Origin of the sequence: Pedobacter miscanthi (assembly GCF_032678605.1) — a bacterium.
Taxonomy (GTDB): Bacteria; Bacteroidota; Bacteroidia; order Sphingobacteriales; family Sphingobacteriaceae; genus Pedobacter; species Pedobacter miscanthi_A.
In genome coordinates, this window is the sequence record NZ_JAVTSU010000024.1 from 1 (window position 1) to 57,671 (window position 57,671).

At 40.4% G+C, this 57,671-nt stretch carries 40 protein-coding genes (1 of these 40 running past the window's edge); 36 read left to right on the forward strand and 4 right to left on the reverse strand.

Features of this window, described 5'->3' with window-relative positions; all coding sequences use genetic code 11:
• Nucleotides 1–214: 214 nt before the first annotated feature.
• The 15 genes from R2R28_RS25525 (at nt 215) to R2R28_RS25595 (ending at nt 26,614) form a co-directional block, all read left to right on the forward strand.
• On the forward strand, nt 215–2,509 hold the full coding sequence (locus tag R2R28_RS25525; protein ID WP_316828483.1) for an FAD-dependent oxidoreductase: 2,295 nt from the start codon (nt 215–217) through the stop codon (nt 2,507–2,509).
• Nucleotides 2,509–4,200: a sodium:solute symporter family protein gene (locus R2R28_RS25530; RefSeq protein WP_316828484.1), complete on the forward strand. Its 1,692-nt coding sequence runs from the start codon at nt 2,509–2,511 to the stop codon at nt 4,198–4,200. Before R2R28_RS25525 ends, R2R28_RS25530 begins: the two co-directional genes overlap by 1 nt.
• A gap of 2 nt (nt 4,201–4,202) precedes the next feature.
• Complete coding sequence (locus tag R2R28_RS25535) at nt 4,203–5,606, forward strand: sialate O-acetylesterase (RefSeq protein ID WP_316828485.1); 1,404 nt, start codon at nt 4,203–4,205, stop codon at nt 5,604–5,606.
• 710 nt (nt 5,607–6,316) lie between these two features.
• Nucleotides 6,317–9,151 (forward strand): SusC/RagA family TonB-linked outer membrane protein, encoded by a 2,835-nt coding sequence (locus R2R28_RS25540; protein WP_316828486.1) that lies wholly within the window; start codon nt 6,317–6,319, stop codon nt 9,149–9,151.
• A 2-nt stretch (nt 9,152–9,153) separates the two neighbouring features.
• The gene (locus R2R28_RS25545; RefSeq protein WP_316828487.1) at nt 9,154–10,842 is read left to right on the forward strand and encodes a RagB/SusD family nutrient uptake outer membrane protein; all 1,689 of its coding nucleotides are present in this window, start codon (nt 9,154–9,156) and stop codon (nt 10,840–10,842) included.
• 33 nt (nt 10,843–10,875) lie between these two features.
• Entirely contained in the window at nt 10,876–13,983 is a 3,108-nt protein-coding gene (locus R2R28_RS25550; protein WP_316828488.1) for a TonB-dependent receptor, read from the forward strand.
• 9 nt (nt 13,984–13,992) lie between these two features.
• Nucleotides 13,993–15,744, forward strand: coding sequence for a RagB/SusD family nutrient uptake outer membrane protein (locus R2R28_RS25555; RefSeq protein WP_316828489.1), 1,752 nt, complete (start codon nt 13,993–13,995; stop codon nt 15,742–15,744).
• A gap of 255 nt (nt 15,745–15,999) precedes the next feature.
• The gene (locus R2R28_RS25560) at nt 16,000–17,115 is read left to right on the forward strand and encodes an alginate lyase family protein (protein ID WP_316828490.1); all 1,116 of its coding nucleotides are present in this window, start codon (nt 16,000–16,002) and stop codon (nt 17,113–17,115) included.
• Between the two features lie 85 nt (nt 17,116–17,200).
• A complete protein-coding gene (locus R2R28_RS25565; protein WP_316828491.1) occupies nt 17,201–18,064 on the forward strand; it encodes a glycoside hydrolase family 16 protein in 864 nt (287 codons plus the stop codon).
• 13 nt (nt 18,065–18,077) lie between these two features.
• Complete coding sequence (locus R2R28_RS25570; RefSeq protein ID WP_316828492.1) at nt 18,078–20,282, forward strand: alpha-galactosidase; 2,205 nt, start codon at nt 18,078–18,080, stop codon at nt 20,280–20,282.
• A 20-nt stretch (nt 20,283–20,302) separates the two neighbouring features.
• Nucleotides 20,303–21,454 carry a glycoside hydrolase family 88 protein gene (locus tag R2R28_RS25575; protein WP_316828493.1) on the forward strand — a complete coding sequence of 384 codons (1,152 nt, stop codon included), beginning with the start codon at nt 20,303–20,305 and terminating at the stop codon, nt 21,452–21,454.
• A gap of 12 nt (nt 21,455–21,466) precedes the next feature.
• On the forward strand, nt 21,467–22,384 hold the full coding sequence (locus R2R28_RS25580; RefSeq protein WP_316828494.1) for a DUF4886 domain-containing protein: 918 nt from the start codon (nt 21,467–21,469) through the stop codon (nt 22,382–22,384).
• 148 nt (nt 22,385–22,532) lie between these two features.
• Nucleotides 22,533–24,314 (forward strand): hypothetical protein, encoded by a 1,782-nt coding sequence (locus R2R28_RS25585; RefSeq protein WP_316828495.1) that lies wholly within the window; start codon nt 22,533–22,535, stop codon nt 24,312–24,314.
• A gap of 53 nt (nt 24,315–24,367) precedes the next feature.
• A complete protein-coding gene (locus tag R2R28_RS25590; protein ID WP_316828496.1) occupies nt 24,368–25,558 on the forward strand; it encodes a PAS domain-containing sensor histidine kinase in 1,191 nt (396 codons plus the stop codon).
• A gap of 24 nt (nt 25,559–25,582) precedes the next feature.
• Nucleotides 25,583–26,614: a response regulator gene (locus R2R28_RS25595; RefSeq protein WP_316828497.1), complete on the forward strand. Its 1,032-nt coding sequence runs from the start codon at nt 25,583–25,585 to the stop codon at nt 26,612–26,614.
• Between the two features lie 106 nt (nt 26,615–26,720).
• On the opposite strand, the gene R2R28_RS25600 is transcribed toward R2R28_RS25595, so the two are convergent.
• Nucleotides 26,721–28,025: a DUF3472 domain-containing protein gene (locus tag R2R28_RS25600; protein WP_316828498.1), complete on the reverse strand. Its 1,305-nt coding sequence runs from the start codon at nt 28,023–28,025 to the stop codon at nt 26,721–26,723.
• A 601-nt stretch (nt 28,026–28,626) separates the two neighbouring features.
• On the opposite strand from R2R28_RS25600, the gene R2R28_RS25605 reads away from it, so the two are divergent.
• From R2R28_RS25605 to R2R28_RS25650, 10 genes are all read left to right on the forward strand, one after another.
• Complete coding sequence (locus R2R28_RS25605; RefSeq protein WP_316828499.1) at nt 28,627–29,055, forward strand: lactate dehydrogenase; 429 nt, start codon at nt 28,627–28,629, stop codon at nt 29,053–29,055.
• Nucleotides 29,055–30,401 (forward strand): oxygen-independent coproporphyrinogen III oxidase, encoded by a 1,347-nt coding sequence (gene hemN / locus R2R28_RS25610; RefSeq protein WP_316828500.1) that lies wholly within the window; start codon nt 29,055–29,057, stop codon nt 30,399–30,401. The genes R2R28_RS25605 and hemN overlap by 1 nt, the downstream gene beginning before the upstream one ends.
• A gap of 12 nt (nt 30,402–30,413) precedes the next feature.
• On the forward strand, nt 30,414–32,798 hold the full coding sequence (locus R2R28_RS25615) for a heavy metal translocating P-type ATPase (RefSeq protein WP_316828501.1): 2,385 nt from the start codon (nt 30,414–30,416) through the stop codon (nt 32,796–32,798).
• Nucleotides 32,795–32,974 (forward strand): cbb3-type cytochrome oxidase assembly protein CcoS, encoded by a 180-nt coding sequence (gene ccoS, locus R2R28_RS25620; RefSeq protein ID WP_316828502.1) that lies wholly within the window; start codon nt 32,795–32,797, stop codon nt 32,972–32,974. The genes R2R28_RS25615 and ccoS overlap by 4 nt, the downstream gene beginning before the upstream one ends.
• 72 nt (nt 32,975–33,046) lie before the next feature.
• Complete coding sequence (gene ccoN, locus R2R28_RS25625) at nt 33,047–35,188, forward strand: cytochrome-c oxidase, cbb3-type subunit I (protein WP_316828553.1); 2,142 nt, start codon at nt 33,047–33,049, stop codon at nt 35,186–35,188.
• Between the two features lie 4 nt (nt 35,189–35,192).
• A complete protein-coding gene (locus R2R28_RS25630) occupies nt 35,193–35,375 on the forward strand; it encodes a hypothetical protein (RefSeq protein WP_316828503.1) in 183 nt (60 codons plus the stop codon).
• A complete protein-coding gene (locus R2R28_RS25635; RefSeq protein ID WP_316828504.1) occupies nt 35,362–36,330 on the forward strand; it encodes a cbb3-type cytochrome c oxidase N-terminal domain-containing protein in 969 nt (322 codons plus the stop codon). The genes R2R28_RS25630 and R2R28_RS25635 overlap by 14 nt, the downstream gene beginning before the upstream one ends.
• Nucleotides 36,314–37,690, forward strand: coding sequence for a cytochrome c oxidase accessory protein CcoG (ccoG, locus tag R2R28_RS25640; protein ID WP_316828505.1), 1,377 nt, complete (start codon nt 36,314–36,316; stop codon nt 37,688–37,690). Before R2R28_RS25635 ends, ccoG begins: the two co-directional genes overlap by 17 nt.
• A 76-nt stretch (nt 37,691–37,766) precedes the next feature.
• A complete protein-coding gene (locus tag R2R28_RS25645) occupies nt 37,767–38,195 on the forward strand; it encodes a FixH family protein (RefSeq protein ID WP_316828506.1) in 429 nt (142 codons plus the stop codon).
• Nucleotides 38,195–38,893 carry a sulfite exporter TauE/SafE family protein gene (locus tag R2R28_RS25650; protein WP_316828507.1) on the forward strand — a complete coding sequence of 233 codons (699 nt, stop codon included), beginning with the start codon at nt 38,195–38,197 and terminating at the stop codon, nt 38,891–38,893. The genes R2R28_RS25645 and R2R28_RS25650 overlap by 1 nt, the downstream gene beginning before the upstream one ends.
• Nucleotides 38,894–38,923: 30 nt before the next feature.
• Here R2R28_RS25650 and R2R28_RS25655 read toward each other — a convergent pair whose 3' ends face one another.
• Complete coding sequence (locus R2R28_RS25655) at nt 38,924–39,670, reverse strand: LytTR family DNA-binding domain-containing protein (protein WP_316828508.1); 747 nt, start codon at nt 39,668–39,670, stop codon at nt 38,924–38,926.
• 10 nt (nt 39,671–39,680) lie between these two features.
• A complete protein-coding gene (locus tag R2R28_RS25660) occupies nt 39,681–41,549 on the reverse strand; it encodes a histidine kinase (protein WP_316828509.1) in 1,869 nt (622 codons plus the stop codon).
• 522 nt (nt 41,550–42,071) lie between these two features.
• Here R2R28_RS25660 and R2R28_RS25665 point away from each other — a divergent pair.
• The 7 genes from R2R28_RS25665 (at nt 42,072) to R2R28_RS25695 (ending at nt 51,088) form a co-directional block, all read left to right on the forward strand.
• Nucleotides 42,072–42,302, forward strand: a complete 231-nt coding sequence (locus R2R28_RS25665) for a hypothetical protein (RefSeq protein ID WP_316828510.1) — start codon at nt 42,072–42,074, stop codon at nt 42,300–42,302.
• 107 nt (nt 42,303–42,409) lie between these two features.
• Entirely contained in the window at nt 42,410–42,649 is a 240-nt protein-coding gene (locus tag R2R28_RS25670) for a TIGR04139 family peptide modification target (protein WP_316828511.1), read from the forward strand.
• A gap of 136 nt (nt 42,650–42,785) precedes the next feature.
• Nucleotides 42,786–43,688 carry a grasp-with-spasm system ATP-grasp peptide maturase gene (gwsG, locus tag R2R28_RS25675; protein WP_316828512.1) on the forward strand — a complete coding sequence of 301 codons (903 nt, stop codon included), beginning with the start codon at nt 42,786–42,788 and terminating at the stop codon, nt 43,686–43,688.
• Between the two features lie 172 nt (nt 43,689–43,860).
• Nucleotides 43,861–44,937 carry a grasp-with-spasm system SPASM domain peptide maturase gene (gwsS, locus tag R2R28_RS25680; RefSeq protein WP_316828513.1) on the forward strand — a complete coding sequence of 359 codons (1,077 nt, stop codon included), beginning with the start codon at nt 43,861–43,863 and terminating at the stop codon, nt 44,935–44,937.
• Nucleotides 44,938–44,943: 6 nt separating this feature from the next.
• Nucleotides 44,944–47,142, forward strand: a complete 2,199-nt coding sequence (locus tag R2R28_RS25685) for a peptidase domain-containing ABC transporter (RefSeq protein ID WP_316828514.1) — start codon at nt 44,944–44,946, stop codon at nt 47,140–47,142.
• Nucleotides 47,132–48,439 carry an HlyD family secretion protein gene (locus tag R2R28_RS25690; protein ID WP_316828515.1) on the forward strand — a complete coding sequence of 436 codons (1,308 nt, stop codon included), beginning with the start codon at nt 47,132–47,134 and terminating at the stop codon, nt 48,437–48,439. The genes R2R28_RS25685 and R2R28_RS25690 overlap by 11 nt, the downstream gene beginning before the upstream one ends.
• 231 nt (nt 48,440–48,670) lie before the next feature.
• Nucleotides 48,671–51,088 carry an outer membrane beta-barrel protein gene (locus tag R2R28_RS25695; RefSeq protein WP_316828516.1) on the forward strand — a complete coding sequence of 806 codons (2,418 nt, stop codon included), beginning with the start codon at nt 48,671–48,673 and terminating at the stop codon, nt 51,086–51,088.
• 40 nt (nt 51,089–51,128) lie between these two features.
• Here R2R28_RS25695 and R2R28_RS25700 read toward each other — a convergent pair whose 3' ends face one another.
• Nucleotides 51,129–52,196, reverse strand: a complete 1,068-nt coding sequence (locus R2R28_RS25700) for a DUF6588 family protein (RefSeq protein WP_316828517.1) — start codon at nt 52,194–52,196, stop codon at nt 51,129–51,131.
• Nucleotides 52,197–52,333: 137 nt separating this feature from the next.
• Here R2R28_RS25700 and R2R28_RS25705 point away from each other — a divergent pair, with 137 nt between their 5' ends.
• From R2R28_RS25705 to R2R28_RS25720, 4 genes are all read left to right on the forward strand, one after another.
• A complete protein-coding gene (locus R2R28_RS25705; RefSeq protein WP_316828518.1) occupies nt 52,334–53,131 on the forward strand; it encodes a helix-turn-helix domain-containing protein in 798 nt (265 codons plus the stop codon).
• Between the two features lie 66 nt (nt 53,132–53,197).
• Nucleotides 53,198–53,686: a DUF6265 family protein gene (locus tag R2R28_RS25710; RefSeq protein WP_316828519.1), complete on the forward strand. Its 489-nt coding sequence runs from the start codon at nt 53,198–53,200 to the stop codon at nt 53,684–53,686.
• A 311-nt stretch (nt 53,687–53,997) separates the two neighbouring features.
• The gene (locus R2R28_RS25715) at nt 53,998–55,719 is read left to right on the forward strand and encodes an ATP-binding protein (protein ID WP_316828520.1); all 1,722 of its coding nucleotides are present in this window, start codon (nt 53,998–54,000) and stop codon (nt 55,717–55,719) included.
• A gap of 1,324 nt (nt 55,720–57,043) precedes the next feature.
• On the forward strand, nt 57,044–57,671 hold the beginning of the coding sequence (locus tag R2R28_RS25720; protein WP_316828521.1) for an IPT/TIG domain-containing protein. Its footprint extends 758 nt past the window's final position; only the first 628 of its 1,386 coding nucleotides appear in the window; its start codon is at nt 57,044–57,046; its stop codon lies beyond the right edge, outside the window.

Here is a 57,671-nt window from a genome sequence, read left to right on the forward strand (position 1 = left end):
GAAGTTCTTATCTGTTTCACTGTAAAAGCAATATGGGACAAATATCCACGCCGTGTAAAGGGAACGTTCCCAATTTTCGGGAGCGTTCCCATAATATTTTAGCAGGTTTCATCACTCATCCCGGTTTAAAATATAAATATCTTCGAAATCAATTAAAAATTTTGTGGGGTGCTGCCTAACCAAATACAGCACCTGCATATTCGAGAGATATTTCATGAAACGAGAAGAACCATCTTTAAAAAGATATTTAAATCAGGTCGATTTATCCGCTGATCTGGTTGTTGCCGGTGGAGGTTTATCGGGTGTTTGCAGTGCCATTACCGCTGCCAGACAAGGTATAAAAGTTATTTTAGTGCAAGACCGGCCGGTGTTGGGTGGTAATTCATCCAGCGAAGTGCGCCTATGGATCCTTGGTGCCACTTCACACATGGGCAACAATAACCGTTGGGCAAGAGAAGGTGGCGTGATCGATGAACTTTTGGTCGAAAATACCTTTCGTAACCCGGAAGGAAACCCAATGATTTTGGATATGATCTTGTTGGATAAGGTAGTGCAGGAACCTAATATCCACTTATTACTCAATACCGCTGTTCACGGGGTAAATAAAACAAACAACGACACCATCGAATCTCTTCAGGCTTTTTGCAGTCAGAATTCTACTGCTTACCAGTTGGCTGCACCACTTTTTTGCGATGCTACAGGTGATGGGATTGTTGGGTTTCTCTCAGGCGCAGCATTTAGAATGGGCGCAGAGCCTAAAGAAGAGTTTAACGAAGGAATGGCTCCAACCGAAGAATACGGAGAACTCTTGGGTCATTCACTTTACTTTTACAGTAAGGATACCGGAAAACCCGTAAAATTTATCCCACCATCCTTTGCTTTAGATGATATTACCCAAATTCCACGGTTCCGTAACTTTAATGCAAACGAATTTGGTTGTAAATTATGGTGGGTAGAATTTGGCGGACGGTTGGACACGGTACACGATACAGAAAAAATTAAATGGGAACTTTGGAAAGTAGTTTACGGGGTGTGGAATCATATTAAAAATTCCGGAGATTTTCCTGAGGCCGAAAACCTTACCTTAGAGTGGGTGGGTACCATCCCCGGTAAAAGGGAAAGCCGCAGGTTTGAGGGTGATTACATCATGACGCAACAGGATCTGGTAGAGCAGCGTAAACACCATGATGCCATCGCTTTTGGTGGCTGGTCTATCGATTTACATCCCGCTGACGGGGTTTACAGCGAACGCCCGGGCTGTAACCAGTGGCATAGTAAAGGGGTTTTTCAGATTCCATACCGCTCCATTTATAGCAAAAACATCAAAAATTTATTTCTGGCCGGCCGCATCATCAGTGTGAGTCACGTAGCCTTTGGCGCCACCCGTGTAATGGCCACCTGTGGTTACATTGGGCAGGCTGCGGGGATGGCCGCTGTAATGTGTGCCAAAAATGGGTTACAACCAAAAGATTTACTCGATGGCGAAAACCTGCAAAATTTACAACAGAACTTAATCAGAGAAGGGCAGTATATTCCTGAATTTGTATTGGCAGAAGAAAATGATCTTGCACAAAAAGCAGAACTGAGTGCATCAAGTGAATACCGTTTTAATGGTTTTAACGACGTTGATCTCTGGAAATCCTTAGCAATTCCATCAGCGCAAATGTTCCCTTTGAAAGCTGGCAAATTGCCAATATTTAGCGTGCAGCTTAATGCATTGACAGATACTGAAATTGAAGTAGCGTTGAAGATTTCAGGCAAGAAGGGAAACTTTACGCCCGATAAAACAATAGGCCAAAAGAATATCGCAATTAAAAAAGGAAAGCAATTAATCGAAATAGATTTTGATTCCGAAATCAATACAGATGATTATGTATACCTGATGTTTGCCGGTAACCCTGATGTAGAAATGGGTTTTACAGCACAACGTTTAACAGGGGTTTTATCGGTGTTCAATTCGAAAAATAAAGCCGTGTCCAATAATGGAAAACAAGTTCCGCCTGTAGGAACAGGCGTTGATGAATTTGAATTCTGGTGTCCGCAACGCCGCCCCAATGGTGAAAACCTCGCTATCGGCATTTCAAAAGCGCAGCATGTTTTTGCTGTAGAAAACTTGGTAAATGGCATTGATCGGCCCGTTTCTCAACCCAATGCATGGGTTGCAGCATTAAACGATCCGCAACCAGCCGTTAATTTAGCATGGGAAACCGCACAAAGCATCAAAAAAATCGATCTTTGGTTCGATAGTGATTTTGATCACCCGATGGAATCTGTATTAATGACGCATCCCGAAAATATAATGCCTTTCTGCGTGCAGCGTTACATCATTAAAAATGATGCAGGCGAAATCATTTTTGAACAAAAAAATAACCACCAAACGCGTAATCAGATTACTTTTGAAAAAGAAATCGTAACTAAAAATTTAACTATTGAGCTCCAGCATCCCTCAGGAAACATTCCAGCAGCTTTATTCGCTGTTCGTTGCTATGCCGATCAAAACAAGATATAATGGTAAAACTGGATTTTATAGTCATGGGTATTTTTGCCCTGTTAATTTTCGCCATCGGCTTAACCTTTACCCGTGTTGGGAGTAAAAACGGGCAGGCCTTTTTTGAGGCCGGTGGTGAAACTCCCTGGTGGATCAACGGACTTTCATTGTTTATCAGTTATTTCTCGGCAGGTACTTTTGTGGTTTGGGGCTCTATTGCTTATAAATATGGTGTGGTGGCCAACGCCATTCAGTTAACCATGGCTATAAGCGGTTTAATTGTAATGCTTTTTATCGCTGCCAAATGGAAAAAAACTGGGGTTGCCACCGCTGCCGAGTTTATCGGCAAACGTTTTGGCGATAAAGAAAAGCAGTTTTATACCTACATGACTTTGCTTTTAAGTCTGTTTACAACCGCTGCAGTGCTTTACCCCGTGGGTAAAATGGTGCATGTGGCTACAGATTTACCCGTAAATACCTGTATTCTGATCATTGGTTTAATTATCGTGCTCTACACAGCAGCGGGCGGACTTTGGGCTGTTCTGGTTACAGATGTGGTTCAGTTTGTAATCCTCTCCGCGGCTGTTGTTATTGTTATCCCGATTGCCTTTGCCCAGATCGGTGGTTTTGATAACCTGGTTGCAAAAGCCCCGGCACATTTTTTTGAACCCTTTAACGATGACTATACTTATGGTTTTATGCTCGCCTTTATTGTTTACCAAACTTTTTATATTGGTGGTAACTGGTCTTACGTACAGCGTTATACCAGTGTTAAAGATGAAAAGAATTCGAAAAAAGTAGCGGGTATTTTTACCGTCCTTTATTTTGTGAGTCCGGTGATCTGGATGTTACCACCAATGATTTACCGGATCATCAATCCAAATTTGCAAGGGCTGCAAACTGAAGATGCCTATATGATGCTGATCCAGAAAGTAATGCCCGCAGGTTTAATCGGCCTGGTTTTGGCCGGTATGGTTTCAGCCACATCAAGTAAGGCAAATACCACGATCAATATGGCTGCAACGGTTTTTGCACAGGACATCTATAAAAACCTGCTGCGTCCTTCAGCCTCCGAAAAACAGGTAATCTGGATGGCCCGTTTATTTACCCTGATTTTCGGTGTATTGACCATTTTGGTTGCCATGTGGATTCCAAGTGCAGGCGGAATTGTTGAAGTAGTATTAAGTACAGCCTCTATTGCCGGTGGGGCTTTGTTTGCACCCATCATCTGGACACTTTTTTCGAAAAGACAGACCGGTTTATCTGTGGTAACCGTAACCATAAGTTCATTAATAATTAACCTGTTTTTTAAAGTGATCTCACCATCTTTGTTCGAATTAAAATTGAGCCGTACCATGGAAACCGTTTTAGGGGTGGGCATTCCGATTGCATTGTTACTGATTTTTGAATTGTATTATTTAAACCGCGGTTTTGTTGCCGAAAAAGCGGTTAAAATGGAAGAAGACAAACACTTACAGGTAAAAGAAAACTTACCAAAAGACATAGATTCGCATTTCGCAGCCGAAAAACAGAATATATTCGGGATCAGGGTAATTGCAATCTCAATGGCCGTTGTTGGCTTAGGAATTGTTTGTCTGGGTATTTTAGCCAATGTCTACTCCAAAGTAATTGTTGGCGTTGGTGCAGTTATTTTCATTGCCGCATTGGCCATTTATAAAGCAACCACAAATAAAAAAACGATCAAAGGTTAACCATGAAATTACGAAACAGCATTTTATGTATATTTTTTACCTGGGTATTTAATGCGCAGGCAGAAGTTAAACTTCCGGCATTATTTGCCAACGGGATGGTTTTACAACAAAAAACCAATGTAAAAATCTGGGGCTTTTCTACCGGTAAAAAAACGATCAGCATTAAAACTTCCTGGGACCATAAAACTTATCAGGTTAAACCCTTAGCAGATGGAAAGTGGCAAACTTTATTGGCGACGCCTACAGCTGGCGGACCATATTCCATAAACATTGATCAGGAAAATAAAATTGTTTTAAGCGATGTTTTAATCGGCGAGGTGTGGATCTGCTCCGGCCAATCGAATATGGATATGCCGGTGAAAGGTTATGGCGGTTTACCCATTACCAATTCAATGGATATTTTAATGGATGCGCCTAACCCGAATTTAAGGTTGTTCCATGTTGAAAAGGCATTTTCAGCAACACCAAAAACAGATGTTAAAGGAAACTGGGAACAAGCTGATGCCAGCTCGGTAAGTAGTTTTAGTGCGGTTGGTTATCAGTTTGCCAGTTTTTTACAAAAACATTTAGGCGTACCTATCGGCATCATTCAAAGCACCTGGGGCGGCTCGCCAATTGAGGCCTGGACAGATAAAACAGTTGTCGAAAATCTTTTGGGCGATCGGATAAATGCAGATCGGGCCATATCAAAAGCCAATCATCAAACGCCTGGCAATTTGTATAATGCCATGGTTAAACCTTTAATTGGTTACAACATCGCAGGTGTAATCTGGTACCAGGGCGAACAGAACCGGCACAACCATCAGGATTACCTCTCTTTGCAGATGACCATGGTAAATCTATGGCGAAAAGAGTGGGGCATAGGTGCCTGGCCTTTTTATGGGGTACAACTGGCACCCATGGATTATGGTAAAGAACCCACGCTTTCTGTCCCCTTATTAAGAGAGGCGCAATTGAAATTAACTGATACTTTAGAAAACTCGGGTATGGCCATTTCAATCGACGCCGGCGAAGAACACAACATTCATCCTGCAAACAAAACCATTGTAGCGAAAAGACTGGCGTATTTGGCACTGGCTAAAACCTACCATAAACAAGGAATTGCTTTCAGCGGACCAAGGTATCAATCTCTGCATGTTAAACAAGATACGGTGACAGTTAAATTTTCGAATATTCCAATGGGAATGACCGACTACGGCAAAAAAATAACACAGTTCGAAGTTGCAGGCAGTGATAAAATTTTCCATGCGGCAACGGCAAGGATAAAAAATGATAAAGTAATTGTAATCAGTGCCGAAGTTAAGCAGCCTGTGGCCCTAAGATATGCATTTAAGGGTTGGTGTGTTGGCGAACTCTATAGTGTGGAGGGGTTGCCCGCTTCTCCGTTTAGAACAGATAACTGGTAGCCATTGAACGTTAAGTTTGTGAGGCTGTAACTAGATTTGTCATGCTGAGGCATAATTATTTATTTCATAAAAATCAACATTATTGACAGATAGGCTTTAATGCGGTTTATTGGCCGGGAAGAATCGTCATTGCGGGAAAGGCTTTTTCAGCCGACGAAGCAATCTTTATAGTAAGGATCGCTAGCAGGAAAGATTGCTTCGTCGTACCTCCTCGCAATGACGACCATTCTATTGGAGTCTGTCATTGATAGCTTGCCGAATGACCTGTTTGGATTTTTCGGCTACTTGTCCCGATTTTCATCGACAAGCTCTACATGCTAGTATCTGAGCAGGAATTGCCTTTATGATATAACCTCTTTTCTGATTATAGTCACTTAATACCTGATCCTATTTAAAATGTTGTAAGTCTGCTTAACTGTTTTTGTATTGATTATTAGTGGTTTATCGATTTATGAGAACGTTCCCATTTTTTGGGAACGTTCTCATAAAATTTAGTCAGCACATTATAATACCCAAAATCAAAAGCTGAATATCTTTGGTAAACAGATTTCAACCAAATCAAATAACCAAATATTATGAGAGAATTTTACTACAAAAATGTTTCTGCTTTACCTTATTTTTCCGCCAAAATATAAGTGTGTGTAATCGGCCTTTCCAACCGGAAACCAAACGGAACATTATCCCTTTAACTTTTAAAAATTAAACTAACCATGTCGATTTTTATAAAACCATTTATGGCATTGCTATGCTGTCTTTTTATTTTTGCCGGAGGTACAAGCGCGCAGGAAACAACAGTAGTTAAGCCATATAAACAATTAACAAACGATTCCCTGATCAATGATTCATTAAGGAATTTAAAACAGCTTATTTATTTTAATACCCCAAAAAAATTATCAACGGCCTCAACGGCAATGGTACTGGGCAAAGAATTTAATACTACCCCCGTAGTGGCCTATCCTTTAGCACTTACTGGCCGGCTAGCTGGCTTATCTGTCTCACAGGGGAACGGTGAGCCGCTGAACGAAGGTTTTTCGTACCGCTTAAGGGGGCAGAGTCCGCTTATTTTTATTGATGGCATTCCTCGTTCGGTAACAGAAATTAGCATGGAAGAAATCGAATCGGTTACCGTATTAAAAGATGCCGTATCGCTGGCAATGCTGGGCGTTAGAGGTTCCGGTGGCGCCATTTCAATCGTAACCAAAAAAGGAACACCAGGCAAACAGCAGATCAGTTTTACAGGACAGTGGGGCATTCAAAAACCTCTGCAAAACCTCATTTCAAACCCACTTGATGCTTATAACTATGCACAATTGTATAATGAGGCTATTGTAAATGATGGTTTATCCGTTGCCAGCAATGGATTTAGTCAGGCTGCTTTAAATGGTTTTCAATCTGGCAGCAACCCATACCTGTATCCAAATGTCGACTGGAGAGATCAGGTGCTTAAAAATTCGGCAGCAATGGCCCGTTACAATTTAAATACCAGTGGCGGCAATAACTATGTGAGATATTTTATCAACCTCGAACACATCAGCCAGGATGGTTTTTTAAAAACAGGCGATCTGAATAGTAATTACAGCACAAATGCCAGTGTAAAAGGATATTTTATCCGTTCTAATGTAGACGTAAACCTGACCGATAAAATCACGGCTGGAATTTACATTCAGGGAAGGATTTTAAACAAAAATAACCCCGGAAACGCAGCTGCAGACAATATCTTTTCTTCACTCTTAGCCACGCCGAACAGTGCTTATCCGGTATTTAATGCCAATAGCAGTTATGGTGGTTCATCGCAGTTTACCAATAATATCTTGGCACAGAGCATCAGCTCAGGTTATTCTTTAAGTAATACACGTACTGTTTTAACCGATGTTTACCTAAAATATACTTTGGATGATTTAACCAACGGCCTGTGGGTTAAGGCCAGGGCTTCTTTTTTTAGTAACCTGAACGAAAATCTGGTGAGGACCAAATCATTTGCTGTTTTTGAGCCTAGCGGTGTTTTGGGCACAGGCCAAACTACTTACCGCCAGTTTGGTACCAATAGCGAACAGGGCAACACCAACTCGATCGGTTTCCAGAACCGTTCAGATTTTCAGGAATTTTCAGTGGGCTATAACCGAACTTTCAACAAACACGGTTTTGATGCAGTGCTTTTAGCTAACCGGGATAATTTGGTAAATGGCACTAATCTACCTTATACCATCCAGGGGATTTCGGGCCATGTGGCTTATAATTTCGACGAAAAATATCTGGCTGAAGTATCTTTTGCCCAAAATGGTGCCAACCGGTATCCTAACAATGGAGGTTTTAAGTATGGTTTCTTCCCAGCGGCCGGTTTAGGCTGGAACATCAATAAAGAGAATTTTTTGAAAGATTTAGCCTGGTTAAACAACCTTAAACTTTATACTTCTTACGGTAAAAGTGGTAAAAATAACACTGCCTATTATACCTATATGCAGGTTTATAACGCTACACCGGTTTCTTATTTCGGATCGAGCGCCGCTACCGGAACAACGGTTGGAGAATCTTATTTGGCTAACCCGAACCTCACCTGGGAAAAAGCAAAACTCTTCAATGTAGGTTTGGATGCAACTTTATTCAAAAATCAGCTCTCCTTTAACCTCGAATATTATTCAAATGATTACAGTGATTTAAGCATCGTACGTGGAAATAATTCAGGTTTGCTGGGAATCTCTTATCCTGAAGAGAATATTGGCAAGCAACGTTATTACGGATGGGATGCACAAATTAACTGGTCGCAGAAGTTTAGGGATTTTGGTTATTTCATCAACGCAAATGCAAGCCTGCAGAACTCAAAATTAATTTATGCTGCAGAAACCAGTCAGCCTTATGCCTGGATGTACAGAACCGGTCACCCGGTAGGGCAGAACTACGGCTATATTGCTGAAGGATTATTCCAGAATCAACAGGGAATTACAGGTTATCCAACCATCGAGGGCTACACACCACAGCCAGGCGACATAAAATACCGCGACCTTAATGGCGATGGTGTCATCAATCAGTTCGACCAAACCACATTTGGTTCAGAAAAAGCAACTGTTTTTCTTGGTTCGAGAATCGGTTTCAACTTTAAAGGGATCGATTTTAGCGCATTGTTTCAGGGTGTATTAAATCAACAGGTTTACCTCTCCGGAAATTCATACCGTGAGTTTCAAGGCGGAACGGCACAGGCTTACGAAACACAGTTAGGCAGGTGGACACCTACAAATGCAGCTACCGCAACTTATCCAAGGCTTACCACTAGCTCAGGACCCAGAAATGGAGCACAGAATAACTTTGTAAGTTCAACGTACTGGTTGCGGAGTGGAAATTACATCCGCCTAAAAACCATCGAACTGGGTTATACCATTCCGGTTGCTGCCACGAAAAAAATTGGTTTAAAATCAACAAGGATATTCTTAAACGGACTTAACCTCTATACCTGGAGCTCAGACACCTTTAATGGTGCCGATCCTGAAAATTATACCGGAGCCTATCCGATCGGGAAAGTATTTAATGTGGGCGTAAACATTCAATTATAGTTATGAAAAAAATATTGAGTTTATTAATCATAGCGTTGACGATCGTATCGTCATCATGCAAGAAATTTGAAAATGAACCTGAAGAGCGGACAACAGAAACTGATGTTTTCGACCCTGTAGACAAAACCGGAACGCTTTCAACAGCCTATCTTTTGGGGATTTATTCTTTTCTGCCAACAGGATTTAACAGGATCGATGGCGATTTATTAGATGCGGCAACTGATGATGCCGTACCATCTTCGAACCGGTCGGGCATTAGCCTTTTTACCAACGGACAGTTAACTGCGGTTAATTATCCTGATAACAACTGGAGCAACAGTTATACAATCATCCGCCGGTGTAATGTATTTCTGAAAAATATAGGCATTGTTCCGATCGCTGATGCCATCAGGCAGCGGCAGGTTGCTGAGGCGCGTTTTTTACGGGCTTTTGCTTACTTCGAACTGTTAAAACGTTATGGTGGTATTCCACTGGTTGGCGATAAGGTTTTTAATCTCGAAGATGACCTGAACCTTCCCCGTAATACATTTGCCGAATGTGTGGAGTACATTTCGAACGAATGCGATTATACAGCAGCAAACCTGCCCAATGGATCTACCGTTATTGCCGCAGAGTTTGGCAGGGTACCGGCAGAGGCTGCCCTGGCTTTAAAATGCAGATTGTACCTCTATGCCGCGAGTCCGCTTTTTAATGGTGGTGGTGTAGAATCAAATAGTACCTTAAAAGCATTAACGGGTTATGTAAATGCCGACCAAAGCAGGTGGACAGAAGTAATTAAAGCAGCAGAGGCCATTATTGCAAAAGGTTATTACAAACTTCCGGCCGGAACCGGAACAACGGCTTATACTGCAGTTTTTACAACAAAAATTAATACTGATATTATTTTTTCAAAACAATCTGCAAACTCAACCGTAATCGAAAATGCCAATGCGCCAGTAGGTTATGTAGCGCCAACTACAAGTAACGGCCGTACCAGTCCGACACAAAATCTGGTGAATGCCTTTCCAAATTTAAATGGCTCGGCTTATACCGGAACGCAGGTTGCAGCCACCCAGTATGATAACCGCGATCCAAGGTTAAAAGCAATCATCTTTTACAACACCGTTGCATGGCTGGGCCGGCCGGTGCAAACTTTCGAAGGTGGTTTGGATAAACCCAATCAGGCCTTTAAAACACAAACCAGAACTTCTTATTACTTAAGAAAGTTTATGGCCGATTTTTCTACTTCAACAACCTATTCCAATCAAAGCCACAACTTTCCTTATTTCAGGTTTGCAGAGGTTTTGCTGAATTATGCCGAAGCTTTAAATGAGGTTAACCGGGTTGAGGATGCCGTTAAACAGCTTATTTTAATCAGGGCAAGGGCAGGGATTACTGCAGGTACTGGTAACCGTTATGGCATTAGTGTAGGCATTACGCAGGAGCAACTGAGGGATTTGATCAGAAACGAACGCAGAATTGAGCTTTGTTTTGAAGAACACCGTTTCTTCGATCTCCGCCGCTGGAAATTAGGATCAGCTTTAACCGGAAGCTTTCAGGGTTTAAAAATCACCCAAACTGGAACGGCTAATAATTACGAGCTCCAAAATGTAAGCGATAATGTTTTCAGCAACAAATATTATCACATGCCGATTCCTTACACCGAGATTACCAAAAACAACAGGTTATTACAAAACGAGGGCTATTACTAATATCCGCATGGTTTAATTTTTTAAAATAACGAAATGAGAAAATATATATACATGTTAAGTGTGTTTCTTTTGGTGCTCAGCTTTTCGGCCATGGCACAAAAAAGAGAAATTACTGGCCAGGTGAGCGATAAGGGTGGTGCTTTGCCCGGGGTAACCATAATCGATAAAACCAACCCGAAAAATGGAGCCTTAACCGATGCAAATGGCAGGTTCAGGTTGTCTGTTGAAGGCAACGTAATTACCCTTAAAATGGTAGGTTACACCACAAAAGAGGTTTCTGTGCAGGGCATTAGCAATGTTACGGTAACCTTAAACGAAAACCAGACAGATTTAGACGACGTGGTGATTGTGGGTTTTGGAGAAAAAAAGAAACTTACCTTAACAGGTGCCGTAAGTGCAATAAGTGGTAAGGATATTAAACAAAGCCCATCACCAAGTTTGCAGAATACACTTGCCGGTAGGGTAACAGGTTTTAGCAGTCAGCAACGTTCTGGCCAGCCGGGTAGAGATGGTGCTAGCTTTAATGTACGTGGGGTAGGTTCTTATGTGGGCAATAACAATCCGCTTATTTTAGTGGATGATATTGAGTTTACTTATGATCAGTTTTCGTCCCTTAATGCGAATGAAGTGGAGTCGGTAAGTATTTTGAAAGATGCCTCTACTACATCAATTTATGGTATAAAAGGCGCAAATGGGGTAATTTTGGTCACCACTGTACGCGGTAAAGTAGGTAAACCGCAGATTACTTTTCAGGCAGAATATGGTTTAAACCAGTTGACCAGAAGGCCGGAGTATTTAGATGCTTATCAATCTGCGTCGATTATTAACCAGGGAGAGATCAATACAAACGCCCTTAATCCCAACCCAAGTTTTGTACGCACATTTTCTGATCAGGATTTAGAACTTTACCGGAACGGAACAGATCCATACGGGCACCCAAACAACGATTGGACCAATATTTTACTTAAAAAGTTTGCACCACAGTTTCGCGGCAATTTTGATATTACTGGGGGTACCGAAAAAGCTAAATACTTTGTTTCTATAGGTTACCTGAACCAGGGCGGTCAGCTAAAAGATTATAGTGCCGATTTAAACAGCGCATTTTATTACAAACGTTACAATTACCGTTCAAATGTGGATGTTAAATTGACCAAAACGCTCGATGTTAAATTCGATTTATTCGGAAATGTTGATGAACTGAACAGCAACAACGCCAGTGCAAACAGTTTATTCAGCGATTTAGGGCGTACTGCAGAAACTGCGCCCTTTAATTATCCCATTTATAATCCCGATGGAAGTTTGGGTTACAGCTTGTGGCAAAGAAATTCTTCAGGCAGAAACAATAATAACCTCATTGGCAGGTTAATGTATAATGGTTATTCACGTAATTATTCAAATAATATCAATTTAGCTTCATCGGCCGTTCAGAAGCTTGATTTTATCACCAAAGGCCTTTCCGTAAAAGGAACGCTTGCCTACCGCAATCTTTATGCCTATACACGTAATTTACAACGCCCTACAAGCGGTACAGGTTTTATTTCCTATATCTACGATCCGGTAACCGGTGCTTACAATTTTGGGCAGCGTGATAATGTATACAGGCTCAGTATCCCTACACTTACTTCACCTGCCAGTAGTACCAATAGCTCGCTCACCCTGCAGGCCATTTTAAACTATAACCGTTCATTTGGCAATCACAACGTTACGGGTTTGGTTTTGTACAATCAAAACAGCAAAACTTACCAGAACAATGCTGATGGAAACCGCTACAACTTTATCCCTGAAAACTTTAGGGGATATACTGCAAGATTGGGTTATGATTATAAACAGAAGTATATTTTGGAGGTAAGTGGCGCCTACAACGGTACCGATCGTTTTGCGGTTGGCAAAAGATTGGGGTTCTTCCCGGCAGGATCGGTAGGATGGAATATTGCTGAAGAAAAGGTTTTTAAAGATAATATTAAGTTTATTGATCTTTTTAAAGCCCGTGCTTCCTATGGTTTGGTGGGTGCTGATGGAACAGGCGGAACCTACGCATACCTGCAATCATATACCGCTGGTACCGGGACCGGACTTTTCGGTTTAGCAACCAACAATGCTTATGGCCTGGCCACTGAGGGTACTTTAGGCAATGATCAGGTAACCTGGGAGAAAGAAAAGAAACTGGATATCGGTCTTGATATCGCGCTGTTCAAACGTAAATTCACGGCATCGTTTGATTATTTTAACAATAACCGGTACGATATTTTGACCACCAGGGGGACGGTTTCGGCAGTTTTCGGCCAGAATTTACCGCCGGTTAACTTAGGAAAGGTAAATAATAAAGGTTTCGAGGTTGAGTTCGGTTTCAACAATAATATCGGTACCGATTGGCGATATTCTGTGCGTGGAACTTACTCATTGGCAAAAAATAAGATCGTTTTCGCCGATGAAGCGATCCAGAATTATGAATACCAGACCTTAACGGGCCAATCAATTGGTTCGGTATTAAAATACAGCTGGACGGGTGAATTTTACAGTGTCGAGGATATTGCAAACCCGGCCGTTCCAAAACCGATTATCGGTGGCCGTCCAGGCGATTTGAAATATAAAGATTTAAATGCCGATGGGGTAATTGATGCCAGTGACCGATCGTATTTTGGGTATACCAATTTGCCTACCACCACACTGGGATTAACTTTGGGTGCATCCTATAAAAACTTCAGCCTTACGGTATTGTTCCAGGGGGCTACAAATTTTGTGGCCAGTGCGCAGGGTGCAGTTATCCACCACAATGCAAGTAAGGCTTTGCCGATCCACTTAGAACATTGGACACCCGAACTTGGCAACAATGCAAAATATCCTCAGTTGTATACCACGGCTTTAAGTCAGAGCCCACGCGATTTTTATTCTGATTTCTGGGCAATCCCGGCTGATTATGTAAGATTGAAAACGGCAGAAATCAGTTATACCGCAGGTCCGAAATTGTTAAGCAAATTAAGGTTGAAAGGCTTAAGGCTTTATACCAACGGATATAATTTATTTACCTGGACTAAGCTGGATAAACTTTATAACCTGGATCCGGAGGTATTGGAATCAGCAGCTGATCTACCTTACCCACCGACAAGAATTTTAAATTTTGGGATTAACGTTACTTTTTAATTGAGTGATATGAAAAAGATAATTACAATACTGCTACTTGCAACGGTTATATTTTCGTGTAAAAAATCCAGCTTTCTGGATGATAAAACCAATGGGCTTACCGAAGATGCTGTTTTTACAGATAGTATCCAGACCATCAATTTTTTGAACAGGATTTATGTTGATGCCGGTTACAGCTTTGGTCCATCTCGTTTTAACTCTGCCGGCGGAACTGGCAATACAGAATTGGCTACCGATAATGCAGAGGGCAACAATAACCTTTCGGTTTGGGCAGATTCTTATGTTCAGGGCGTAATCGGGCCAAATAACGTTTCTACTAACTTTGCCACCGATAAAGATTTCTGGACAACACCCTATAAAAATATCCGCCGGATTAATTTATTGCTTTCTAAACTGCCCGATGCACCTTTAAGTGCCGCAATGAAGAACAGGATGCGCGGCGAGGCCCGTTTTTTAAGGGCATACTTTTATCATTATATGATTGTGGCATTTGGCGGTGTTCCGGTTATCGAAGACCAGGTTTTTGGAATCAACGACATCATTAATCTTCCAAGAAACAATTTTAGCGATTGTGTAAACTACATCACTTCAGAACTTGATGCTGCTGCCACAGAACTTTCTACTGTGGTTTATAAAGATATCGATTATGGAAGAGTAACCCGTGGTGCCTGTCTGGCGCTGAAATCGAGGGTTTTGCTGTATGCGGCAAGTCCTTTGTTTAATGGTGGCGCAATAACAACCAGTCCGGCATTACTTCCATTGGTTGGTTATCCGTCTACCGATAATAACCGTTGGATGGCTGCTGCAAATGCTGCAGAGGCCCTGATCAATACCGGATTATACTCCCTCAATGTAGATAATGTAACCAGGCCCGGAAACGGTTTTTACCAGTTGTTTTTAAAACGGGTAAACAGTGAGTATATTTTTGCCTATAACCGCCCTGCACAAAAAGAGTTCGAAACTTTTTACCTGCCGCCAACCAGATCGGGGAGCAGTGTAATGAAACCTACGCAGAGTTTGGCAGAGGCTTTCCCCATGCGCGATGGCAAATCGATTAAAGAAAGTAGTGCCTTTAATGCAAACGACCCTTATGTAAACCGCGATCCCCGTTTCGAGTTTTCGATGATTTACAATGGTCTATCTTATATCAGCAATACGGGCGTAAAAACACAGGTGTTTACTTACACCAGTACAGGCTCTGCAATTGCCAATGCCACATCTGATGCTTATACGCCGCAAAATAAGTTTACCGGTTATTTCTCCCGTAAAATGCTTGACGAAAACTTAACCAATGCAAGTTCAGGTACAACAGAAAGAGCCTGGCCATTAATTCGTTATGCCGAAATTCTGCTCAATTATGCAGAGGCCATAACCGAAGCTGGCCAGCCAGAGAAAGCTTATGATAAATTGAAACTCTTACGCGAACGTGCGGGTATTTTACCGGGAGCAGATGGCTTGTACGGTTTAAAAGCCAATATGACCGTTGCCGAAATGCGCGAAGTGGTACGTAACGAACGTCGTATTGAGCTTGCTTTTGAAGATCACCGTTGGAACGATATCAGAAGATGGAAAATTGCATCAACCGTTTTAAAAGGCTTTAACAGCGTTGATATAATCACCAGAAGTGCAACCAATACCTACAAACATACCATTGGTACAGCACCACGACCCTTAAATTTCAGGGATGCGATGTATCTTTTGCCTTTGCCATTGGCCGAGATCCAAAAAATGCCCTTGATGTTGCAAAACCCGGGATATTAACGCATATCCTCCCTCAGGATATATTTTAACTCAAAACTCCATTTCTAGCCCGAAAGTGCAAACTTTCGGGCTTATTTATGTTAAAACTATTCAGTTTGGAAACGTTCCCATTCTTTGGGAACGTTTCCATTTAATATGTATGCCATAACATGCCTAGTTTTAAATGAACAGGCATTATCTTCGAAAGATCGATTCTGGATTGAGATATTAACAGGTTCTCATTCAAAATCGTAATTTAACCAAATAGCAACACCAATGAACAAGCTTAAATCAAACCTAATTTTTTCCCTTGTCTTATGCCTGATATCCTGGCTCAGCTTCCAGAATAATCTTTATGCCAGCGATAATCCCGGTGGCATGCATCCGCAAAAGCAGCTCGATTTTGTTAAAAAACAGATCAAAAATAAAAAAGAACCTTTTTTAACCGCCTTTAAAGCACTTATTGTTAAAGCAGATTCAGCATTGCTGGTTAACCAGCATGCGGTTGAGGATTTTAGTATTCCGGGGTTTTATGCTGATAAGGAGGGACACCGCAGAACATCCCTGGCCTTGCAGGTTGATGGTTTTTCTGCCTATAGCTGTGCCTTGGCCTATCAGTTAACGGGCAAAACTAAGTATGCGGTTAAAGCCATTTATTTTTTGAATTCATGGGCAACTATCAATAAAAAATATTCCCTGTTAGATGGTTCTTTGGTGATGTCGTACTCTGGAACAACCATGATGATGGCAGCAGAACTGCTAAAAAACAATAAAAACTGGAAAGCTGCAGATCGTGAACAGTTTACCCAATGGACAAAAAATGTTTTCCGCCACGCGGCCAACAGCATCCGTTACCGAAATAATAATTCGGGCGATTGGTCGAGGTTGGCTTCTTTATTGGCCGATGTTTATTTAAATGATCAGGAAGATTTTCAAAAAAACGTTGAAATGATCAAAAACGAATTATTTAAACAGATTGCACCTGATGGGCACATGGTTGAAGAAGTGAAACGTCAGGGAAATGGTATCTGGTACACCTATTTTTCGCTGGCGCCGATCTCTGCATCATTCTGGGTAATTTATAACCAGACCGGCGAAAATCTTTATGCCCTCGAAAAAGATGGTGCTTCGGTAAAAAAAGCGCTCGATTACCTGCTTTATTATAATCAGCATCCTGCAGAGTGGACCTGGTTTAAAAACCCGGTTACAGGTAATAAAGACACCGAAACAGGTTTCTGGCCGGCAAATCTGCTCGAAGCCATGAACGGTATTTACCACAGCAAAGATTTTGAAGCTTTTGTTGCCCCACACAGACCAATTATTTATCCACGCCACGATTATGCCTGGACTTATCCCACATTATTTCCGCTAAGCTTAACGGGTTACAAATAAAACCTGTTTACAAACATCAATTATATCATTGGCATAACAACTACTTATGTAAGAGGCTGTTTTGCTCGCCATATTTAAAATTATTATGAAAAAATATTCATTAAGGTATCTGCTCGTTTTTTGCAGTTTACCCTTTACAATCTCCTCATTTGCCCAAAAACAAAATCATATTAAACCGCCTAAATTAGAAAGCGATGGTTATAAAATGGTCTGGAAAGAAGAATTTAACTACAAGGGAGCTCCAGATAAATCAAAATGGACTTACGAACGCGGTTTCGAGCGCAATGATGAATTTCAATGGTACCAGGAAGACAATGCCTGGTGCGAAAATGGCAACCTTGTTCTGGAAGCGAGAAGAGAAACTAAAACCAACCCAAATTTTGTAGAGGGAAGTAACGACTGGAAGAAAAACAGAAAACAGGCAGAATATACTTCTTCGAGTATTAAAACACAGGGTTTACACAGCTGGCTTTACGGCCGTTTTGTAATGCGTGGTAAAATCGATATCCGTGAGGGGATCTGGCCTGCATGGTGGACATTAGGTACAAAAGGTACCTGGCCAGCTACCGGCGAAATTGACATCATGGAATATTACCGCAAAAAACTTTTGGCCAATATTGCTTACATGGGCGAAAATAAAAAGGACGCATGGTTTAGCATCGAAAAAAATATCGATTCGCTTGGCGGCAAAGCCTGGGCAGATAAATTTCATACCTGGCGCATGGACTGGGACGAAAACAGCATTGCACTATATGTGGATGATCAATTGCTGAATAAGGTTGAAATGGACAAACTGGTGAACCAGAATGGAACGGGTATTAATCCGTTTAAACAGCCTCATTACATGTTGCTTGATTTAGCGATCGGCGGAAAACAGGGTGGAGATCCATCTAAAACAAGCTTTCCGGCGAGGTTCGAGGTAGATTACATCAGGGTTTATCAAAAATAAAATATAAACCAGTATGATGATCAATCAATTACTAAAACTTAAAAAATTACCAGCCTTTCTTTTAGCCTTATTCATTGTTTTTGGTGTTAAGGCACAATCTATCCTAATTCCGATTGAAAGCAAAAACAACGCAATCGTTTTAAAAGCCGATAAAGGCAGTGTTCCTCGTATGGTTTATTTTGGAAGAAAGCTGGGCAATAAAGAAGAATATAATAAAATAGCAGCTTTATATCAGCAGGGCGATGATTATTCGGGTATTTTAAATGCTGCCTATACCGCCTCGGGATCACAAAACCTGGTTGAACCCGCTTTAACTGTCGTCCATGCCGATGGAAATACTTCGCTTGACCTCCATTATGTCGGCCATGAAACCAAGGTGCTGGAAAACAATATTTTTTTAACCACAGTGCAGTTAAAAGATCCGGTATATCCATTTGAGGTAACCCTGAATTACAAGGTATATGCCAATGAAGATGTTGTTGAGCAGTGGATCACCATCAGGCACAGTGAAAAGAAACCGGTTAGGCTTGATAAGTATGCATCGGCCAATCTATACCTCAAAGGAAAAGGGTTTTGGCTAAAACAATACCATGGCGATTGGGCGAAAGAAATGCAGCCGGAAGAAACTAAACTCACCCATGGTATTAAGGTTTTAGATAGTAAACTGGGCACCAGGGCACACCTTTATCAGCCACCAACTTTTATGCTTTCGTTAAACGAACCGGCCGGAGAAGATCATGGCGATGTATTGTATGGCAGTGTGGAATGGTCGGGTAATTTCAGGGTAGATATGGAGTTGGATCCGCTGAATAACCTGCGCATTATTGCCGGGGCAAATAACCATGCTTCTGCTTATGAGTTAAAGCCAAATACCGATTTTACCACCCCTGCATTTTTATTTACCTTTTCTGATATGGGAAAAGGCGATGCAAGCCGTAAACTGCAGAACTGGGCCAGAAACTATCGGATTTTAGATGGAAATGGCTCCCGGTTAACCCTTTTGAATAATTGGGAAGCCACCTTTTTCGATTTTAACGAGCAAAAGTTAGCGCGCTTGTTAGGTGATACCAAAAACCTGGGAGTTGATCTTTTTTTACTGGATGATGGCTGGTTTGGCAACAAATATCCCCGAAACAGCGATAATGCGGCATTGGGCGATTGGCAGGAAAATAAGAAAAAATTACCGAATGGTATAAGTGCACTGGTAAAGGAGGCCGGCGCAAACGGCGTTAAGTTTGGTGTTTGGCTAGAGCCCGAAATGGTAAGCCCTAAGAGCGAACTTTATGAAAAACATCCCGACTGGGTAATTAAACAACCCCAGCGCCCCGAAAAATTATACCGGAACCAGTTGGTTTTAGACCTCAGCAATCCAAAAGTACAGGATTTTGTTTACAGTATTGTTGATGGTCTGTTTACCAAAAATCCTGATCTGGCTTATATTAAATGGGATTGTAATGCGGTCATTTACAATGCCTATTCCAGTCATTTAAATAACCAGAGCCATCTTTATCTGGAGTATGTGAAAGGTTTATACCAGGTTCTGGAAAAAATTAGGGCCAAATACCCAAAAGTGCCCATGATGTTGTGTTCTGGCGGTGGTGGCAGGGTAGACTATGCCGCTTTAAAATATTTCACGGAGTTTTGGCCCAGCGATAATACCGACCCAATGGAAAGAATTTTTATCCAGTGGGAATATTCTTACTTTTTTCCGGCCATTGCCAGTGCAAACCATGTTACCGATTGGGGCAAACAAAGCCTTAAATTTAAAACCGATGTAGCCATGATGGGTAAATTGGGTTTTGATATCGATATTGCCAAACTTGATGAAAAAGAACTTAAATTTTGTCAGCAGGCAGTTGCTTCCTACAATGGAATTAAAGAGCTGGTATGGCATGGCGATCAGTACCGTTTATCAGATCCATGGCAAAATGATGTTGCTTCGGTGATGTACACCAATACCGATAAATCAACCGGTGTGCTGTTTAATTATCTGGTTAATAACCGTTATGATAAAGGCTCAAAAGAGCCGGTTAAATTAAAAGGTTTAGATGCTGCAAAACAGTATAAACTTTCTGAAATTAACCTTTATCCCGAAACTAAAAGCAATATCAATAGTGAAAGCACTTATTCCGGCGAGTTTTTGATGATGATTGGGTTTAATCCAAAAATAAACGCAAACCGCAAAAGCGTCGTTATAAAAATTGAAGAAGTAAAATAGTAATATAAAATACCTTACAAATGAATTATCCAAAGATAAAACTGATATTTTTTGCCACTGTAATCCTGTGTATAACCTGGCTTACAGGTTTTTCCAGGGTTGCCATTGATAGCAGGGATTCATCTTTTAAAACCGAAGATATTTCCAGAATAATGAAACGTGTGGCCGACTGGCAAATTAATGCCTGGAATACAAAGGGGTTTAGTCACCGCAAAGCAGATTGGACCAATGGAGCCTGTTATACCGGTATTTTTGCTTACGGAAACATGAAAGGCAATGAAAAATACCTTAAAACATTAGTCAATATAGGGAATGATGTTGGCTGGAACACGGGGCACATTCGCTTTTATGCAGATGATTATTGTGTGGGGCAAACCTATGCGCAGTTATACAGCAAATACAAAGAAAAGAAAATGATCGCGCCTTTTAGGCTTTTGGCCGATAGTATCGTGGCTGCCCCGCATGACGAACCCCTGAATTGGAAAAACAATATCCATAAAAGGGAATGGGCATGGTGCGATGCACTTTTTATGGCACCACCATCTTTAGCCTATTTGAGTACAGCAACCGGAGATCAGAAATACCTGGATATGGCCAGTAAACTCTGGTGGAAAACCACTGATTTTTTATACGATCCATCTGAAAAACTCTATTTCAGAGACGAAAGTTATTTCGATAAAAAAGAAAAAAACGGCGCCAAAGTGTTTTGGTCGAGGGGAAATGGCTGGGTACTTGGTGGTTTGGTACGTGTATTAGAAAATATGCCCAAAAACCATCCGGACAGAGCTAAATTTATAAAACTATATAAAGACATGGTTGGCCGTATTGCCGGCCTGCAACAGCCTGATGGCAGTTGGCATGCCTCTTTGTTAGATCCTGCCAGTTTCCCAATCAAAGAAATGAGCGGAACCGGTTTCTTTTGTTATGCCATGGCCTGGGGGCTTAACCAGGGTTTGCTGGATGAAAAAACTTATTTGCCCGTGGTTAAAAAATCATGGGTAGCATTAACTTCTGCCGTTCATGAAGATGGTAAATTAGGTTATGTACAGGCCATTGGTGCCAGTCCTGATAAGGTAGATGCAAATAGTACAGAAGTTTATGGAGTAGGTGCTTTTTTACTTTCAGGCGTTGAAATTTATAAATACCTAAAAACCCATCCCAAAACCCGTTAAAAAAAACAGACGATGAAAAAGCAACACTTCTTAAAGTTTAAAAGTAGCCGATTACTATTTTTTCTGTTGGTTCTTAGCTTAAATGCTTTTGGCCTGGCCGATCAAAATACCTTACGTTTATTTGTGATTGGAAACAGCTTTTCGCAAAATGCGACCACTTTTTTGCCTCAAATGGCTAAAGAAAAAGGTAAAACCTTAGTTATTGGCAGGGCAGAACTGGGCGGACACTCGTTAGAACAACATTGGAGTTATGTAGAAAAATACGAAAAGGATTCAACCGATGCCAAAGGGAAACCTTACGGGGGTAAATCGCTAAAAATGTTACTATCTACAGGTACCTGGGATGTGGTTACCATTCAGCAGTATTCCTATCTTTCTGGCGATTCATCGAGCTACAATCCCTACGCACAAAAACTTGTTAATTATATCCGGAAACTTCAGCCGAAGGCAGAAATTGTTATTCATCAAACCTGGGCCTACCGTGCTGATGCAAAGAAATTTGGAAGAATTGATCACGAGCAACTGGCTCAAAACCAGCAGGAAATGTGGCAAAAATCCCGTGTGGCTTACCATCATCTCGCTAAACAGTTTAATGCAAGGATTTTGCCTGTTGGAGATGCATTCGAAATGGTTGCGACCAATAAAAAATACGGGTATAAAAAAGATACAAATTTCGATTTCGAACATCCGGTTGAACCAAACCTACCTAACCAAAACAATTCAATCAATGTTGGTTATTTCTGGAATAAACAGGAACTGGGATTTGATCCCAATCATGCCAACGATGCCGGAAAGTATTTAGGCGGTTTAATCTGGTATAGTTTGCTTTTTAACGAATCGCCCAAAAAAATCAATTTTAAACCAACAACTGTTACTGACGATTTTGCCCGATTCCTTAAGTTGGTGGCAGCTAAGACTACGAAGAAATAATCAACTCAACAATGGCAAAAAAAAATGATCCTGATCATTTTTTGGTTTGACGTGTATCATCACTACATCAATTAAACCAGGGTAGTTTTGCGTTATAAATTATTTAGCCTTTCAGCATACCGAAAGTTGCTTTACATAACGAAATACAATGCCACATTCATTCCATATTCCTGTTTTGGGCCTCGGTTATTCCATTGATACACCACTAAAAGTTGCCAGGTATGGCATTTCTTCTGTACTTTCTATTGTTGATGATGAGCTTGTAGAACGTATGCGGGCATATCACTCAAAAAACAGGTCAGTTTTTTTCGAACCAATTTTAAAAAGTGAAAACGAAAGCCGTAGCAGGCGTATTACTGCATACCTCAACTTTTTATCTCAATGTATCACCGAAGATTTTAAAGCCTTAAAACATCAAGATTTTACCAAAGGCAGCGACATTTGCCGTTATTTCGAACTTTTGCCGGATCATTCAAAGTTAAAACACGGTTACGAGCTGATGATGGAGTATCCGGAAGGAGAAGCCAAACAAACATTTAAAGATGTATTGAAAAACGCCATGCGAGTGGGATCGATTGATGTTAACATTATGGCAAAGGTAGATAAGATGAACTACGTGGATGGCGAATATTCGGGCGATATCAATACCGATGCATTAGCTGCCTTACGGGGTTTTGCAGAAAGCAAACTCTGCGCTTCGGTGGTACTTTCTGCAGGCATGAATCCAAAATTATACAGCTACATGGAAAATTTTGCAGATTTTTTTCCGGGTGAAAAAGGAGATCTGAAAAAGAAAATTATTTTAAAGGTGAGCGATTTCAGGTCTGCATTGATTCAGGCGAAATTTTTAGCCAAAAAAGGACTATGGGTGTCAGAATTCAGGATAGAATCTGGTTTAAATTGTGGTGGCCACGCATTTGCTACAGAAGGCTATTTGCTTGGGCCAATCCTCGAAGAATTTAAAGCTAAAAAAGGCGATATGTACCTCGAGCTTTTTAAAGTATACGAGTTGGCACTGTTGCAAAAAGAAATTCCTGTTATAAAACAGCCCGTACAACGAATTACAGCACAAGGAGGCATAGGAACTGCCGCTGAACATCAATTTCTACTCAAACATTACCACCTTGACGGGGCAGGCTGGGGAAGTCCTTTTTTATTGGTACCCGAAGTGACCAATGTTGATGCTGCTACGCTGGCCCGTTTGGCTGATGCGAAAGAGAGCGATTTTTATTTAAGCAACTCCTCGCCATTGGGCATCCGTTTTAATAATTTTAAAAACAGCACAATAGAAAACCAGCGTACCGAACGGATGGAAAAGGGGAGGCCTGGAAGTCCCTGTACCAAAAAATACCTTTGCAACAATACCGAGTTTACCGAACAGGCCATCTGCACCGCTTCACGCGAATATCAATACCTAAAAATTAAAAGCCTTAAAATAGCCGGCCTGCCGGTTGAAGAATACCAGAAACAATTTGATGTGGTTACGCAAAAGGTTTGCCTTTGCGAAGGACTTTGCTCATCTACATACTTAAAATATAATATCCTTAAACCGAAAGAAAATTCTGCTGTAGCCATTTGCCCGGGACCAAACCTGGCCTATTTTTCTGATGTATATTCATTTGATGACATGGTTGGCCACATTTATGGAAAAATTAACCTGTTGGAGCGCGTAGAAAGGCCACACGTTTTTATCAAAGAACTTAACCTTTATATCGATTACCTGCAGGAAGATATCAAACACCAGCTACGGAATTTTAGCGATAAAAAGATGAAACAGTTAAATGGATTTAAACAGCAACTGGTTGAAGGAATCGGTTATTATAAAAATCTTTTTAACGGAATCACCGATCAGGCAGCTGATGAATTAAGAAATGTATATGAACAGCTGGCAAGTTCAGAAAATAGGCTCGAGGCACTGATTGTTGGATAAGAAAACATCGGTAATAACTTTTTTTATCTTTACAGCGATATACTTAAAGCATAATGGATAGGTCGAAATTTTTGGATGCAATTATTGAAAACGCTATTGATGGCATTATTACCATTGATGACCGCGGGTTGATAGAACATTTAAACCCTGCTGCTCTTGAGCTTTTCGGCTACGAAAAGGAGGAACTGGTGGGGAAGAATATTTCGGTTTTAATGCCAGAACCAGACCAATCGCGCCATGATGGATACCTGTCGAGATATGAACATACCGGGCAAAAACACATTATCGGCATCGGGAGAGAGGTTTCGGGCAAACGTAAGGATGGTTCCGTGTTTCCATTCAGGCTGGGCGTGAGCGAAATTAAGTTTAGCGACCGTAAAATCTACACTGGTTTTATCCACGATTTAAGCAAAGAAAAAGCCAGCGAAGAACAGATTAAAAGTTATACCGAAAAACTGGAGGTTAAGATTAAAGAGCGTACCCGGGACCTGGTTAAACTGGTATCCGAACTGGAGATGGCCAAAGAAAATATGAGGGCACTTTTTCAAAAGGAAAAGGAACTCAACCAGCTCAAAACAAGGTTTGTTTCCATGGCTTCGCACGAGTTTAGAACACCTTTAAGTTCAATCCAGTTATCTGCATCGCTAATTGATAAATATACCACCAAACAGGATGTAGCGAGTGTAGAAAAACATACTCAGAAAATTAAAAACTCGATTAATAACCTCACTACCATCCTGAACGACTTCCTTTCGCTCGAGAAACTGGAAGCCGGAAAAGTAGAAGCCTCGGCACAACTGTTTAATATCATCAGCTTTGCTGAAGAAATAACTGAAGAAATGCAGATGATGACCAAACAGAACCAGCACATTATTTACGAGCATACCGGAACTACCGCCCAGGTATATCTCGATCCTAATCTGTTAAAAAATTGTATCATCAACTTGATTTCCAATTCGATAAAATACTCTGGTGAGGATACACTCATCCAGTTTAGTTCCATTTTAAAGGATGATGAACTGGTTCTGGAGGTGAAAGACAATGGGATTGGTATCCCCGAGGCCGATCAGGGTAACCTGTTTGAGCCATTTTTCAGGGCACACAATACCGGCGATATTCCGGGTACAGGCCTTGGCCTCAACATTGTAAAAAGATACGTTGGCCTGATGAATGGCACAGTAAGCTGCAACAGCGAGCAACATGCGGGTACCGTGTTTATCCTAAGCTTTCCATTTAAAAAATAACCTTAATTTTTTAAGCTTCATTCTATGAACAAAAAAGTCTTAATTATTGAAGATAATGATGATATAAGAGAAAGTACCGCTGAGGTGCTTGATTTGGCCGGTTATAAAACCTTTACCGCTAAACACGGAAAAATTGGGGTAGAAATGGCTATCAATCATCTGCCGGATGTGATTTTATGCGATATTATGATGCCCGAACTGGATGGATATGGTGTTTTGTACCTGTTGAATAAAAATCCTAAAACCGTTAACATCCCCTTTATTTTTATTACCGCAAAAACAGAGCGGGCCGATATGAGAAAAGGGATGGAAATGGGTGCTGATGATTACCTCACCAAACCATTCGATGATACAGAACTTTTTAAAGCGATAGAAAGCCGGTTTAAGAAAAAACAACAAGCTACAGGGTTTAGTTCCATAGAAAGCAGTGGCGAAGTCGTGATCGAAGAATTACGCAAAAAAGGTAAACCGCGTACAGTAAACAGCAAGCAGGTAATTTATATTGAAGGCGATGAGCCAACACACCTCTATTACGTTACCAAAGGACAGGTAAAAACTTACAAACGTTTTAAAGATGGCCGCGAACTTTCTTCGGGCCTTTACCACGACGGCGATTTTTTTGGTTACGAAAGTTTATGCAATGGTGAGCTTTATGCAGAAAATGCAGCAACCTTAACCGAATCAGAAATTATCCATATCCCCAAAGCAGATTTTATGGAATACCTGCTCAGTCACCAGGCGGTATCTAAAATATTTATTGGTTTACTATCAGGAAATGTGCGCGATAAAGGCAGGCAAATGCTTCAGCTGGCCTATTCATCGGTTAGAAAACGGGTGGCAGAAGCCTTGCTGCAGGTGGCAACAAAATTTGGTGACGGTACTGCTGATAGTTGCACCATCAGGATATCGAGAGATGATTTGGCAGCACTTGTAGGTACAGCCAGTGAGACCGTAAGCAGGATGCTCGCTGATTTTAAAGATGAAAAACTCATCGATAAAACCGGGAACGCCATTAATATACTTTCTTTAGAGAAACTTAAGAATATTAAACAGTAATGGATTGGTTCATTAGTTCATTGCTCATTCGACTCAGGACTATGGACTATGGACTCAAAAAAACCTATCCCAGGCAATGCTTTACACTACCCGGGATAGGTTTTTTTTATGGTAAAGTGGTTAAATTAACGCTTGGCGCTGTGCCGCTGGCGGTTCTGCTTAAAGCGGTTCCATAGGCCGTATAAGTAGCAAAGAAACCTCCATTTTTCAGGTAAAAACTATTGCCGGTAACGCCTCCCTGGTAATCCATACGTTGTTCAGCAGATGCCGTGGCATCGTAGCTAAAACTGGCATTGGTAACCTCTGTCCAACTGCCACTACTGGTTTTGTACCATTGATTACCGTAGTTACAACTTCTTTGCAGATAGCCCTGCTCCGGGTTGAAGTTCTCTATAAACGAATACATTCCAGTTAAATAGGCCGTTGTATTTGGGCGTTTCCATTGAGCTATGATCTTCCATGCGCCATTTTCGGGTGCATAAAACCAGGCTGTATAATCTGATCCGCCCGCACCATCAGGTTTGCCCTGTAATAGGAATTTGTAGGTGGTACCCGCTACCCAGTTAAATAAGAGATAAGATTGTCCGCCAGTACCTTCGCCGCCAAAACCATTAGAGGTGATATCAGTTCCTTTCCTTACCAAAGTTGTACTCCCGGTTGATGGATCCCATACCGAAAATAAAACCCTTCTTTCGGTAGCAGAGTTAACCTGCATGCCAAAGTACCCTCCGCTAAAACCATCGGCCATGAAATAAGAGCCTATTTTATCCTGTCCGCTGGGTACAGTCAGCTCGCTGTAAAACCATTCTGTGCCTGATGGTACCGTATAATTTAAGTGGCACGATGGGCCTCTCCGCGACCAATAGTAATCGGCTACTGTATTGGCATATTGCACATTGGAGGCCACTGCAGGTCCGCTGATGACCAGGTCAGAAATATCGCCAAAGTAACTTCCCGTTTTACTCACACCCTGAATATCTACCCGCACGTATCCTGCTGCTGTGATATTTACCGTACCAATGGTAGTTGTGGTGGCAGTGGTACCGGTAATGGTTTTATTAAATACGGTTCCATTAATGCTTACTTTAATGTTGCTGCTTCCCGAAGGTACGGTGCCTTTTACCGCTACGGTTAAACTGCCGGTAAGTCCTAAACGAAACCATACGCTGGTAATGGTACTGGCTGATGTCCAGTTGTGTAAACCAGTATCATTAATTAAACCGCCGGTACCGGCGGTGTAAGCATTTCCGCCTAAACCAACATTTAAGGAGGTACCACCCAAACTTTCGGTAACTGCGATGGCATTTTTAACTTTTAATGTCTCTGTTTCCTCAAGGGTTTCACTCTTTTTACACGAATACAGGCTTAGCAATAAGAGCAGGCCTGAGGCAAATGAAGCTGTTTTTTTCATTTTTTTGATTTTGGTTAGTATATGGTTGTTAATAATTAAGTTGCATACCATTTTACCGTTTTGTAATTGCGGTTTTGCTTAACCCAGCCTCATTTCTACTACCGGTTTTTAACTGCTATATAGCCACTACCCAATCGATTAGTCCAATAAAAACAACGGATATTTGCCCTAACCAGAACTCAAGTTAACGACTAACAGTTGATAAAAAATTAAGATTTTCAGCGCAAACGTTTGCTTAATATAGATGCATCTGGAAGAAAGAAAGGCGGCTTCTTTTTGCGCAATACAGATTTTGCGAAGCTTGTAGTTTTATGTAGTATTAATCCAGATTAAAACGTTAATTTTTTTAAGTATGGCTTTTAAACTATCTGATTAGTAGTTTGTTGCATGTTGGTTTGCGTGCCTTTTTTGAATAAACGCAAACGTTTGTGTGGAGAATTGTTCATTAGTTCATTAATCATTAGTTCATTGGTAAGTCGACTCGAGACCATGAACTCCCAACCCCAAACTAAAAAATGTAATAAGAATCATTTTTTATTCTAAGCAGGCTCATCTGTTACAGCTGTTCAGCATGATAGTTTTGTATCTATAAATTCCATATATGAAAGCTATAGCTTACAACATTAAACCCGATGAAAAGGAATGGTTGGTACTCGCCAATTATAAAAAACACGATATAACCATAATTGCGAACAGCTTAACGGCAGACACACTTTCATTTGCAACCGGTAAAGAAGCCCTTTTGGTTTTTAATAACGATGAGCTAAGTGGTGCTATGATTTTGGGCTTAAAAGCATTGGGTATCAAGTATATTGCAACCTCATCTTCACAAACAGATCACCTCGACCTTAATGCTGCCGGGCTCGCTGGTATGAAGGTTGCAAATGTTCCTTTGGCTTCTGATCAACCCGATCCAAAAGCAAGAATGGAGCAGGTAATCAAAAACCTCGATCAATGGGCGGCGGGCAAATGTGTAGGTAAAGCCTGTTGTTGTCAGCGTGAATGTAACACCGCAAAAAACCTGAAATAATGGAAAGTGCTGAATTGCTTAAAAAATATAACGTTGCTGCTCCGCGTTACACCAGTTATCCAACGGTTCCTTACTGGGATGTCGAAAATTTCACTACAAATGGCTGGTTGGCCAATGTAGCCAATACCTATGTAAGCCATAAAGACGAGGGCATTAGTTTATACATCCACCTTCCATTTTGCGAAAACCTGTGTACCTATTGTGGTTGTAACACCCGCATCACTAAAAACCACTCGGTAGAAGTGCCCTATATCCTTGCCGTACTTGCCGAATGGAAAATGTATGCAGATGTTTTAAGAGAGAAGCCGAAATTAAAAGAACTGCATCTGGGTGGCGGAACGCCAACTTTTTTTAGCGCAGAAAATCTCGAAATGCTCATTAACGGTATTTTGCAGCATGCAACATTGGCTCCAAATGCCGAACTTTCTTTTGAAGCACACCCTGCCAACACTACCCAGGCGCATTTAACAAGCCTTTATCAACTCGGTTTTAAGCGATTAAGTTTAGGGATACAGGATTTTGATCCCAAAGTACAGTTTTTGATCAACCGCTTTCAAAGCCCGGCACAAGTGGCTGATATTACCACAGCAGCAAGGGGAATCGGTTATACTTCTATCAATTTTGATTTGATATATGGGCTGCCTGGTCAAACCATTTTAGGACTTAAACATACCATAAACGATGTAATTGCCATGCGGCCCGACCGGATTGCCTTTTACAGTTACGCACATGTTCCATGGCTAAAACCCGGACAACGGCATTATACCGAAAAAGATATTCCAGCAGGGGATGAAAAATTTGCCCTTTACCAATTGGGAAGGCAGTTGCTTACCGGAGCCGGTTATGAAGATGTGGGCATGGATCATTTCGCAATGAAAAGCGACCTTTTGTTCCAGTCGATGGCTGCAAATCAGCTCCATCGGAATTTTATGGGTTATACCAGTCAACATACCCATTTACTTATTGGGTTAGGAGTTTCTTCCATCAGTGATAGCTGGACTGCCTTTGCACAGAACCCTAAAACAGTAGAGGCCTATCTGGAAAAGATAGCACAGAAATTATGGCCTGTAGAAAAAGGTCATTTTCTTACCGATGAAGACTTAGACGTGAGAAAGCATATTCTCAATATCATGTGCAAGGCTAATACCACCTACAAAGAAGGGATACCGGATGAGGTATATGGCAGACTGTTGCCATTGTTGCAGGATAAACTCATCTGGGTAAACGAAAAAGAAATCAGGATTACCGCAAAAGGAAAATCATTTCTGAGAAATATTTGCATGGCGCTCGACGAAAAATTATGGCTAAAACAGCCCAAAACCCAATTATTCAGCTCATCAATTTAAGAAAGGATTGCTATGGAAGATCAAAACAAAACCACAACCAAAGCCATTTGCTATCACTGTGGAGAAGATTTGCCCAGGGTAAAATACCAGACAGAAGATAAAGATTTTTGCTGTGCAGGTTGTATGGCTGTTTTCAAAATCCTTTCAGCCAACAACCTCTGCAATTATTATGTGTACAACAATAATCCCGGGCAGCAGTTAAAAAATGAAAGCCGTTTAGAATATCTGGATGATCCGAAAATAATCGATCAGCTGATAGATTATAAACATAATAACGCTAGTATTATCACTTTTTATGTGCCGGCAATTCATTGCAGCTCTTGTATCTGGTTGCTGGAACATCTTTATAAAATCAATCCCGCTATCTTCAGTTCACGCATCGATTTCCTGAAAAAACAGGTCACTATACAGTTCAATCATGAAGAAATTTCGTTAAAACAACTGGTGCAAACCTTAAACCAGATTGGTTACGAACCTTTAATCAGCCTACAGGATGTAGTAAAAGAACATAACCGGTCAGTAGATAAAAACCTGGTGCTAAAAATTGCTGTCGCAGGGTTCTGCATGGGCAACGTAATGTTATTCAGTTTTCCGGAATATTTTGGTTTATCAGGTTTTGAGAAACAGTTTCAGTCGCTCTTTGGCTGGTTAAACCTTGCCTTTTCCATTCCCGCTGCTTTTTATTGCGGTCGCGATTATTTTACCTCCGCCATCACCAGCATTAAACACAAACATATCAATTTAGATACCCCTTTGGCACTGATTATTGCCGTATTGTTTTTACGTACCGCATTTGAGGTGATTTTTGCCGCGGGCCCAGGTTTTGCAGATACGTTAACAGGTCTGGTTTTTTTACTCCTGATGGGTAAATGGCTCAAACAGCGCACTTATCATCATATTTCTTTCGACCGCGATTACCGTTCGTACTTTCCGATTGCAGTAAGCACATTGCAGTATGGTAAAGAAAAACCCATGCCAATAAACGACATCAAAATAGGTGACAGGTTATGGATCAGGAATGGAGAGCTGGTACCTGCAGATGCCATTTTAATGAAAGGAGATGCCTGGGTAGATATGAGTTTTGTAACCGGCGAATCAGATCCTATACATAAAGTGCTGGGCGAAATCATTTACGCGGGAGGGAGGCAAACCACCGAAGCTATAGAACTCGAAGTAATTAAACCGGTTTCGCAGAGCTACCTTACCGGACTATGGAACAATGAACATTATAAAAACAACATCGAAAAACAGAATTTTAATGATTCAGTGGCAAAATATTTCAGTCTCGGCGTTTTTTTGATCGCATTTTCGGCCACCGCTTATTGGTTGTTTCAGCATGATAGCCATAAGGCCTGGTCGGCATTTACCGCGGTAATCATTGTGGCCTGCCCCTGCGTACTGGCTTTAAGTACACCATTTACGCTATCGGCCATCTTATCTGTTTTTGATAAAAAAGGATTTTATGTAAAAAATACCGATGCGGTAGAAGAGCTGGCCAAATGCGATACCCTGATTTTTGATAAAACGGGTACGTTAACCACTAGCGAAAATGCAGAAATCTCCTTTGACGGAACACTGACGAATGAAGAGGAAATTTTAATTGCCTCATTGTTGCGCAACTCCACCCATCCCTTAAGCCGGCAAATTTTAAAGGCTTTAAACGTTGAAAGGTTTTATTCACTTAACGAATATAAAGAATTAGTGGGCAAAGGTTTATCTGCCAAAATAAACGGTTATAATATTTATGCTGGGCATTTATCTATGCTGCCTCTAACCATAAAAACAGCCAGCGAAACTGGGGTGCATATTGTTATCGACCACATTTATAAAGGGAGCTTTGATATCAAACAGCAATGGAGGCCCGGATTGGCGCAGCTGGTTTCGAAACTCTCGAAATTTAACCTGCAGGTATTATCAGGCGATACCGATAAAGACCGGTGCATGTTAACAACCATTTTTCCTGCTAATGCTACCATTAACTTCCGTCAGAAACCCCACCAAAAACTCGGTGCGGTTTTAGCACTTCAGGAAAGTGGAAATAAAGTAATGATGCTGGGAGATGGCTTAAATGATGCCGGGGCTTTGAAACAAAGCAATTTTGGAATAGCACTAACGGATAACATCAATAATTTTACCCCAGGTTGTGATGCCATTTTGCATGGAGGGGCACTAAATTTTCTGCCAAATTTTATCCAGCTCAGCAAAAACGGACTCAAAGTGATTAAAATAAGTTTTGCCATTGCCATCGCCTATAACTGCATTGGTGTTTATTATGCTGTACAGGGCACACTCTACCCTTTGGTGGCCGCAGTGCTGATGCCCATTAGTACCGTTACCATTATTTTATTTACCACGCTGGCTACCCGTTGGTTTGCCCGTAAAAATAAACTGATATGAATATCCTTTACTTTTTGGTTGGCTGCAGCGTTTTAATGGCACTCATTTTTCTGGGTGCTTTCTTTTGGGCCTATAAAACCGGACAAAACGATGATGTGCATACCCCAGGCATCCGTGTATTGTTCGATGATGAGGTGATTAGGGAAAAAAGTGAAGAAGATCACTTTTCCAGCTAACCACCATCATCCTTTATCTCTGGACTGCGGGATACCTTTGGTATACAAAACATACAAAATTCCGCTTCTATGATGCAGCTAGAAAAATTTACTTACGATAACAAAATTGTCAGAAACTTTGGCATTGCCACCCTGGTTTGGGGAATTATAGGGATGACGGTTGGATTGCTGGCCGCCATGCAGCTTTTTAAACCGGCAATGAATATGGGCAGTCAGTACACCACCTTCGGCAGGATCAGGCCCTTACATACCAATGCCGTAATTTTTGCCTTTGTAGGCAATGCGATCTTTATGGGCGTTTATTATTCCCTCCAACGTTTGCTTAAAGCCAGGATGTTTAGCGATATCCTCAGCAAAATCCATTTCTGGGGCTGGCAACTCATTATTTTATCGGCTGTAATTACCCTTCCGCTTGGTTTTACCACCTCACACGAATATGCAGAGCTGGAATGGCCAATTGATATTGCCATTACACTGATATGGGTAGTTTTTGGCGTTAACATGTTCGGTACCATTATTAAAAGGAGAGAGCGTCATCTCTATGTAGCCATCTGGTTTTACATCGCCACTTTCGTAACCATAGCCGTACTGCACATTGTAAACTCTTTCGAGCTACCCATTTCTTTTATGAAAAGTTATTATGTGTATGCAGGGGTGCAGGATGCCCTGGTGCAATGGTGGTATGGGCACAATGCGGTTGCCTTTTTCCTCACCACGCCTTACCTGGGCATGATGTATTATTTCTTGCCTAAAATGGCGGGCCGACCTGTTTATTCTTATAAGCTGAGTATCCTGCACTTTTGGTCGCTCATTTTTATTTATATCTGGGCAGGTCCTCACCATTTATTATATACCTCATTGCCCGGCTGGGCACAATCTTTAGGTGTTGCTTTCTCCATTATGCTGATTGCACCAAGCTGGGGCGGTATGATTAACGGATTGTTAACCCTTCGCGGGGCCTGGGATAAAGTAAGAGAAGATGTTACCCTTAAGTTTATGGTGGTGGCCCTTACCGCCTATGGTATGGCCACTTTCGAGGGTCCTTTATTATCATTAAAACAAATAAACGGCGTGGCGCATTTTACCGATTGGATTGTAGCCCATGTACACGTTGGTGCTTTAGGCTGGAACGGTTTTTTAACCTTCGGTGTATTGTACTGGTTAATCCCACGTATTTATAAAACAGCACTTTACTCTAAAAAACTGGCAGGTTTCCACTTTTGGATCGGTACTTTGGGGATCCTTTTTTATGCCATCCCGATGTATTGGGCAGGTTTTACCCAAGGCTTGATGTGGAAAGAGTTTACACCCGAAGGTTTATTAAAATACCCTAATTTTTTAACTACTACGCTACAGATTATCCCAATGCACGTTTTACGTTCAGTTGGTGGTTCACTCTATTTAACCGGGGTAATTGTAATGACTTATAACCTGGCCAAAACCATGATGGGGGCCAAACTTGTAGCAAATGAGTCTGCTGAGGCAATGCCTTTAACTAAGATTGTGGTAGATAGTAGTCCTGCCGATAAAGCTTGGCACAGGGTATTGGAACGTAAACCTATGAAATTTATGGTGCTGTCGCTCATTATTATCCTCATTGGGGGCATGGTAGAAATGATGCCAACTTTTACCATCCAATCTAACGTGCCTACTATTACAAGCGTAAAACCATACTCCGCGCTCGAGCTGCAGGGCAGGGATTTGTACATCAGAGAAGGTTGTGTAAACTGCCATTCACAAACCGTGCGACCTTTCCGCTCCGAAACAGAACGTTATGGAGAGTACAGCAAGGCTGGGGAATTTGTATACGATCACCCGTTTTTATGGGGTAGCAAACGTACCGGGCCCGATCTTCACCGCGTAGGAGGAAAGTATTCGGACGCCTGGCATTATAATCACCTGGTAGATCCTACTTCCATGTCGCCGGGAAGCATTATGCCACCATATCCATGGCTCATTGAGCAGAAACTGGATATCACCACCACAGCCAGCAAAATCAGGGCCATGCAAACCCTAGGCGTTCCATATCCCGATGGATATGACAAACAAGCCAATGAGGACTTAAAAATACAGGCCGAAAAAATTGCATTAGACCTAAAGCAGAACAACATCAAGGTTAAAAGCGATCGTGAAATTGTGGCCATTATTGCTTACCTGCAACGATTGGGTACTGATATTAAAGCCAATAAAGAAACCATTCCTTCAAATCAATAAAAATATGTTCAATCAGATTAAAGATTTAGCCGGTGGCGAAATATACCTCGTTACTTCTCTGCTTATGTTCATGGTGTTTTTTGTAATTGTTGGGGTTTACCTCTTCAAATTAAGCAAAAGCCATATTAAAACCATGAGCGAAATTCCTTTCCAACAAAATGAAACCCATGCATATGAAGAAGATTAAACTGTTGTTATTGTCGTTGTTTTTATCAGCAACAGCATTTGCTGCGGATATGAAAGCCCCGGAAGTGATTACACCTGCTCAGCCTGGATTAGGACTTAACCAATCAGAAATACTCATTTTACTGCTTTTGCTTTTTGCCCTGGTGCTGCTTTTTGTTTCGGTAACGCTGCTTCATGCATTTAAGGTAATGTATCAGGAACAGTTAAACCCAACTCCATACAGCAAACCGGTAAAAGAGGAAGTGCCTGATTACGACAGCTGGTTAAAACAGAAAACGGTGAAACCTTCTGTCTGGGCGAAATTATTGGGTTTAAAACCCCTCGAAGAAGAAAAAAACCTGGTGATTGATCATGCCTATGATGGCATTAAAGAGCTGAACAACCCGGTGCCGGCCTGGTTTAACTTCCTGTTTTTTGGTACAATGATTTTCGCCGCAGGTTACCTTTTTTATTACCACATAGGTGGTTATGGTGATCTGCAGGATAAAGAATACGAAAATGAAATGGCTAAAGCGCAGGTAGAAAAGGCGGCCTACCTCGAAAAATCGGCCAATACGATTGATGAAAACTCGGTGAAACTGGATAACACGCCAGAGGTACTCGCAGACGGGAAGACCATTTTTAATACCAATTGTGTGGTTTGCCATGGCGATAAAGCCCAGGGGATAATTGGCCCTAACCTAACCGACGATTACTGGCTGCATGGTGGAGGCATTCATAATGTGTTTAAAACCATTAAATATGGCGTTCCTGAAAAAGGGATGATCAGTTGGGAGAAAAACCTGAACCCTAAACAGATCAGTGCGGTTGCTAATTTCATCCTTTCGTTAAAAGGTAGTAATCCTGCCGGAGCTAAAGCACCTCAGGGCGAAAAATATGAGGCGAAAGATGTAAAAAACAACGAAATGAAAGCAGCGAAGGATAGTGTAAACAAAACTGATGTTAGCGAAAAATAAAACGGAAAATAGGGGCAAGGGCAGAAATTTTATCTATCCTAAAAAGCCATCGGGTACTTTGTACACCTACCGGAAATGGGTAAGTTATGCGCTGCTATTGTTTTTGTTTTCCTGTCCGTTTTTAAAACTCAATGGCGAGCAATGGGTACTGTTGAATTTTATTGAAAGAAAATTTGTTTTTTTTGGACTGATTTTTACCCCGCAGGATTTTTATCTTTTCGCATTGGCGATGCTTATTTTTATCATATTCATCGTCTGTTTTACCGTGGTGCTGGGCAGGTTATGGTGTGGATGGGCTTGTCCGCAGACCATTTTTATGGAGATGGTTTTCCGCAGGATAGAGTACTGGATTGAGGGTGATGCCAGTAAACAAAAGAAACTGGATGCCGGGCCCTGGAACACCGAAAAGATATGGAAAAAAGGAAGCAAACATTTCATTTTCCTGGTGATATCTTTTGCCATTGCCAATACCTTTCTGGCTTATATGATCGGTTCGGATGCGTTGCTTAACATCATCACCGAACCTGTTACCAGCCATGTTTCTGGTTTTATATCCATCTGGCTGTTTACCTTCATTTTTTATGGTGTATTTGCCTATGTGCGCGAGGTGGTGTGTACGGTAATTTGTCCTTATGGCCGGCTTCAAGGCGTTTTGCTCGATAACCAGAGCCTTGTTGTTGCTTACGATTTTACCAGAGGCGAACCCAGGGGGCATTTGCAGCGAAATTTAACTAGTCAAAAAACAGGCGATTGTATTGATTGTGCACTATGCGTACAGGTTTGTCCTACAGGGATTGATATTCGTGAAGGAACACAACCCGAATGTGTAAATTGTACGGCCTGCATAGACGTTTGTAACGAAGTGATGCTTAAAACAGGCAAACCTAAAAACCTGATCGGCTTTTTTAACCAGGATTTTATTGCAGCGCGGAAGCCTTACAAAATCGGTTTAAAATCTTACGGTTATGCTGCGGTTTTGTTGCTGGTATTAATGGTTTTCTCTTCGCTTATTTATAAAAGAGAAAACGTACAAACTACTGTTTTGAGGGCCAGTGGTACTTTATATCAAAGCAGGGGAACAGATAAAACCAGTAACCTTTATAATGCAGAATTGGTAAATAAAACCAATAAAACCATCAAATTTACTTTCAGGTCACAGGATGGTAACGATGAAATTGATTTTATCCAAAAAGCTGCAGCTTTGCCCAAAGAAGGTACCGTACACCTCACTTTCTTTCTGATCAGAAAAAATAATGCTATTAAAAAATATAAAACAGAAGCCGTTTTTGAAGTAATAGCTGACGGGCAGGTTTTAAGTACAGCTACTACAAGCTTTTTCGCACAAGCAGAGGGGGATTAATGATTGAATGAGAGAATGAATGATAGAATATGCGATTTGCCCTTAAACAATCACTCCTTCAAAACTAAAAAAAAATATGAACTGGGGAACAAAAATAGTATTGGGAATGCTTGCATTTATGATGTTTATTGTAACAATGGTCATTTACATGTTCTACGTGCACGGTAGGGATGCCCTGATTGAAGAGAATTACTATGAAAAGGGGATTAACTATAATGCAGAATACAATGCCAAACAGAATGTATTAAATGATGATGCAAAGCCTAAAATTACCATTACCAAAACACAGATTGTAATCCAGGTAAAAGACAGTGCAACATACGAACTGGTATTGATGCGGCCTGCCAACAGTGCTGATGATGTAAAACTGAAAGGAAATACAACTGGCAGCAACCACCTTATCCTGGTCGGCAGAACTAAAATGGCCAGGGGAATGTGGTTTTTAAATCTCCAATGGCATTCTTCAGGTAAAGATTATTTGTTTAAAAATAATATTATCCTGTGATGGATTTCTTCCCACTCGCATTTTTAATGGGGCTTTTCGGAAGCCTGCACTGTGCGGTAATGTGCGGACCGATTATGCTTGGAATGCCATTTCGGAAGCAGAATTTTATTCAGGGTGCTTTTCAGCTGTTGCTTTACCAATTGGGCAGAATTTCGGTTTATACTTTTCTAGGTTTGTTAGCCGGCACATTAGGAAACAGCGTACGCATATTCAGCGATCAGAAAACATTAAGTATCATCATTGGTTCGGTATTGATTGTGTTTACGATACTGCAATTTAGTAAAAGATATAAAAGCAGATTATCAATGCTCCAGTTAAAGGCTGTAAATCCATTGAGCAAGTTAATGGGAAAGGTATTTAATTTAAAACTCTGGGGGTTGTTTGCCGGGATGCTCAATGGAATTATCCCCTGTGGTATGGTTTACCTTGCACTTGCCACGGCACTTAATACTGGTAGTGTAAAATCTGGTGCTGCTTTTATGTTTCTTTTCGGACTTGGAACAACGCCCTTAATGCTTATGATTTCGCTGGGCGGCATCTTTCTGAAAAGGTACATCAGTTTTAACACCAGCAAACTCATTCCCTGGATGATGCTTCTGATGGGTACCTTGCTGGTGATGCGGTCGGCAGATCTTGGTATTCCGTTTTTATCACCAAAAAACACGGCAGCCTATGGGCATGCGGCAGATTGCAGGTAAAATATTAATAACCAATAAAAGGCACAGCTGCTAGGCGATATTTTCCAGATACCTCAGCACTTCTTCCTTTTTTCTGCTGGAAACGAGTATGTGCTCCCTGTTTTCCATCTGTAGGTAACCTTCCCTGTAATATTTTTTTACATATTTAAAATTAACCAGGTAGGATTGGTGGCATCTTAAAAAACCAAATGGGGTAAGCAGGCTTTCGTAGTCTTTTAAGCCTTTCGAAACCAGTATTTCGCTCCCGTTATTTAAGTAAAATGTGGTGTAACCTTTATCGCTTTTGCAATACAGGATGTCTTCAATTGATACCACTTCTATATATTCCAGGCTTTTTAATGCAATTCGTTTAGTGGCTGCCATGCCTTGCGCCAGGTAATGTTCTTTGGCAATGGCAAGTTGTTGCTGTCCTAAAATTTCCTGTTCACGATGGTGGTAACATTTGTTTAAATGTGTAGTTAATGATCCTTCATCAATGGGTTTAAGCAGGTAACCAAAAGCACCTAAATTAAGCGCCTGGATAGCATACTGATCGTAAGCCGTTAAAAAAATAACCTGAAAATCGGTAACGCCTATTTCATCAAACAACTGGAAACTATCACCATCTTTTAAGCGGATGTCTGCCAGGATAATATCTGGCTTTAAAACCGGAATTTCTTTCTTAGCGAGAGCAGTTTCTCCTGAAGTACCCACAACCTCCAGATAATCAATATTTTTAACAATTTGTAAAATATGCTGTAAAATCAGGTTTTCGTCTTCTAAAATATAAAGTTTCATTGCAACGTAATTAATCATTTATAATCGGTATCAGTATTTTAACAGTTACACCTGTAGCCCTGTTACCTCCTTTATCTTTTACTGTAAACTCAGCTTGTTGTCTGTTAGCCGTAAAAAGCAGGTCAATCCTTTCTTTTAAAATTACCTGGGCAAGCGATTGTTTCTTTGGGTTTTCGTTAGGTTTTGCGCCTAGTCCACTTCCGTTATCATCTATTTCGATTGCCAGCAAATCGTCTTTAATTTTGAAAGATATGGCTAGTAAGCCCTTATACGCTATATTTCTAAAACCATGTTCAATGGCATTTTCTACAAAGGGCTGAACAAGCATGGGCGGAATTAGCGTATCGTTTAGATTCAATTCATCGTCAACTATAATTTTATAGTCGAAAATATCGGCATAACGCATTTGCTGCAATCGGAGATAATTGTTTAGCGAAGCAATTTCTTCGTCAATTTCGATAAAATCTTTTCTGTTTTGCTCCAGTGTACTGCGCAATAACTCCGAAAAAGATCTGAGGTAACACACAGACTTCTCAGTATATCCCGAGGCAATCAGACTTTGTAAATTTGCAATGGCATTGAAGATAAAATGTGGATTTAATTGCGCCTGCAGCATTTTCTGTTCTACGTTTAACCGCTGGTTTTCTGATTTAAGCAGTTTGTTTTTCGCTCTTAAACGCTGCTGACGGTAGAAAGTATAAAAGAAAGAAACTAAACCCAAAAAAATAAACATAGCTAAAAAAAGTGTCCAGCGTTGCTGCTTAATAATGGTTTCGTTCAGTTTATTACGGCCATTTAATACTGCAATATTCCGGTCTTTTTTTTCTGTTTCATATTTTTCATGTATTTCCGCCACCTTAACGGCTTCTATTGCCTGATAATTGCGTAACTCAATAGAATAGGCAGAATCTGCTGCTTCAAGGGCATGTTTATAATCTCCCTTCATTTTATAAGCGTCACGCAGGCCATTATAATAAATATCTTTTTGCTTACCTGGCGTCGAAAGTTTGTCTAATACATTCCCTTCTTTAAAATATTTGATGGCAGAATCGGGCTGATGATCCTGATAAAATGCCGTTGCGAGGTTATTGTAAGCAATATCGTTCAGGTTATTGATCTTTTTAAGGTAATTGAAATAGATTTTACTACAGCTTAGCGCTTTGGCCGTTTGCAATTGTTTGCTGTAAATCTGTGCCTCGTTATCGTAGGTACGGGCTATAGCCATGCTATCTCCAACCTGTTGGGCCAGTTTTCGGGCCTGGGTATTATAAAATGCCATCTTCTTAAAATCGTACAACCTGAATGCGAGCAGAAACGAAATGTCGAAATAGCGCTGTTTAATTGCCGGATGTGTTTTAAAAGGATGATTTTTGAAGTAAATAGCAGAATATTCGATTGATTTTTTTTCGTTATCGTTTTGAAAATAAGCCTGCGCCACTAAATCATAAAAGCGGTAGGTTAAACGGCTGTGTACCTGCTCTGCTTTTTCTAATGCAGTAAAAATCTGACTCATCAATGCAGATTCTACCATCGATCCGCTTGCCATTTTTCGCGTTAAAATGGCATCTGTTTTTAGAAACTCAATTTCATCATTTGGCTTTTCGCCTTTCATCTTCTCATATTCCGCTACAGCGCTGTCCCTTTTTTTTGCATAATTGTATTTTTTTGCCTTAAAATAATGATAATAGGGATTTGATTCCTTATCGGGGTTTTGGCTTAATAAGCTTTCTTCCGAATAGATTATCTTTTTTACCCGCGCTGAGGATAAGGTATCGAAAGATATAATAAGGGATAAATAATCTGTTTGTATAACTGGCTTTATAACAGACTTTGCTTCTGTTTTATTGCTGTTTTCCTTATTCCTGCAGGATGAAATCATCAGAAAACTGCAAATTGAGCAAAGGATAACTAAAGTTCTGACGCTGGGATTCCTCATTAACTGAATTGCTTTTAATTAATCCTTAAAAGTATAAATAGTAACCTCCAAAAAAAACAGCAGGTAAATATCTGTTGGGTTTCATTCTATATCTGCATGGATTGAGCATTTATCTGAAAACAGAACCAGGAGTATTAAAGTCTAACCCGAAGAGTAATGTTGTGAGGTTAAGTATAAGTATGGTCTGCCTAAGCCCATCCAACACCTTATAGTCGAAAATAAAAAGCGTTGCCTGATGGGCCAACAAGACCCACAGTTCATTATTATCCCAAATTGTTAAGTCTGAATGCCTCCACTCAGCTAACCATTTTACGAATATGTGTGCAACATTAACGAAAAGATGCTCAAACCCATCGCATATCAACTGGGCCTTGTAATCCCTTCGGTTTGTATCGAATTTTAAATTAACAAAGCCCAAACGCCAGGGTATGTTGGCGAGTTTACCTAATCAATTAAAAATTAAAAATGAAAAATTTAAAAGGGATGAAGAAGGGCCTTTCTTCATTAGAAAACAAAAAACTCCGGGATTTAAGCACTATACAAGGTGGCTTATATCTTATCAGATCAAATTTTGCCTGTCCAAGCCAATACCCGAGTGAAGCTGTCGAATACGACTCATACGAAAGCAATGGTGGCAAGTATATTGGAAGAACATGCCAACAGGCTGCCTCAGGATCTGATATAGGAAACGCCTAGCGGAACCAATTGGCACAGCCAAAAAAACGGAAGGCTTCGATTCCGAAAAAACACATTAAACCCAAACAAAAGCATTTGGGATTTTACTTACAATTAAAACCAATAAAATGAAAAATTTAAAAGGAACAAAAAAAGATTTCTCTTCTCTTGAGAACAAAAAACTTACTGATCTGTCGGCAATCAATGGAGGTAGGCTGTTAGGCGGCTATACTTCTATTCAATCTAATGTCTTCGTTGGAGAGGGATGTGTAGAATATGACCACTATTCGGGCGAAAATGGTACGGGTGGATATCTTTACAGGGAGATCCGCCATCTTGCACCTGGAGAACCAGTTCATAATTACTAGAATCTGTGTAAATGTAATTTCGCCGATCTATTCAGGCAAAAATTCCATTTAATCACGGTCATTAAAAAAAGGTATGGGTTGCCTTCCTTTAATTGGGCGCCCATATCAAAAACATTCACGGCTTAAGAAAATAAAGATGATTCTAATTATATCCAGGAAGCAGGAAACGACCACTAATGAAGTTATAAAATGGCTTTTAGCAATGGACAAAAAATTCATCCGGGTGCATGAAGATGAAGTGTTTGAGATAAAAGCGAAAGAAAAACGCATCTATATTGAAAGCCAGAGAAACTGTTTTTACATCGATGAAATAAACAGCGTTTGGTACAGAAGAGGCGGATTAAAATTTAAAAATTTCCAATATGATAACCCGTCTGTAGATATCCACATGCAGGAGCACCAACATTGGCTGCAGGATTATGTAATTAAAAAAATTGAATCTAAAAAACACATCAATAAGCAAAGTAACACTGCAGTAAATAAGCTGTTGGTATTAGCGCAGGCAAAAACAGTAGGACTGGACGTGCCGGCGTATTATTTGGCTGAAAATACGGCTGACGTGGTTTTGGATAAGACAATTATCAAGCCCTTAACCGGAAACATCACCATAAATAGTTACAAAGATTATGCAGAAAGTATTATGTACACCAACGTAATAGACCATAAAGAAGAAGATGGTTTTTTTGTCACATTTTTTCAGGAAAAAATTGAGAAGGATTTCGAAATCAGGAGCTTTTATCTGAACGGGAAGTTCTTTTCTACAGCAATAATGTCGCAAAGTGATGAGCAAACCAAAACCGATTTCAGAAAGTACAATCTCGCAAAGCCTAACCGAAATGTGAGATACAATCTTCCAGTTGAAATTGAAGAGAAAGCGCATCAATTAATGGTGTTACTGGATGTAAACTGTGGCTCAATAGATTTTATGAAAAGCGGAGATAAATTTTATTTTTTAGAGGTAAATACCGTTGGCCAATTTTTAGGGGTTACATCCATTTGTAATTATGCAGCAGATAAAGCTATAGCCGAATATTTATGAGATACCAGATCGAAGAAAAAAATAAGTTGCCGCTAACATTCAAATTTGTGGATGAATACAGGGGTGAAAAAATTAATCAAAAAAGTAACGATGTGCTTTACGGTACATGCGAGCGCTGTAAAACAAACTTTCTTATGCTCGTAAAACCATATAAGCCAATTAGCAGATTGTTATGAGGTACTTTAATTTATTTAGTGATATTTTGATCACAAAAGGCGTTAACAGAATCCTGATTTCCGATTTACAGCGAAACAATTCTGAGTTGCAGTCTTTAGAATTGAATAACATTATTGAAGAGTTGCAAGCCAACTCTATTGAAGAAGTATTTGCTTTTTATGATGAAGAATCAAAAGAAATTGTACAGGAATATCTAAACTTTTTATTGGAAAAAGAGTACGGTTTTATTACCGAAAATAATTGGGATGAAAATTTTCCGCCACTATCCCTGGCATTTAGCGACGCCAGCACAATTTCCAATATGTTTATTGAAACTGCTGATTTATTGCTATCGCCACAGCTGTTGCAATCTATAGAAAATTTAGGAATAAGACATTTGGTCGTTTATTGTGAAAGTGAACTTTCGTTAATATCTTTTTTAACCTTAGAGGATGCATTGAACGAGTCATGTTTAGAAAGCATTGAGATTTTCTCTCCATACCATTTGGGGGTTGATGATGGTTTTATAAAAACCCTGAATGAAAAATGTACAAGAATTTACAGTTTGATCTTTCATAAATGCGATAAAGCTCCATTTGAGGTTGTGGGTACTTTCAAATTTAACCTGGTTTTTACCAGTCAAGATCTAAAAATCAACTCTTGCGGAAAAGTAGACTTCAAATATTTTGATACAAACCTGATGAAGGTTTTAGAAGCCGTTAATCATAATTCTTGCCTTAATAAAAAAATAGGGATTGATATCAATGGCAATATCAAAAACTGTCCGGCAATGCCTCAGGTTTTCGGCAACATCAATAATATTTCTTTAGAAGATGTACTAAATGTTAAAGAATTTAAGGCTTACTGGAACATCACCAAAAATGATATTATGGTTTGCAAGGATTGTGAGTTTAGAAATGTATGTACAGATTGTAGGGCATTTACAGAACGTACACATACAAACCACGCAGGTTTAGATATATCCAAACCGCTAAAATGTGGCTACAATCCCTCTACAAATAAATGGGAAGAATGGAGCACAAATCCACTTAAACAAAAAGCAATACAACATTACGGTTTGCAACAAAGGTAAAGGCACATGAAGCTTAAAAAATTTCCATTTTATAAACAACCCGATGGTAAAGATTGCGGACCAACCTGCCTGCGCATTATAGCCAAACACTATAACAAAAGCATTGCGTTACCCCAAATCAGAACCCTTTCCGAAACCACCAGAGAAGGGAGTGGCTTGCTTGGCCTTAGTAATGCAGCAGAGGCTTTAGGTTTTAGAACATTGGGTGTTAAAATAAATTTCAATACCCTGTTGACTGATGCACCATTGCCCTGCATTGTACACTGGAATAAAAACCACTATGTGGTAGTTTATAAAACCGACAAGGCTGGTAAGGTTTATGTTTCAGATCCGGGTTATGGCTTAATTACCTATTCCAAAGCCGAATTTATAAAATACTGGATCGGCGAAAATGCCCACGAAAATACAGAAGAAGGTATTGCCCTTATTTTAGAAACAAGCCCTGCATTTTACACCAGTGATTTCGAAGAAACAGAAAAGAAAACAAGCTTCTCTTTCCTCTTCAGGTATTTACTAAAATATAAATCACTTGTGATCCAGCTGGCAGTTGGCTTACTGGCCGGAAGTTTATTATCGCTTATTTTTCCCTTCCTTACCCAAAGTATTGTTGATGTAGGCATACAAAACCAGGACATTAACTTTATCTATCTGGTTTTGCTGGCCCAGGTGATGCTTTTTATCGGTAAAATGGGCATCGAAATAATTAGGAGCTGGATTTTGCTACACCTCTCTACCCGGATTAACATTTCAATCATTTCCGACTTTTTTATTAAGCTGATGAAACTTCCGATCAGTTTCTTTGATACACGGATGACTGGTGATATTATGCAGCGGATAAACGATCACCACCGGATAGAACAATTGCTAACCAGCTCCTCGCTCAATACCCTCTTCTCGATGGTAAACCTGCTTATTTTTAGCATTATACTCCTCATTTACGATTACCGCTTATTTATCGTATACCTGCTGGGCGCGCTTTTGTATGTAGGGTGGATTGTTTTTTTTCTTAAAAGAAGAAAAGAACTCGATTATAAGATGTTTGCTCAGGTTGCACAGGAGCAGAGCACGGTGATAGAACTGATTAATGGCATGCAGGAAATAAAAATGCATAATGCCGAAAAACAAAAGCGATGGGGCTGGGAATTTTTACAGGTAAAGTTATTTAAGATAAAAATAAAGGCACTTTCGTTAGAGCAGTGGCAATCTGTGGGTGGTGGTTTTATTAATCAGATAAAAGATATCCTGGTGAGTTTCCTTGCTGCAAAACTAGTTTTGAGTGGCAACCTTACCCTGGGTATGATGCTTTCGGTACAATATATCATTGGCCAGTTAAACAGTCCCTTAATGCAACTCATAGATTTTATTAAACAAACACAGGATGCCAGAATTTCGTTGGAAAGACTGGGTGAAATTCACGATAAAGAAAACGAAGAAGGTAGTGATGAACAATACGCCACTGAAATTGCTCAAAAAGATATTGAATTGAATCATGTATCATTCAGATATACCGGTTCGGACGCATTTGTTTTTCAGGATTTAAACCTGGTTATACCTTTTCAGAAAACCACCGCTATTGTTGGCGCAAGCGGGAGCGGAAAAACCACCTTATTAAAACTGCTGACGAAATTTTACGAACCCGATAAAGGTGAAATCAAAATTGGCAGTACCGACATGAAAAATATCTCACCACGGTTTTGGCGCGACCACTGCGGAGTGGTGATGCAGGAGAGTTATGTATTTAACGATACCATTGCCAATAACATCGCCATTGGCGATGATACAGTAGACAAGCAAAAACTGCGAAAGGCTGTAGAAATTGCCAACATACAGGAGTTTATAGAAAGTTTGCCCTTAAACTATAACACAAAAATCGGCAATGAGGGCATAGGCATAAGTGGTGGCCAAAAGCAAAGGTTATTTATTGCCAGGGCCGTTTACAAATCGCCTGAATATATCTTTTTTGATGAGGCTACCAGCGCATTAGATGCCAATAACGAAAAGGTAATTATCGAAAACCTCGAAGCGTTTTTTAAGGGAAAAACCGCAGTAGTAATTGCCCACAGGTTATCGACGGTTAAACATGCCGATAAAATTATCGTTCTCGATAAAGGATTGGTGGTTGAAGAAGGTAATCATGAACAATTGGTTGCAAAAAGAGGCGAATATTATAAACTGATTAAAAACCAGCTCGAACTTGGAAACTAAAAAAGATATATTGGATGAGGTATCGCTTCGTTCCGAAGCTGTGCAGGATGTTTTGGCAGAACCGCCACACTGGATGTTCCGTTGGGGTAATGTTGTTATGCTGGCCATCATTTTAATGATTTTATTAATGAGTTATTTTATTAAATATCCGGAATTTGTACCCGCAACCATTATCGTTACCTCACAAAATCCTCCCGAAAAACTACAAATCAGAACAGACTCCAGAATTGAAAAAATATTCATTAAAGATTATCAAAAAGTAAAAAAAGACCAGATATTAATGGTTTTACAGTCTACGGCAAATTATACTGATATGCTGGAGTTCAAGAAACTGATTGATTCTATCCCTTCCGGTCAATTGGTTTCATTTCCTTTGGATAAAATCTCCAGGTTTAAATTAGGAGAGTTGCAAAGCGATTACAATAGTTTCGCAAAGGCATTTCAGGATGAAAAACTGTTCGACAGGCTTAAACCTTATGCGCCCGAAAACATAGCCACAGCACAAAATCTGGTCGCAAATAAAAGCAGAGTAGTTGCCTTAAAACGACAAAAAACATTTGAACTTTCTAAATATGAACTGGTCAAAAAAAATTACCAGCGTGCCTGGCAGCTTCTTGATAAAAAAGTAATTTCCACTTTTGAGTTTGAAAATGAAAAAATCAAATTTTTACAGGCGCAACAAAGTTTAGAAAGTATAGATATCTCACTATCCCAAACAGAAGAAGCCATTTCCAATCTCCATAAAACAAGTAGTGGTGCAACAATAAATGCTGAGAAAGACAAAATCAGTTATGCTTCGCAAACCTTGCAGTTACTCGAGCAATTAAGGCGCTCGCTCAGGGCCTGGGAGCAAAATTACCTGGTGGTTTCTTCAACAGAAGGCCTTGCCAGTTTTCAACAATTTTACGGTGAAAACCAATTTGTAAAAAGGGGAGATCCCATTTTATCCATTTTGCCCACGTATAAAAAAGCATTGATTGGAAGGTTGTCTGTTGCAGCCGTTAATTCAGGGAAAATTGCCAAAGGAGAAAAAGTGCTGATTAAACTGGATAATTACCGCTATCAGGAATATGGTATTATAGAGGGAAGAGTGCAAAACATATCTTTTACCCCTGATGAAAAAGGAAATTATTATGTTGATGTAACGCTGCCAAAAGGCTTGGAAACTTCTTATCATAAAATGCTTCCATTTGATAAAGAACTTAAAGGTAATGCTGAAATTGTAACGCATGATTTAAGGTTAATTGAACGGTTTTTCTATCAGATTAGAAAACTTTCGGGTTACCAAACGGAGTAGAGAGACCTTAAGGATTGAAATTTCGCAATGTCATCAAGGTTTAGGGCATGTATTTTCAACGAAAGGTAATTTCATTCTCGCCAATGGAAAAGTGAATACAATCATGAATTTATTTTATTGATTTTTAATGTGTTCGCGTTAATTTTTTCGAACAGATGCAACATTATTTAAATTTCTGCATCTAGTATGCAGCAGCTTAGAATAAGCTGTGTACCGGAAAAAAAACTTTTTATGAGCAGATCCTTTTTGATAATTTTAATGGTCATTCAGTGCTTTTTAGCCCTAAATACCTTACAGGCGCAGGAAAACAAACGCCAGGTGAGCGGCGTGATCGTAGATAGCCTGACCCAAAAACCAGGGGAATATTTTACCGTTGCCATTAAAAAAGATTCCCTCGTTATTAAGAGCATGGTATCAGATGCGCAGGGAAAATTCGCCTTTACCGGAATCAGCGAAGGGCAATATAAACTCATTATAGGATCACTGGGTTACCGGTCAAAACAGCTTGTTATAAAAGTGACAGCTAATCACGATCTGGGCAAAATAAATATGGCACCTGCTGGCAACGAATTGGACGAAGTATCGGTTGCCGGAAGCAAACCGCTGATTAAACAAGAATCAGACCGCATTGTTTATGATATTCAGGGAGATCCGGAAAGCAAAGTGCTCTCAGTGATTGATATGATGCGTAAAGTGCCATTGCTATCGGTTGATGCAGATGATAATGTAAAACTGAAAGGAACGGGCAATTACCGCATCCTGATTAATGGCAAACCATCAGGCATTTTAACCCGCGATCCTAAAGAATACCTGAAAAGCATGCCCGCTGCTGGCGTACAAAAAATAGAGGTAATTACCACTCCGCCATCCAAATATGAAAGCGAGGGTTTATCTGGCATTATCAACATCATCACTTCACGAAAGATGGACAATGGCTACAATGGAAATGTAAATGCACGTTACCAGTTTCCCGGCGGTCCGAGTGGAAACATGAACTTTACCGTAAAACAGGGTAAGTTTGGGGCAAATTTCTATGGCGGAACCGGTGTATGGCAGGTGGAGGGCATCAAAATGAGCGATATCAGAAATAGCCGGAATACGGCAGTTCCTTCCAGCCTTAATTCACTTGGTTTTCAGAAAATAGATAATAAATGGCGTTGGGGAGGTGGAGAGCTAAGTTATGAAATTGATTCCCTGAACCTGATTACGGTAGAGGTAAACCCCTATGGCGGTTATAACCAGCAAGACCTTAACCAGCATTTTGATCTCCGTGATGGAGCCGTATTATCTGCTTACGATATGGACAGCCGGACCAGATATGAGTGGGGAGGCACCGATTATACCTTTAATTATCAAAAAAGTTTCAGCGATAAAAAAGAACATCTTTTAACGTTTTCTTATAAGTTTTTCAATAGTTCGGAGCCACAAAATAACGATGTGATGTTTAGCAATAGAATAAACTTTACCGGTTTAAATTACAGACAGGATAATACCAGTAAATCCAGAGAGCAAACCATTCAGGTTGATTATGTAAACCCATTTAAAAAATTAACGGTTGAAGCCGGCGTAAAAGCAATTTTAAGAAATGGGGAAAGCAATTTTCAGTACCTGAACTATATCCCTGCACAAAACGATTACCAGATAGACCCTACGCAGAGCAATGTTTATGGAAATGACCAGAATATTTTTGGAGTTTACAACACTTATACGTTAAAGCTTAAAGACTGGACTTTTAAGGGCGGTGCGCGGCTGGAGGGGACTTATGTAACCGGTAACTTTGAAAGTACCAATACCACCGTAAAAACCGATTATTTTAACCTGATTCCTTCCATTTCTCTTAACAGGACCCTGAAAAATAGCCAAAGCCTGAGCCTCGGCTTTACCCAGCGGATCCAGCGTCCGGGGATTTGGGATTTGAATCCATTTGTAGATAAATCAAAACCAAATTTCGAATATTTTGGGAATCCTAACCTTAAAGCCACACTGAGTAATAATTTCGAGTTAACCTACAGCAATTTCAAAAAAGGATCACTCAATTTAAGTTTGAGTTATAATTTTGCCAACAATACCCAGCAGCAGGTGTTTGAATACCTGGCTGATCAGAACCTCACCAGGGTAACTTCATTTAACATTGGTAAAAGCAGGTTAATGGGAACAAATGCCAATTTTAATTATCCCATTACGGCCAAATGGAACCTTAATGTAAGTGCAAACCTCAACTACATCTGGCTGGAAGGAATCATTAATGGTACGCTCGCGAAAAATAATGGCCTAACCGGTTATTCGAGCTTCACCACCAGTTATAAATTCGAAAAAACCTGGAAAACCAGCCTGTCATTTAACTATGGTGCACCTGATGTGATGTTGCAAGGCCAATCGAATAGTTATTATTACCTGGGATTTAGCGGGAGTAAAGACATTATTAAAGATAAACTGACTTTTTCTGCCATGGTTGCCAACCCTTTCCAAAAGTTCAGGGCTTACAGAAGTTATACCGAAGGTGTAAACTTTACACAGGAACGTATCCGCGAAAATCCCTTCAGGCGCATTAGCTTCGGACTTAACTGGAAATTTGGAAAACTTAAAGGTTCCATCAAAAAAAATGAGCGGAGCATCAATAACGATGATACCAAAAAAACATCCAATTAACTATTAATTTGGTCATCACAGCGGTGAGCTGGTTTGTGGTTTAAAAACCAAGGCCCAGCCCACCGGTTAACATACCATATCCACCCGAAAAACCATAAGAAGCATATATCCGGATAACGGGCAGTTTAACCTGAAAACCTACATCACCACGAAAAGTTCTCAGGTAGGTTCTTTCCAGTCCAAAAGGATTTGAATAAGTAATGTACGCAATCTGGTTATCCCTTATGCTGTTTACAATCGGGAAATTACCCTTCAATGCAAGCCTTGCTCCCGATATGCTATAACCAATGGATAAAAATGGGGTAAAAACAGAAAATTGTTTAGAGATGGTGGCCTGCAGCAGGTAATTATCAAACCTCGCAAATACCTCCTGATTGGTGAAATCAGCAATTTGCTGTTCATTTTCAGGTATCATTTCCGGCAAAGGGTGCAAATCAAGCGGCCTGCTATATTTTAAGGTATTGTAACCCAATAGCAACGACAGATCAAATGGTGTTTTCTTAATTTCTTTCGGGATAAAATCCCTCACCAGGTTATGCTTTATACCAATACCAAAAAGCGAGATAGCCCCAAAATGCTCACCTAAACGGATTTTCGGTGCTGCCCTGAGCATAATTTCTGTATTGCCAAAAAAGCCCGCAGTAAGCTGAAGCTGCGGTGTGGGGATAAAACGGCCAATTATTGCTTTAGGAAGCTCAAAAGCAATCAGTTTATTCCCGTTTCCGTCAAAAAGATCCATCCAGGGGCCATTGTTCCTGGTATCGCCGGTAAAGGTTGGCGAAATAACTTTAGAGGGATCTGATGGGCGAAGGTTACTCGATAGTTCTATTTGTGTAACATCAAAAGATTGTTTGGAAGAAGGAACGAGCGAACCCGTGCCAATTACACGAAGATCAAAATGGAGGGGCCCGAGTGTTTGGGCAGTATTGCTCCAGCCGCTATTCATCCCAAGGCCAAAACCATATAAGAGCGGGCGCGAATAGGCATCTACAAGCCGCTCCGCATCTGCAGGCCCCGACCTGATCAATTGCTCAAAATTGAACTGTGCCTTCAGGTTCTGGGAAAACAATAGGATAAACCCCAGAACAACGATTGGTAATTTTCTCATGATAAACGATGGGTATTCATTTCTACCTGCCTCATTGAAACCCACATCTACGCAAAAATGTTTGCCGGTAAGAAAGGGAATCGCCTGATTGGGTTGATACAGAATTATATTATATTTACGTTTCAGTTATTCGCCTCATGAAATTCACCAGGATCGCTCCTCATCCAAACCTCGAAAAATTTATAGAATGTTACTGGATGATGCAGAGCGATGACGCCACACCACACCTCGAAAAAATTATTCCTGATGGCTTTACAGAACTTATTTTTAATTATGGCCAAGTTTACAGGGCAAAAATAAACGGTTCGTGGTATACACAAACGCCAAACCTGCTTGCGGGGCAAATCGACAACTACTTTTACCTGGAGAATACAGGCAAAACAGGCTCATTTGCCATCAAACTTAAACCGGCGGCATTAACACAATTTTTTGGCCTCAATATGGAAAATTACCTGAATCAGATCGTCGGTTTAGATAGCTTTCCCAATCCGCAACTGGCAGGGCTAAAAGATCATTTTCTCCCTTTTGAAAGTGAACAACAGCTTAAAGAGCGCCTCGACAACTATTTTCTGTTATTAAGTAATACCGCTACCAATAATCCATTAGAACAGGTACTCCAGCTTATTTTTAATTCAAACGGAAAGGCAAGCATTAAAGAACTTTGTAAGGCAGGAGAAATGAGCGAACGCCGGTTGCAAAGGCTTTTTAAACGCTATATCGGCCTTTCCCCAAAATATTATGCAAGAATTATCCGCTTTAATTACATTTTTCAGCTGATTAAGGCGGAAAAACAAAGCTGGGCAGAAATTGTCTACGAATCAGGTTATTACGATCAATCGCATTTTATCCGCAATTTTAAGGCTTTTACCGGAGAAGATCCATCCACCTATTTTTTTGAAGCACCCAATATGGCCAACTTCTTTCTTAATAAATAAATGCCTTTCATGTCGGTTTTGTACAATACCTTAGTGCTGGCCGGTTGTACTTTTGAAATAAAAAACATGAAAATTCAAAAACTTCGCTTAATCGCCGCTGTATTATTTATTCTGGGAAGCATTAATGTTGCCAGAGGACAGGAAAGCACCACGCAAAAATTTAAAAAACTAGAATGGCTGATTGGTCAATGGCAGCGCACCAATTCAAAACCCGGCCAGTCAGGTTACGAAAATTGGTCTAAAGTATCCGGCACCAAGTTGATCGGAAAAGGTGTAACCCTTAAAGCAAATGTGCCTGTTTTTATAGAACAGCTCGAATTGGGTATCAAAGGCGGCGATATTTTTTATACGGTTACCATTACCGGCGAGCCAAAACCTGTTGATTTTAAGCTTACATCTATTACTAAAGATGCCTTTGTTTGTGAGAACCCTGAACACGATTTCCCGAAAAAAATTGCTTATACCAGGATTGGCAAAACGGCTAAAGCTATTGTTTCAGGCAACGGACAAAGCTTAATCTATAATTTTACCCTTTCAGCAATAACTAAACCCTGATTGGAAATTTTATTGTTGTTTGATAATCAATTTTTTACCCTGTATTTGTTGGTTTTTAAGGTTGATGTCTTCCTGGATGATGTTACTACCTTTAGCTCTAAACCGTGTTTTTAAACAAATTATTAATTACTTTGTTATAGTAATTCATTTTTCTGTTTTTTATGCCCGTTTCCTTAACCGATAAGCAACTTCTGTCAATTTTAAACATGGGTGAAGAAGCGTTTGCCATTTATACCAGCGATAATATTGTTATAGAAGCTGCAAATGATGCAATGATCGCGTTTTAGGGAAAGTCCCGAAATATTATCGGTATGGCATTAGAAGATGCAGTTCCCGAATTAAGAGGGCAACCTTTTAAAAAAATGCTTCAACAGGTGTTACGGACAGGAATTGACAATAGGGGGGTAATTCCTGCTACAACAAAGGTTGATGGACATTTACAAACTTCCTATTACGAATATTGGTACCGGGCCATAAAGGATAGCGATGGCCAGCCTTATGCAATTATGCATACCGCAAAAGATGTAACCGATCAGTTAAACAATAAACAGGCACTGGAAGCCGCAGAAGTTGCTGCAGAAATACAAAGGGAGAGGCTTTATAGTTTTTTTATGCAAGCCCCGGCCGGTATTTGCATTTTTGATGGTCCGGAATTAACCTTCGAACTCGTAAACCCGCTTTATCAGGCTTTATTTCCTGGCCGGGAACTTTTGGGTAAAAAGGTATTGGATGCCATCCCTGAAATTAATGGACAGCCCGTTTGGGATATTCTGCAGCAGGTTTATGATACGGGCAATACCTTTGAAGGCAATAGTTTATTGATTCCACTGGCCAGAACTTCGGAAGGGGCGGTTGAGGAACGGTACTTTAATTTTATTTACCAGGCCCGCAAAGGTTTTGATGGTAAGGTAGATGGCATAATGGTTTTCGTGTTCGAAGTAACCGATATGGTAAATGTGCAACATGATCTGCAAAAAGCAGAAGGACTTATTACGCTGGCTATTGAAGCATCTGAAATCGGAATCTGGACAAAAGATCTGCTTACCGACCGTTTAATTATAACTCCGCGTACGAGGGCAATCCACGGCCTTCACGATAATCAGGAAATCACTTTAAGTCAGGCTACGCAGATGATTACCGACGAACATCGCGAAAGGGTAGAAAACAGCATCAGATATGCAATAGAAAACAAAGAAAGTTTTATGGAACAGTATTGGATACAACCGGTGGATGGAGGTAAAGCCCGCTGGTTGCGATCGAATGGTAAGGCTCATTATAACGAAAGTGGTGAGGCGCTGTATGTTTCTGGTACCATTGCCGACTTAACCGAACAAAAAGAAGATGACAACCGTAAGAATGATTTTATTGGTATGGTGAGTCATGAGCTCAAAACACCATTAACATCCCTTAATGCCATTATACAGCTTGCCCAATACAAACTAAAAGATTACCCTGATCAATTTCTTGCCGGGGCAATGGATAAAGCCGCCATCCAGGCTAAACGCATGAGTAATATGATTAATGGGTTTTTGAATATTTCCAGGCTGGAATCTGGAAAAATCCAATTGATCCTGACGCAGTTTAACCTTGAAACGCTTTTGGAGGAAGTAATTACCGAAACCAGGCTGATTGTGAGCACGCACCAGATAAAATTCGAGTTTACTGCTGCACTACAATTGTATGCTGACCGTGAGAAAATCGGGTCCGTTATTGCCAATTTATTAGGCAATGCAGTTAAATATTCGCCGGCAGGAACAGCGATTAGCATTAAGTGTGAAAAAGTGGATCAAAATGTCATTATTAGCGTAACTGATGAAGGCATGGGATTGAAAAAGCAAGATACTGAAAAAATATTCGACCGTTACTTCCGTGTCGAATCTAACGATACAAAAAATATTGCCGGCTTTGGTATCGGTTTATACCTGAGCGCAGAAATTATCCACCTTCATCAGGGTAAGATTTGGGTAGAAAGTGAGTTTGGTAAAGGATCTGTTTTTTATTTCAGCTTACCGCTTACACTTCAAACGGATTAAATTTAGCAGACGCTGCAATTCTTTGGTTATTTCTAAAAATCAGTCGAAATGACGATCCCACGCCCGCAAATTAACGCTCCGATGCATTTGGAATGCTAATCTCTACCATTAACTGATTCAATAACGTTGGCGTAATCACGAGGAACAGCCCATCCCGGTTTATGCTATCGTGTGGACACAATTAATTATAAAGATTCTTTTCCCGCGCTATGCCGCGGCGGCAAGGTAGTTTTTCACAGTTAATGTTGTTTTTAATGGTGTTCAAGAATGCTGCGCATTTTGGGGCGCCAATTACCCAAAGCGCTTTGTCAATCCGGCAATGTGGCTTCTCACCATCCCACGCTAGCCTAACGCCACAGATCCCAAATAACCTTTCCATTATCCTGTTCATACTAGTCGATTGAGTCTAATTTACAGTCTCTTATAATCAGTTAGCATGTGTTCTGTTTCGGAAATTTGAGACAAATCGACAAAAGGTTGAACAGATAATAAAAACAGGATTCCTTTACTTTGATTTCAATTAACCAAATAGCAAACCTTACTGCAAATTTCTTCAACCAGCAACACCATGCTTTTGCAGTGTCAATAATTTTTTATGAGAAGCAATTTACTTATTTCAGACGGATAATCCTCTACAGCTTATCCAGAACCAGTTAAAATCAGGGAACTTAAAACTAAATTTACATTATGCTCAATAAATACTTATCAGTTCTGCGTACATTCTTCGTATCAGTACAAAAATAATCCGTAATTGGTGCCGTAACAAATATCAAAAGCAGGCCACTTACTGGTATTGCTCTTAAGGTTTAATAGCGTTCAAGGTATTGCTGTTAATCCTAAAAGCATGGTTACGGATCAAGCTCATTCCAATCAAAACCTAAAATGAAATAGGAAAGCCCTAATGTTTCTGCTATTCATCCATATTAATGATGTTGCAAGCTATTATAAAAACGATTTAGGACGTATAAAAAGGCGTTTTAGGTTGCTTTACAGAGCATAATATTTCGGCAAAAAGCATATGCTTCAATTCAGAAGTTTGAGCGGCGTGTTATTCATCATGCCGAAAGCTACTGCTTTGCCCATTCCGAAAAGGATGTTGTTTGATGGCGTGCTGCTTAACCAATCCAACGGGATCACCACACAATTTTAATGTTGCCCTTACAAACAGGGAGAAGGCTAAATCCGGCTTAAGGAGACGCCATGGCCCGGAAATTTTAAAAATAACACCTTATTAAACAGTCCATATCGGTTTCCCCTGCACCATGAGCGGGTTAAACCAATTATCGTGTAACCCGGCCTCAGCCGGATTTAAAGCAATAGGTATATGAAAACAAAAAACAATGTTAAAACCAGGTCTCGGCAAATCCATTGGATGTTGCTCGGGTTGATTGTACTCTCTTTAACACATTGTAAACGGGAAAATTTACAGGAAGAGGTTGGTTATGATCCCTCCAGAGAAGTGGTGATTACAGATTTTTACCCCAAACAGGGTGGTGTAGGAAATAACCTGGTGATATATGGCGATAATTTCGGGAACGACATTTCTAAAATAATAGTCACCATCGGCGGAAAGACGGCCAAGGTTATCGGCCTCAAAAACAATAGCCTGTACTGCATCATTCCGGAAGAAGCTTACGATGGCGACATCAAAATCACCATCCTCGATGGCAATAAACAGCAACTTGCCCAGGCTGTATCAAAAGAAGTATTTTCTTATACAAGGAAACTATTGGTTTCTACTTTTTTAGGTAAATATTATCAGGTAGCCAGCAATTTTGAGGAAAAAGAAGGTCCATTTAACGATTGTGGTGCATTTAAAGGCATCACCTGGCTTACACTCGATCCTAAAAACCCAAACCGCCTCTATTTTTCAGGCGATGTGAACAGCTGCCGCCTCATCGATTTTGAGAAGAAATATGTAAGTTATTTCAGAACCGATCTCGATAGGGTAT

Coding starts and splice junctions, on each gene's coding strand:
- R2R28_RS25605 (WP_316828499.1), top strand. CDS start 28,627: ATGAAAGCTATAGCTTACAACATTAAACCCGATGAAAAGGAATGGTTG.
- R2R28_RS25715 (WP_316828520.1), top strand. CDS start 53,998: ATGGCATTAGAAGATGCAGTTCCCGAATTAAGAGGGCAACCTTTTAAA.
- R2R28_RS25700 (WP_316828517.1), bottom strand. CDS start 52,196: ATGAGAAAATTACCAATCGTTGTTCTGGGGTTTATCCTATTGTTTTCC.
- hemN (WP_316828500.1), top strand. CDS start 29,055: ATGGAAAGTGCTGAATTGCTTAAAAAATATAACGTTGCTGCTCCGCGT.
- R2R28_RS25695 (WP_316828516.1), top strand. CDS start 48,671: ATGAGCAGATCCTTTTTGATAATTTTAATGGTCATTCAGTGCTTTTTA.
- R2R28_RS25630 (WP_316828503.1), top strand. CDS start 35,193: ATGTTCAATCAGATTAAAGATTTAGCCGGTGGCGAAATATACCTCGTT.
- R2R28_RS25540 (WP_316828486.1), top strand. CDS start 6,317: ATGTCGATTTTTATAAAACCATTTATGGCATTGCTATGCTGTCTTTTT.
- gwsG (WP_316828512.1), top strand. CDS start 42,786: ATGATTCTAATTATATCCAGGAAGCAGGAAACGACCACTAATGAAGTT.
- R2R28_RS25650 (WP_316828507.1), top strand. CDS start 38,195: ATGGATTTCTTCCCACTCGCATTTTTAATGGGGCTTTTCGGAAGCCTG.
- R2R28_RS25710 (WP_316828519.1), top strand. CDS start 53,198: ATGAAAATTCAAAAACTTCGCTTAATCGCCGCTGTATTATTTATTCTG.
- R2R28_RS25550 (WP_316828488.1), top strand. CDS start 10,876: ATGAGAAAATATATATACATGTTAAGTGTGTTTCTTTTGGTGCTCAGC.
- R2R28_RS25705 (WP_316828518.1), top strand. CDS start 52,334: ATGAAATTCACCAGGATCGCTCCTCATCCAAACCTCGAAAAATTTATA.
- R2R28_RS25665 (WP_316828510.1), top strand. CDS start 42,072: ATGAAAAATTTAAAAGGGATGAAGAAGGGCCTTTCTTCATTAGAAAAC.
- R2R28_RS25590 (WP_316828496.1), top strand. CDS start 24,368: ATGGATAGGTCGAAATTTTTGGATGCAATTATTGAAAACGCTATTGAT.
- R2R28_RS25645 (WP_316828506.1), top strand. CDS start 37,767: ATGAACTGGGGAACAAAAATAGTATTGGGAATGCTTGCATTTATGATG.
- R2R28_RS25535 (WP_316828485.1), top strand. CDS start 4,203: ATGAAATTACGAAACAGCATTTTATGTATATTTTTTACCTGGGTATTT.
- R2R28_RS25555 (WP_316828489.1), top strand. CDS start 13,993: ATGAAAAAGATAATTACAATACTGCTACTTGCAACGGTTATATTTTCG.
- R2R28_RS25670 (WP_316828511.1), top strand. CDS start 42,410: ATGAAAAATTTAAAAGGAACAAAAAAAGATTTCTCTTCTCTTGAGAAC.
- ccoS (WP_316828502.1), top strand. CDS start 32,795: ATGAATATCCTTTACTTTTTGGTTGGCTGCAGCGTTTTAATGGCACTC.
- R2R28_RS25530 (WP_316828484.1), top strand. CDS start 2,509: ATGGTAAAACTGGATTTTATAGTCATGGGTATTTTTGCCCTGTTAATT.
- gwsS (WP_316828513.1), top strand. CDS start 43,861: ATGAGGTACTTTAATTTATTTAGTGATATTTTGATCACAAAAGGCGTT.
- R2R28_RS25615 (WP_316828501.1), top strand. CDS start 30,414: ATGGAAGATCAAAACAAAACCACAACCAAAGCCATTTGCTATCACTGT.
- R2R28_RS25570 (WP_316828492.1), top strand. CDS start 18,078: ATGATGATCAATCAATTACTAAAACTTAAAAAATTACCAGCCTTTCTT.
- R2R28_RS25560 (WP_316828490.1), top strand. CDS start 16,000: ATGAACAAGCTTAAATCAAACCTAATTTTTTCCCTTGTCTTATGCCTG.
- R2R28_RS25685 (WP_316828514.1), top strand. CDS start 44,944: ATGAAGCTTAAAAAATTTCCATTTTATAAACAACCCGATGGTAAAGAT.
- R2R28_RS25565 (WP_316828491.1), top strand. CDS start 17,201: ATGAAAAAATATTCATTAAGGTATCTGCTCGTTTTTTGCAGTTTACCC.
- R2R28_RS25575 (WP_316828493.1), top strand. CDS start 20,303: ATGAATTATCCAAAGATAAAACTGATATTTTTTGCCACTGTAATCCTG.
- R2R28_RS25585 (WP_316828495.1), top strand. CDS start 22,533: ATGCCACATTCATTCCATATTCCTGTTTTGGGCCTCGGTTATTCCATT.
- R2R28_RS25635 (WP_316828504.1), top strand. CDS start 35,362: ATGAAGAAGATTAAACTGTTGTTATTGTCGTTGTTTTTATCAGCAACA.
- ccoG (WP_316828505.1), top strand. CDS start 36,314: ATGTTAGCGAAAAATAAAACGGAAAATAGGGGCAAGGGCAGAAATTTT.
- R2R28_RS25525 (WP_316828483.1), top strand. CDS start 215: ATGAAACGAGAAGAACCATCTTTAAAAAGATATTTAAATCAGGTCGAT.
- ccoN (WP_316828553.1), top strand. CDS start 33,047: ATGCAGCTAGAAAAATTTACTTACGATAACAAAATTGTCAGAAACTTT.
- R2R28_RS25595 (WP_316828497.1), top strand. CDS start 25,583: ATGAACAAAAAAGTCTTAATTATTGAAGATAATGATGATATAAGAGAA.
- R2R28_RS25600 (WP_316828498.1), bottom strand. CDS start 28,025: ATGAAAAAAACAGCTTCATTTGCCTCAGGCCTGCTCTTATTGCTAAGC.
- R2R28_RS25580 (WP_316828494.1), top strand. CDS start 21,467: ATGAAAAAGCAACACTTCTTAAAGTTTAAAAGTAGCCGATTACTATTT.
- R2R28_RS25655 (WP_316828508.1), bottom strand. CDS start 39,670: ATGAAACTTTATATTTTAGAAGACGAAAACCTGATTTTACAGCATATT.
- R2R28_RS25545 (WP_316828487.1), top strand. CDS start 9,154: ATGAAAAAAATATTGAGTTTATTAATCATAGCGTTGACGATCGTATCG.
- R2R28_RS25660 (WP_316828509.1), bottom strand. CDS start 41,549: ATGATTTCATCCTGCAGGAATAAGGAAAACAGCAATAAAACAGAAGCA.